Below are 57,671 nucleotides of genomic sequence, written 5' to 3' on the forward strand. Positions count from 1 at the left end.
TTTTGGTCACATTCAAATCGAAATGCAGAGATTTGTACCATATGCCAGTATTCCTCAATTGTTTTCGCATCAGAGAAGAAATATTTTACGAGCTGGACAAATGCTTGTGGAACTTTATCGCTAACAAAAGTGTGATCGAGTTCAATCGGCGCTTCGTTACGTTTATTATTCTTTTGATTATTTGTTTTTAAAAGATTATTAGTTTCTTTAGGCTGGTCCAATTTTTTCGGCTTGGGTGGTTCACTTTGTGGGAAACGATTAAAGCTATAAAGGTTGCTAGACTGTGAACCATTTTTCCGTTCTGTTTCATAGATGGTGAGGATTCCTAATTCTTTTGCTTTGAGGATCATCCGCTTAAATGTTGAGCGGGAGATACCGTTACCTTGATACTCTTCATTAATTGCTTTTAGTAATGTTCCAATCTTTGCATTACAAACTCCAGGAACTTTTACTGAAAAACGAACCAGCCGTTTCAACCCGACCAATTCCCCCTTCGAAAACTCCTGCTTCTTCATCGCTAACCACATCTCGATATGCGTATTAAACTCCTTCACACTTTTAAACTGAGAATACCGCTCAAACCCTTCAATTCTGCCTGATTTCAAATTCACAAAAATGCACCAGCCTTTCTACCCTCTATATAGGAATCTAGAGGCCAAAAGGACAGGCTGATTTGCAGAAAGTTGTTACAGAATTGTGTACTTCGTAGAATAAGAAAAGATTTGGCAAATGCCGAATCTATTTTCAGCGAACCGTGCCTGGCACTGTTCGTGTTTTTATGGTGCAAAGTATTTCTAGATACTTATAATTAAACTAACAATCTAGAAAAGAGAGTGAATGAGAATGGTAATATTAAAAAATGATTGGGCACCTTTATTGGAGGAGGAATTTGAGAAAACGTATTATCAACTCTTAAGGAAAAAACTACTGACGGAATATCAAACAAAGGTCATTTATCCGGATCAACATGATATTTTTAATGCACTCCACTACACTTCCTATATAGATACAAAGGTAGTCATTATCGGTCAGGATCCCTATCATGGACCTGGACAAGCTCATGGTTTAAGTTTCTCCGTTAAACCGGGAGTGAAAATCCCTCCATCATTACGCAATATTTATAAAGAGCTTCAGGATGATGTGGGTTGCTTTATTCCTAATCATGGTTACCTAGTGAAATGGGCTAAACAGGGGGTCCTAATGCTAAACGCCGTGCTGACTGTCCAGGCAGGAAATGCAAACTCCCATAAAGGTCTCGGTTGGGAGTTGTTTACGAATAGAGTTATAGAAATATTGAATCAAAGGGAGACACCTGTCATATTCATCCTTTGGGGGAATTTCGCACAACAAAAACAACAATTGATTACTTCATCCCAGCACTTCATCATTAAATCTCCTCACCCGAGCCCATTTTCTGCACATAATGGCTTCTTCGGCAGTCGGCCATTTTCCAAAGCAAATATGGTTTTGAGGGAAATTGGGAGTATGGAGATTGATTGGCAAATAAATAATCTATAGGTAAAGGTATAGCTTAAAAAGTGATTACTCTAATTCAACATATACTTCAGATTTGCTTTTTAAACAGAACGATTAAGGGCCTATTGATTAGGAATATAAAGAAAAAGTCTTTTAATGATATTTTTATAGTTTAAGGGATTCGAAAGAGGTGAAGAAAGTGATGCTAAATTATCCTTATTCTTCAAAAAAGGCGAAAAAAAACCTCAAACGTTTGATTAAAATTATTTGAATTTATAGACTATGATTTATTTAATGGATAGTTTTTTTTCAACAAAGAATGAGATGTGAATAGAATGTATGTGTACAACCCAATTCCTCATTAATTTCTCTTTCAAGTGATGAAAAGATATCCTCATGCTCTCCTATTTTCCAACCAAAAAGTACTAGAGCAAGTTTACTAATATTGCATATTGAGGTGGCCAGGCTTTTGCTATAATAGAATTAATTGGAAAATATAGGTCAAAAGGAGAATAGATAATGGCTGGGGATCATTCTGCAGCGAGAGATGTTAATAAGGATGTCCTTATTAATGAACTTGATTTAAGGCAGGTATCAAATACGACTATATATGTTAAAGGAAGTTATTTCATTCTTTCTCCCTCCGTTCAAAACTCCTATAATTGGTTCGATCTTCGATTAGTAAATCTGAAACAGTTTGATAGAAAGAACCAAAAAGGTTATCTGCTTATCAGGTTTTTTGATAAGTTTCTACTTGCGGATCTAAGGAGTTTTTGGAGAGCGATGATTTCAAAAGAAAACTATGTAAAAACTAAGGTAAGCGGTGTACATTGGAAGTTTATAATTAGATTTGTAAATGGACAATACATTATTGTCAATCAAAGGGATAAAAAGCAATTCGTTATTGAGGAAGTAACTATGGATGAGTTGAGAGAGAAGCTTAATAGGGTAATAAAGAAAAAAGCAGCAGTTCCGAAAATAGAAAGTAAGAAAAAACCTTTGGAGCAACCAAATGCTGATATTAGCCTAGCCTCCTTAAGGGGAAAATTAAGTGAACAAATACATCTTACCTCAGAGGTTGCATATAAAAAGACCCCTTTAGTAAAACCAGGCAGGAAGCAATCTAAAGGTGAAGGACTATTTAATTGGTTATTGAAACTTTTTAGGAAGAATTAATGTTGATTATAAAGGAAGGGTGTTTTTTAATGAATCTTTATCAAGCTATTATTCTTGCATTAGATGATTTAGGTAGAGAGGGAACAATCAAAGAAGTTAGTTCCTGGATTGAAACAAAATATCCAAATACATGGAAAGATGTTGGGACGGCTCTAGCTGACATGGTTCCAAAATCACTCGGTGGGAATTCTTCATCAACTGTTAGTGAAGATTACAGGGTTCTAGAAAGAATAGCGCCAGGAAAGTATCGGTTATATCAAAATACAGCCCGATAAATTGATTGAAAGAACTATTCAAACGTTTGATTAACAAAATTCAGCGGTCAAAGGACGGAAGGGATTTCATGAAAGAGATACAAAGTTTTGCGAAACAATATCAAAACGAAATGGGATGGGAAATTTCTGAGGAGAGCTTTGCTAAGAGTCGAGATTCTCTTTTAAATAATTACATGCTGCTAACAACGGAGGTTGCCGAAGTAGCGGAGGAACTGCGGAAGGCCTTTAATCTTACTGCTACCCTTGTCCAAAATGGCATGGAAGATGAAAAGGCATTTGAATTAGCTAAGAATCAGATTAAAGAAAATGTAGGCAAGGAGTTGTCAGACTGTCTGGCTTATATGCTGAAATTTTATAATTATTTTGGAATCGATGTAGAGGAAAGCTTTTACGCCAAAATGGAAGAAGTTAAAAACCGGAAGAATAAGGATTTAGTAAAACCAGCAAAATGAAATGATTTATAATACCAAAATTTACTTTTGAAAATGGTTCAAGAGTAAATCTTGGTTATTTTTTTACAAAAAATTTTTTGACCATGTCCTTTTTTCACTTTTTTCTATATATAGAGGGTGGCAGGAACATATGGAAGGGGTAAGACCCCATTGGTGCAACTAGTTTACTTTTAACCAATTAAGAAGTGGTTCAGACGAGTAAATTGTTGATTAATGAAAGTCCATTGATGGTGGTGCCTTCTATGGTGGTAAGGGTTGGTTTGAATGAGGCTTTGGTGTTACAGCAGATTCATTATTGGCTTGGAATTAATAAGCATGAGATTGAAGGAAGAAAATGGGTGTATAATTCCTATCCGGATTGGCAAAGGCAGCTGCAATTTGGTCAGTGAGTACAATTAAGTGCACCTTTCAATCACTTGAGAAGCTGGGCTATTTGCTTTCTGGGAATTGGAATGTATCTAAGCTAGATCAAACAAAATGGTATACAATTGATTATCAAAAAATAGAGGTGTTACAAGAAGTTCAAAATGAACAAGCGCTGCTGCTCAAAGTGGCCAGCTACCCGTAATAATTGAGCCCCGCTATGGAGTCTGATTGGGCTGAACAAGAGATTAGTTTAACCCAAGCAACACCAGAGATTACAACAGAGAAAAAAATAATACCTTTTGTCGAAATTATTCAATACTTAAATGACAAAGCCCATAAGAGCTTTAAATTGGGCTCCAAAAGAACAAGAGAGTTAATTCAAGCAAATAAAGGTTTTTCGATGGGTGATTTTAAAAAGGTGATTGACTTTAAGGTTGCGGACTGGGGAGGGGATGTGGATTGGAACAAGTATCTGCGGCCGGAGACCCTGTTTGGAACGAAATTTGAATCCTACCTTAATCAAAATGAAGGATTTTCACAAGAGGAGTTTAATCTTGAAGATTAGACGAGTAGATTCACTAAATGACGGATTCCTCTAAGACATCACATATGTTCCGGCAGATCCGGAGATACAAGCGATGATAGACGATTATCGTGCTAAGATGAATGCGCAATAAATCAAAGGAAGTTTTCAATGCTATTAGTAACATCAAAGCGAGATCCTTCACTTTTTCGTTTCTTTATTTGTGCTTAATTCAAGGATTACTACAAAGAATTAGATATTATCGCAAACCTAAAGCCGATTAAAAACCAGAATCAGTCTATAAGCGAAATAATAATTTAATCATTTCAATAAGAAGACTCTCTCTAATTAAGCCAGGAAGGTTTTTGATATAATAGAGATAATAATAATTGGGGGGATTTGATCGAGTTGGAGTGTGGAAAGAATGAGTGCAGCAACTTTCTGGAATTATCTTAGGGAGGAAGCTAGACTGGGAGAGTTTGAAATTCATACAGTTCCTCAAAATAAGAGTGTTTCATTGTGGTTTCAAGTTGCTGTGTAGGGATAAACATCTCATCAATAGTGGATCAAATTCAGCAAAGCTATTTCAAATTTAGCCAAAAGTGATTTTTACTAGGGAGGTATTAAATGGATATAAGTTTTTTTTGGGTAGGTGCAGGTTTAGCAGCTTTGGGTTATTTTATAGGTGATGGTTTGAAGAATTTTAAGAATCCAAAAGGAAGCTATTCTGCATATCCAACATTAATAAAAGAAAGGGATTTACATATTTACATCGGTTTAAGTAAAGATGAGGTTAATGATCTATTAGCTAAGTATCCCAGTGCACCGAGAATGGAGTTAAAAGGAACAACTTATTACCCATATCAACAATTACTAGAGTGGCTTTCATCTAATAACATATTTAATAAATAACTATAGTGATAGGAGATTTTGAATGAAGTTCAATTACAACTTAACGGAAGATGATTTTATCAAATATAATTTGTTTCACGTAAAAAATTCAAATTCTGCGCTTAAATCTTTGAAAATGCAAAGATTTTTAACGCCCGTTTTTTATACAATTATTGCATATGTATTTTCAAATTTTGCGGATATTCCGTTCTTGTATGCGTTTATTCCTTTTTTAATTGTGAGTATTTTGTGGGTTGTTTTTTATCCGAAGTATTTTTACAATCGCATTACTCGTCATACGAAAAAGATGGTCACGGAAGGTAAGAATGAAGGCTTGCTGGGGAAGCATTCGATGAATTTGACAGAGGAAGGTATCGTTGATTCCACTTCTAGCGGTGAAACGAAGGTTCATTGGTCTGGTATCATAAAGTTTAAAGAAGATGATTCTAACCTGTATCTATATAATAGCTCAGTAAGTGCCTACATAATCCCTAAAAGAGATTTAACAGATTTAGAGGAAGTACGAACTTATCTTAAAACTAAATTGCCCCACTTAGAACTCTAAACTATTTTTAGGGTTCTTTATTATTTTGCTTAACTTTCTTACTTTTAGGAATTGTATTTAAGATAAGAAGGAGAAAAACTAGCCATTAACAAGTGAGTAGCAACTGATGTTTACAATTGTGGTTGTAAGTAAAACAGGAGCAACCGGGTCCAATTAAAATCCTTCGCTTAGTAGAATCATTGAACTTCGACATCCCTCGCACTAAACTATTAAAGAGAATCTATGTTGAATCTGTATTTGTTCCCAAACTAATCAAACCCTTGATTAAACTCATTAATTACTATCTGCGAAGAGCCAATCTGTAACTATTTCTCCCCATTTATCTATATACCTCATTCCATTGGATTGTTTAATCTTAAAATCAGGTAATTGATCCTCAACCGCATATTTCTTAGCTGTTCTCTAATTAATCCCTAAGGTTCACTTAATCTATTTAAGCCACGGTCCTGAAGTTCTTTAAACATCTGCTTTTTTGTTTGCCTTAACTTTTTATTAAAAATCACTACAAATACTTGTTTTATACATAAAAGGAGAAAAAAATAGTGGGAAAATATTAAGTTTGTTGAGAGATTGTAAATAAATATACGCAAAATGACCTATATTTTTTAATAAATATTGGTTTTTATTTTTGTTTTATAAAAAAAATATCACTTATCTTTGATTTTTGAGATAAAAGTTTACATTAAAAATATTGAACCAAACCTAAGGGGCAGAAGGGTTTAAGGGATATGAGGGCAATGGCATTCAGAATGATCCAATTAAGTGCATATACAACATAAAGTTGATTTACAAATAATTTACTGTTTAAACATGTTGGATTAACATTTGGAAAGTATAATTGGCTCGTAAACAAAAAACAAAACAACAATAAAACACATAAAAACAACAACAAACAGATAATCACTTTTTGTTTACCGGGAAAAAAATACTTTTTAAATAAAACAAACATCATGCAAAAAGGGATAACTTCAAAACTGGAAATGGGGGAGAAGTGTGTGGCAAGAATAGAGTTAAAGCATTTATTTAAAAATTATATTGAGGGTGTACATGCAGTAACAGATTTTGATTTAACGATTGAAGATGAAGAGTTTATTGTTTTAGTAGGACCATCTGGTTGTGGGAAATCAACAACATTACGAATGATTGCTGGATTAGAGGATATATCTTCTGGAGAAATCTATATCGATGGTAAAAAGCAAAATACTTTACATCCAAAAGATCGCGATATTGCCATGGTATTCCAAAACTATGCTTTATATCCACATATGAATGTATTTGACAACATGGCGTTTGGACTGAAAATGCGAAAAACACCAAAAGATGAAATTGACCAACGTGTAAAAAATGCCGCAAGAATTTTAGATATTGAAAAGTTGTTGGATCGTAAGCCAAAGGAATTATCAGGTGGACAAAGACAAAGGGTAGCATTGGGGCGAGCAATTGTCCGTGAAGCAAAAGTTTTCTTAATGGACGAGCCTCTATCAAACTTAGATGCAAAACTTCGATTCCAAACACGGGCTGAAATTACGAAGTTGCATAGAAATTTAAAAGCGACAACGATTTATGTAACTCACGACCAAACAGAAGCAATGTCGATGGCAACACGAATTGTAGTGATGAAAGATGGGTATATTCAACAAATTGGCACTCCTAAGGAAATCTACTTAAACCCAGCCAATGTGTTTGTTGGAAAATTTATTGGATCTCCAGCAATGAACTTTATTGATGTTTCCATTAAGGAACATCATTTGACAATCGGTGATAAAAAGTATCCATTGCCACAAACGATTAAAGAAAAATTAGCTAAAAAAGGATATGCAAATAAAAATATGTTAATGGGAATTCGACCTGAAGACTTGCAAGTAGTTGAAGGTGAGAATAAAGAACTTTCCATTACTGCTGAGGTTGAATTTTCTGAGTTAATGGGTGCTGAAACATTAGTTTACTTTAAGCTAAATGGTGAAACAGTCATTTCAAAGATTAATAGTATGGAGCATTTTGATGCAGGACAAAAAATTCAGCTAGGCATTAACTTTGATAAAATTCATTTCTTTGATAAAGAAACTGAGCTGCGTGTCCCAACAATGGGTGAGGGTCAAATGAATGAAAGTGAAGAAAAGGAAAGTCTAACTGCATGAGATTGGAACTTTTTAAACAAGATTTTAAAATCAGCCAATCTGCACATCAAGCGCATCTTGTATATAGAGTCTATGTGCCTGAGAATCTAACAGAAATAGAGGTTCAATTTCAATATGGTCCAATCGTGGAGACCTGTAAAGAAACAATCCGAAAAGCTGTGATTCGTGAAGGCTTGAAGGAATCGGTTATACAGGACGATACAACAGTCCGAAATTTACTAACAGTCTCCATTAATGACCCGGAAGGATTTTGTGGTGCTCATCACTTCTTCTCTGAAAATCAAACGATACAAATAAGTGAGAAAGAAGCAACAGAAGGATTCATCTCAGGAAAGATACATGAAGGTTTTTGGGAGTTTATTATTAGCTGCCATGGGGTTTTTTCAGATGAAGTAACAGGGCAGATTACGGTCTTTGGTGTCTCTCTGGTCAATCAAACGAAAAAGGAAGAATCCATACCATTCAAAGGTCTTGAATTTGGGCAAATAGTGAAAGATCGCAGTCGCAATTCATTATGTGAACCTATTCAAGTGAAGCGCATGGAACTTCATAGTCATACCGTTCACAGTGATGCCTCTCAAACAACAAAAGAGTTACTAGCACAAGCAGAAAAAGAGGAGATTGATTGGCTGGCGATCACGGACCATAATACGATCACAGCTTTGCTAGAAGCGGAACAACATAACCAGTTCAACCGCCAAGTACAGCTATTAAACGGTATTGAATATACCACTTTTTATGGGCACTTTTTAGTGCATGGGCTAAGAGAAAATATCATCATCGACTGGACAAAGATTTCTAAGCACAACACCAATAAAGTGTTTGAAAGGTTAAAAGAAAAGGATGTACATATTACCATCGCCCATCCATTTGATGGTGGAAATCCATTTTGTACGGGCTGCCGTTGGGAATATATGTTGGAAAATCTAAAATTTGTAGATGCGATAGAGGTTTGGAATAGTACAAACCCGCATCAATCCTTATCAAATGAAGATGCCTTTCATCACTGGACACAATTACTCAAACAAGGCTATGAAATAGCGGCCTCAAGTGGCAGGGATTGGCATCGACTCTATCCAGGTGAAGCGATTGCTTATACTTATATACTAGTACCCCAAAATGAAACGGAAGAGGATCTTTTACAGGCACTAAAACTAGGAAAATCGTATATTTCCATCCGTCCGGAGATCGATTTTATCGTGAACGATTTTCATTGTTTAGGAGACCGGGTAGAGGATGAGTCAGGTGAATTAAATCTTTCCATCGCAATCAATCAACTTAAGGGTGGTGATAGGTTCCGTATTTTTTCCCAGAGTGGTCTCATCTTAGAAAAAGAATTGATAGGTGAATACGAATGGAAGGAGGAATTCCGACTCCGTAACAATGGATATTCGCTACTCAGAATAGAAGTATTAAATGAAGCAAAAGAAAGAGTAGCTTTCACGAATCCAATTTATATCCATCGTACAGAAGAGAAGGGATGACATTAATTTGGAAAATGTTGTGGTTCATAATGGCCTACTAAAAACAAAAGAAGAACTGGAATTACACTATAACCCAGTGAAAGAAAGCATTTGGACAAAGATAGTAAGACATAAAGTATTTTACCTCATGCTATTCCCTTGTCTCACCTTCTTTTTAATTTTTTCGTATTGGCCAATGAGCGGTATGATTTTAGCTTTTAAGGAATACGGCTTTAATACTGGATTTTTTGGTGGTGACTGGGTCGGTTTCAAATACTTTGAGCAGTTCTTTGGGGATGCAAGAAGCTGGTTGTATGTGAAAAATACACTCATCATCAGTGTTCTGAAATTATTTGTTTATTTACCATTTCCGATTCTATTAGCACTAATGCTAAATGAGGTAAAAAACAATAGATGGCGTGGCGCTTTCCAAAGTATAACCTATCTGCCGTACTTTATTTCTTGGGTTGTAGTGGTTGGTTTGATGAACAAGCTGCTTGCCCCGGGTACGGGTATGATCAACGAAGCCATTAAATCGTTAGGCGGAGATGGCAGCAAGTTTTTCATGATGGATGAAGGGTTATTCTTACCACTGGTATTTATTAGTTATCTTTGGAAAAGCATTGGTTGGGATTCCATCATATATTTTGCCGCGATTGTAGCGATTGTTCCTACCCTTTATGAGGCAGCAGCCATTGATGGAGCAGGAAAATTACGTCAAATCTGGCACGTGACATTGCCAGGGATATCTGCAACCATCATTATCTTATTCATATTATCATTAGGCAGTATTTTATCATCGGGTTTTGATCAAATTTATCTAATGCAAAATCCAGGAAATGCCGATGTGTCAGAAACGATTGATACGTATATCGTGCATACAGGTTTGCAAGGCGGACAATTCGGTTATGCAACAGCGATTGGTTTGATGCAGGGTATTGGAGGATTAATTGTAACGATTATTGTCAATAAAATCACCAGCAAAAAATTCGGAACTTCATTATGGTAAAAATAGGAGGAAACAACAAGATGAAATCATCTTATAAAAGAATGTTAGCTACATTATTAGTGCTGATCACAGTATTTATTACAGCATGTTCCAATCAGGAATCTTCTATTAATACAGAAAAACCAGAAGGTGCACCAGATACATGGATTGCCGATCGTACCATAACGGGGTTGGTTTTCGAATCTGCAAATGATGCAGGGGTTGAAATGAACGAGGAAATTCTAGCTTATATTAAAGAAAGAACAGGGATTACGTTAAAATTACAAACTGTTACAAATGAAGATTCAACAGAAGCATTAGCAGCAGGTTTAGCATCTGGAGATTTACCTGACTTCGTAGCATTCTATTTAAATAACAGTGGTCGTCCTGAAATGTCTTTATTATTAAAAGCGGCAAATGAAGGAATGTTTCACGACTTAACACCTTTAATCAAGGATACAAAAGTTTACTCTAAGTATTTAGATAAGGATTATTTACCAGCAGATACACGTGATAACATTATGTTCCGTAAAGAATGGGATGGCGCATCTTACTTAGTTCACATGGCGATTAATCGTAATGGAGGAGATGCAGGACGTCCAACAGTCGGTGGCCTTTATATTAAAAAAGACATTGTAGAAGCTTTAGGAATCGATCCACTTGAAGTGAACACATCTGAGGAGTTACGTGAGTTAGCTTTAAAAATTAAAGATGGTCATTTCAAAGATGATAATGGAAAAGAAATTACTGTCATGGGTCCAACTGCATGGGGCGGCTCTGACCGTGAATGGTTATACAATGACAAAGTTTGGACAGGTGTGAGCGGCGAGAAATTCATGAAGGATGAAAACGGAAATATCTTGCATGAAGCACAAACAGATTTCGGAATTGAGCGTGTGAAATATGTTCAACAATTAATGAAAGAAGGATTAATGAGTCCTGAGTATTACACAATGGAAGAAACACGTGCAAAAGAAGGTATTGTAAATGGTTCTTTCGGAATTGTTTCTGATATGCATAACTATATGCCTGAAAATAATGATATGACTTACATTCCATTAGGTCCAATTGAACGTGTCGACGGAACAAATGATATGGTTCTTTCTTATAAATCAGGTTATGCAGGCTGGGCTATTCCTTCAACAACAGAAATGCCAGAACATGTGATGAAATTTGCAGATTGGTTAGCTAGTGAAGAAGGAAAAAGACTATATTTCTACGGACTTGAAGGAAGAGATTATGATTTAGATGAAAATGGGAAACCAGTTGTAAAACAAGAAGTACTTGATCTCATTGAATCAAATCCTGAAGAAGCGAAGAAACTTGGATTCCGTGGTGTAGGTGCATATTGGGGCGAACATTTAGCTTATACAGATATGGACAACCTTGCAGACTTCGGTGAAATCAGCTATGGAGATAACGTGAAAGGCGAAAATACATCTGCAGCAACAGAAATACTAGATTTATATAAATATGATGAAAAATTAGCAAATGCTAGAGTCATTGATGGTATGACTGTTCAATCATTCCTTTATGAATTTGAAGGTGATGATGGTCAACTTGCAACAGCATTAACTCGTTACGACGAAGATTTGCTGCGCGCTTATTATGCAAAATCCACTGAAGAAGCACAATCGATTTTAGACGAAACACGTAAAAATCTTGAAAAGAATGGCCTACAGAAATTCCTTGATTTTGTTGAACAAAAAGAAGCAGCAGGCGTAACCATCAAGTTTTAATATTAACAATCCCTTTCCTTATCCTTTTTGAGGAAGGAAAGGGATTTTTATTCTAAATATGAAACATAAAGCCTCACTAAATAAGGAGAATGAGTGAATGAGTAATAGTATGAAGAGCTCAACAGCTCTAAGGGTTCTTAATAGTGCATTGATTGTATTATTTTGTTTAGCCATTATTCTTCCATTTTTACATGTACTGGCCATTTCGTTAAATAGTGGAATTGATGCACAAAAAGGTGGGATTGGTTTCTGGCCTAGAGAATGGTCGGTTGAGAACTATACTGAAGTGTTTAAGCAAGATAATTTATTGAATGGTTTGTTTATTTCGATCTTTAGAACGGTCGTTGGTACAGTGGTTGGGGTAGCGCTCATGTCTATGGCTGCCTATGCGATGACGATTAAAACATTGCCAGGCAGAAAGGCGATTACATTCTTTGTATTTTTTACGATGTTGTTTAGCGGTGGTACCGTTCCGTATTATCTCGTATTAACTGAACTAAATTTAACCAATACCATCTGGGTGTATATCATCCCAAGTTTATACAGTGTAACGAATATTTTATTATTACGTACTTCTTTCAATCAATTGCCATTTTCTGTTATTGAGGCGGCGAGAATTGATGGATGCAGTGAGTTTAAGATTTTTAGAAGTATTGTGATTCCAATGAGTAAACCGGTCCTTGCAACGATTTCACTATTTACAGCCGTTGGTCATTGGAATGACTGGTATGCTGGTTCATTCTTTGTAAGGGATGCATCTTTAAAGCCATTAGCAACGCTTTTACAAGAAATGCTGACACGACAAGCGGCATTATCTGATATTTTGCTCCGTAATTCAGGGAGCATGGCCTATGCACAGCTTGACAAAATGACTGTAACAAGTGATTCCCTGCAAATGGCAACCATCATTGTGGTCATGCTGCCGATGATAGCCATTTATCCTTTTATTCAAAAGTATTTTGTAAAAGGTATTACCGTTGGTTCGATTAAAGAATAAATTTTCCTGAGGTGAAAAGAAAAAATGAAACTTAAAATGAGAGAAGACGGCACTTTTAAAATTGTACAATTAACAGACTTGCATATCGGATCATTGCCTCATCATGAAGATGACTTTAAAACGTTTGACTTAATTGATAAAGCATTTGAAAATTTAGATGCGGATTTAGTCATGTTTACAGGAGATTTAATTTGGAGTGAAGGGGTGCCAAATGCAGATCAAGTTTTCATCGAATTATTAGAACGAATCAATAATCACAATGTCCCGGTAGCCATTACTTATGGAAATCATGATTCAGAAGATGAATTTGTTCGTTCAGACATGAGAAGAATGGAACAGATTTTAAAGCACTTTGTTGAAAAGAAAAACTCTTTTATTGTCGATGATCGTGAAAGCTATACCGTTGAAATTTATGATACAAAAGGTGAAAGTATTCAACATGTTCTTTATGTGATTGATTCAGGTGCATCTGCTCCACTTCCGGTTGGAGAATATGATTGGGTACATCCAGAACAAGTCAATTGGTTTCGAGAGGTTTCAAAGCAGTACAAGCACGAGAAGGCACAAAAAACCGATTTAATCTTTATGCATATCCCACTTCCTGAATACTGGCAAGCGGCTCAAAATATTTTATCGGGCGAGTGCAATGAAACAAATGATATGATTTCGGCTCCATATATCAATACCGGTTTATTTGCATCAGCCTATATGAATGGCCAAGTTGCCGCTGTATTTTGCGGACATGATCACGAAAATAATTTTGTCGGTGAACATCATGGAATTAAGCTAGTCTACGGACAAGTGAGTGGTTATCAATGCTATGGGAACAATGAGAGAGGTGCAAGAATCATTCATTTAACAGCGGATGGGATGGAGTCGAATACCATTGTCAAACGTGAATTCTAATTCTGCACTAGAAGCTCAGCAACTTCATGCCATTCCCCGTTTCAAAGTTTTGTTTTTACCTATATTTATCGAACAATTATTTAGTATGATTCTAGGCAATATCGATGTGTTGATGCTCAGTCAATATAGTGATGAGGCTGTAGCGGCAGTCGGCATGTCGAATCAACTCGTCATGGTTGGCCTAATGGTTCTTGGAATTGTTGCGTTAGGCAGTTCTGTTCAGCTTATGCAGCTCGTTAGTTCTACTAAACAACAATACTTAAAATCTGTTATCAAACATTCTATTTACTTAAACGTGATCATCTCCATTGGTTTAGCACTTGTGTATCTCATCTTTGGCCGGACATTATTAGTCTGGATTCAAACACCGGCTCAATTGTTGGATGGTGCCTATACGTATCTCGTCATTGTTGGAGTCAGCCTTATTTTTCAGTCGATTACCACAAGTATGAGTACGGTGTTTCGTAGTTTTGCCATCGTAAAAGTGGTCATGATGATCTCGATTATTACGAATGTGTTAAATATTGTCGGAAATTATATTGTTATTTTATCTCCATGGGATTTTCTAGGAACCGGTATTAGTGGAGTGGCTAATTCTACGTTAATAGCTCGTTTTGTTGGAGCTGTATTAATGATTGTTTTTTTCATTACTTTGCTGCCACAACACCGGAATGCCTTTCGAACATTAAAATTAGAAAAGTCAACGGTTCAATCGATTTTTAAATTGGGATTTCCATCGGCAATGGAGAATATTTCGTATTCAACATCACAAATGGTGATTACCGGAATTATTGCCACTTTTGGTGTAGCCATGATCACTTCGAAAATTTATACCCAAAATATTACTACGATTATTTTTACAGTAGCTGCCGCTATTTCAATGGCGAATCAAGTGATTGTAGGGCGCTATATTGGATTAAATTTTAAACACAATGCCAAGATTTATACAAAGAAAGTCATGCGCCATTCATTAGGTATCGCAGTGGTTACTTCCATCATTTTGGCGGTATCAGGATCATTTATTATTCAATTGTTTACCGATGATCCGATCATTCAACATATGGTTGTACTATTGATACTATTAAGTATTTTCCTTGAGCCAGGACGAATGGCAAATGAAATATTAATCGGTGCATTAAATACTGCAGGGGATGTCAAGTTCCCAACGATGATTTCAATTATTTTTACATTTTTGTTTACCGTTCCGATGAGTTTTCTAATCGGTGTGTATTTCGGCCATGGTTTAGTCGGTGTTTGGATTGTTTTTATTTTGGACGAGTGGGCTCGAGCGATCATCATGTATATTCGCTGGAATAACGAATCTTGGCAAGAAATTCAGATTATTCAACTAGAGAAATCATAATGGAAAGGTGAGAAATGTGAAGAAAGACGGTCATACACATACGGAGTTTTGTCCACATGGTTCAGGTGAGGATGTGGAACAGTTAATACAAAAGGCAATTGAATTAGGATTTAATGAATACAGTATCACGGAGCATAATCCATTGCCAAAACGTTTTATGGATGAAGCATCAGGAACGCGTGAAGCAATTATAACAGGTGGAATGAATGTTCATGATGTAGAGATCTATTTAAAGAAAATGCATCATTTAAAAGATAAATATAAAAGTGAAATCAAAATTAATGTCGGTTTTGAGGTTGATTATTTACCAGGTTTCGAAAACTGGACAATTGACTTTTTAAATGAATATGGAGAACAAATTGATGATAGTATCCTTTCTTTGCATTTTCAATCCGGTGTTGGCGGATATAGATCCATTGATTTTAGCCCGGAGGATTTTGATTCAGGACTCATCCAGCACTATGGCAGTTTTCAAAAAGCCCAGGAAAATTATTTTTCGATTTATTTAGAGATGGTTGAATCGGATCTAGGCTTATTTAAACCAAAACGAATGGGGCATTTAACTTTATGTCAAAAGTTCCAGACCTACTTTGAAAGGGAAGCAACGGATTTAAGTGATACGTCATTGATTTTAATAGATCAAATTTTAGATAGAGTGAAGGAAAAAGACTATGAGCTAGATTTTAATACAGCTGGTCTTTTTAAAGAGTATTGCGGTGAAGTGTATCCACCTTCTCATGTGATGAACAAGGTGAAAGAAAAAGGTATTAAATTTGTTTACGGTTCAGACTCGCACAGCTTAAACGATGTGGGACGGGGTTATGATTTTTTTATTAGATAGTAGTAACAAGCATTAAATAAGGAAAGAAAATGACAATAAAGAGGAAGAGGGAAAGTAATGCAACAATTTAATGAAAAGCTTAATCGTTTTGGAGAATGGGTGATTCGTTTAGTCGTTTTAAATTTCCTTTGGATGGGATTTACGATTGCAGGACTTGGAATATTCGGTGTTTTTCCAGCAACGAGTGCGTTGTTTTCCGTACTACGTAAATGGTTTATTGGTCAGGAGCGTGTAAAGATTATCACTGAATTTTTCCAGTACTATAAAAAAGATTTCTGGAAAAGTAATGGGTTAGGGTATTTCTTTCTACTAGTAGCCGCTGTTCTTTGGACTGATTTTCGATTTGTCAGTTCTATTGCAAACGTAAGTATGCTTGCATTAGGATATGTTGTGTTAATCTTTCTGGCTTTTTCTTTATTGTCCATATGTGTATTGTTTCCGATTTACGCCCATTATCAATTATCATTCTTCCAATATATTATAAATGCAATTTCTTTTCCGCTAATCAATAGTTTGTCGATGATTGTATTGACTGGTGCTTTATTTATGATTCAATATATTTTCAATCAGTTACCAGGTTTTATTCTATTCATTGGCATTAGTTTTCCTGCCTTTGTTATTTTGAAAATTGTTTTTCCTATTTTTAACGGAAAAAGTCTTTCGATTCATGGGTTTTTTAAGATGTTTAAACGATCAAATGAAGAAGGTATGTATTATTAAAGTTTAAGAGCCTTGCCTATAAAAATTCCTACATTTTTGGTAAAGTTTTAGTATAGATTATATGTCTGGAAACGTATTCTAATAGATTGCCATATTATAGACCTTGGAGGGAAGCTAGATGAACAAGGATGATCGGCATGTCTTTATGTTAAAGAAACTGGAAAAAGACCAAAAAGTACTTGTAATTGATTTAGCAAACTTGCTGGATGTCACACCTGAAACGGTACGAAGAGATTTAGCTGAACTAGAGATGAATGAAAAGTTATCACGTATTCATGGCGGGGCGGTCCCTTTTGTGACTACACATAAAGAAATGGTTTATGAAAAGAAAATGTCTTTGCATAAAGAGGAGAAAAAGAAAATAGCGAAACGGGCAGCCGAGCTTATTCAAGATGGTGATACGATTGCTGTTGATGTTGGTTCTACTGCTGTTCATATTGCAGATATGATTGAAAATGTACAAGGATTAACAGTCGTTACCAATTCGTTAAGTGCCGCTGGCCGTTTTAATTTGGCAATTGAAGAGAAAAGAATGACAGGTCAAGTCATTATGCTGCCGGGAGTAACGAATCCGTATCAAGCTTCAGTAAAAGGGACATATACCGTGGAGTTTTTGCGAAGATTTAATTTTAATCTTGCTTTTATTTCATGTGGCGGAGTAACAAAAGATGCTGTATATGACTTTGATATGGACGAATCTCTTGTTTCAGAAGCAATGATCCAAAACAGCCAGGAAGCGATTTTATTAACCGATTCTTCAAAGTTGAATAAAAAGTCATTATTTCAAATTTGTCCGATTTCCAACCTAATGAAAATTATTTGCGACGAAGAAAAACCAAAAGATTGGTATGAGAATGGATACGAATGGTTAACGGTAGAGGATGCAGTTCCTTCCGTTTAGGTAAATAATAGTGATAGAACTCTTATAGGAGTGGGGATTTTGATTAAGGTTACAGAAAAACCAACCATTGAGTTAGTAGTTAAAAATGATGAAACTAATTTTCTAATAAATAAAGCAATGACGTTCCATGTTCCAAAGGATGTCAATTCTATTTCAGTTTTCTTTGCAACAGAACAGCCGATGTGGCTCACCTATATGTTATATGATGAACAAAAAAAATTAAGATCACAGTTTATAAAAGGGAATGCTCCTCAGCCGGTTGTTATTCATACAGATAGTGGGAAAACTTCCCCGTATACAATCTCTGGTCCTATCCATCAAGGCGAGTGGACATTATACATTTCGATTGAAACGAATGAGGATTTTGAATACAATCTTGATTTGTGTACATGTAGTATATCATTTAATGAAGAAACGAATAACCTATCAGACCCAATCACTTGGCAAAATCGTCAATCAACGACCTTTCATTTGAAGAATTTTGATGCCAACAAAGTGTTTAATGAAAATAATAAATGGTATAAAGGTGATTTTCATACACATTCGATATATTCAGATGGGAAAATGACCAGAGAAGAGAATATGGTTAGTGCAGCAAATCAGAAATTAGATTTTTTCGTTGCTACTGATCATAACGTCTTACCAACTTCCTGGTTTGATGAGACAAATATTCTAGTCATTCCTGGGGTTGAAGTGTCTGCACTATTAGGCCATTGTAATCTTATTTCAGTGAACAAGTCACCTTTTTGCAATCAAAGATTAAGAGATATGTTTACAGAAGAAGGGATGAATCAGATTATTACTGATGATTATGGTCATTCTATCTTTTCTATTAATCATCCATTTTTAACGGAATGGAAATGGAAGTTTACGGAAACACCTTTAAAGAAAATTGATGCGATAGAGATTTGCAATGAGCCTACATATCTTGATAACGAAAAAGCAACGGAATGGGCATTGCTTGCTTGGAATTATTTATTAAACGATGGTTATAAGATTACGGGTATAGGCGGTTCAGACACTCATATGAAACCAACGGAAACCTATGAAGACAGTAATGAGCCATCATTAATTGGTGACCCGGGCACTTTTGTTTTTTGTGATGGGCTATCCGCTACTAATGTTGTAAATGCGGTGAAAAAAGGAAATGTCACAGTGTCAAGAGGGGAGCAAATTCAGTTTCAAATCGCTGACTTCATTTCCGGCGTTCATTGTAATTTAGTTGAAGGAATGGCAAAAGCTTTAGTAGACACGGAAGAGGCCATCTACTTTGAATGGGTAGTAGATGGAGAAGTGGTGAAACAAGAAAAGGGTAATGCATCGGAGTATATGTTTCATTTTCATGATGATTCCTACCATTGGATTAGAGTAAATGTAAGGTACGAAGATGGCCGTTTTTATGGTTTTTCCAATCCGATTCTCTTTGGTGAGAAGGAGCCATCATTAACAAAGTGGGGTCAGATACTGGACTTGATGAAGGAGCACATGAATGATTAAGGGGATCTTATTTGATAAAGATGGTACCTTGATAGAATTTAATTCTTTTTGGGTCGAGTCTGCGTATGCAATGATTCATTCCATTGTAAGTGAATATTCAAAAGATAATATGATCGAAAAAAGCCAAGAGATTGCTCGCTTAATTGGTCTTGATGGAAATGATGTGAAAGAAGATGCCCTTCTTGCTGCTTATACATCTGAAGATCTAGCAATCGTGATATCCAATTGTTTGCAAGTAGATAGAAATTTGATTCACAGGAAGATTAATGATTTTTTTTATGAAGAAGTTGTTACCAAAAGCGATAAAATGAAAGCTGTTGGTGACTTAGTTGCTTTATTTAAGAAATTAAAGGAACATCATTTTAGAATTGGAATTGTAACAGCTGACAATTTTGATGTTACACAATTTACCTTAAATAAATTAGGGATCAACGAATATGTAGATTTTATTGCAACTGCTGATACATATATGAAAAAACCAAATGTAGAAGCGATGCAAGTATTCTGTGATCAATTTAATCTACAAAGGAATGAAGTGATCCATATTGGTGATACAATGGTAGATATGGAATTTTCTAGACATGGATTACTTGGAGTCGGTGTACTCTCAGGTGTTAGTTCAGAGGCGACACTAAGAAAATTTACTCCTTATGTTATTAAGACAGTTGAAGATTTATTTGACAGTGAAGGAAATTTTCTCTTTGAAGACAAGTAATTTGTTTTTCACTTTCTAAGGATAATCGGGAGTTTTGACTAATTACATTGAATAGATGTTGTTATTAAAGCTGTTTGTTCTAATTTCAGTGGGACGAACAGTTTTGACTTTATATAAATTTACTAGTTTTGTATAAATATTACGTTTCACAAATCTAGATATCTTAATTGCGGAAGGTGTAAAATTCACAACATCATCCGATTCCCATTTTCCTGATGATTTAGGTATTTATTCTGATGAAATCAACAAGTTATTAGTGGACAAAGGTGTTAAAGAAGTAACTACATTTGATAAGAGAAAAAGAATAATGAGGCCAATTCATTTGAACCCTATCACTGTTTAGAAATCAAGGATATAAACTAATCAAACGATTGATTAAATATTTTGAGGTAAATTGATGAAAGAAGCTAACGTGAAGTAACCTCGGTAAACCTTAATGCTATTCAAAAGGGTTGGTCCAAATGGGACCAACCCTTTAATAATAGATTAAACCGTTAATTTCAATAAGGGTTCATTTTGTTCGACAGTGTCATGATTCATAGCTTTAATATCAAGATATTGGTCCGTATTGGTGATGACAACCAATGTTGTGGTTTCAAATCCAGCTGCTTTTATTTGGTCCATTTCAAAATCAATGAGCAGGTCGCCTTGTTTGACATGATTACCTTGCTTTACAAGCGGTGTAAAGTATTTCCCTTTCAATTTTACCGTATCAAGACCTATATAAATTAACACCTCGGCACCATTTTTAGACGTTATCCCAACTGCATGTCCTGTAGGAAATTGTGTTGTAATCACACCATCAACAGGTGAATAAATTTTTCCTGCTTCCGGTTCAATAGCAATTCCTTTACCTACTGTTTCAGATGCAAATAATGGATCCTGGATAGAGCTTAATGGAACAACTTTACCGCGCATTGGACTTTTAATGGTTTCCAACTTTACACCAAAAGCATTTTGGGTAAAATCAACATCCACTTTTGAAGTTTTGGGCTCGTATCCAAGTAGATATGTCAATAGAAATCCAATGGCAAAAGCAACGCCAATCCCAATTAGATACTCCCAAATCGGTGTAAATGCAGGAATGGCAAGTACACTCGGAAGGACAAAATCATTCATAACAACGCCAAGGCTTCCATTGATTGCCCCGCCAATTCCAGCAGCAATAATCACATAGATCATGGTTTTTCGATAACGAAGGATGATTCCATAATTAATCGCCTCGGTGGTTCCAGCCAAAGCACCAGGTAAGATTCCGCTTGCAGCAAGAGCCTTTAAATCTTTATCACGTGTTTTTAGAAAAACCGCCATCCCTATTCCCACTTGAGCAAATGGAGCGGCCGCTGCCATAGCAATAATAGGATCAGGACCAGTTGCGAGATTTACGATTGCAAGTGGTATAATCGTCCAGTGCAATCCCATTATGGTTAGGAATGTCCATGAGGCACCTAATACAGCCCCTGCTAAAAGTCCGCTTCGATCGCTTAAGAAATTAATGACGAAACCTAATCCTTCTCCTAGAAGTGTCCCAATTGGGCCAAACACCATCATCGTTAACGGGACGAGGATGAGTATTGATAGCAAAGGATTAATAAACATCTGAATATCTTTATAAATGATTTTTTTTAACAACCGATCTAGTCCTGCATAAACAAACATGGCAATAAAGATAGGAAATACGGTAGAAGAATAATCAGCTAATAAGACTGGAATGCCTAAAAAGTCGATGGTCTTCACATCGTTCTCTACAAGGTGCATCATTTCAGGCATTAGAATGGCTGCACCAATTACCCCGCCGACATAACCGTTAGCACCAAGTTTAAGAGCAATGGATATTCCAAGAAACAATGGCAGGAAATGAAAAACGGCATCTCCCGCCGCTGATAAAATCAGATAGGCACCGCTTTCATCAGACATCCAGCCTAATGTGTTTAAAACGGATAACATTGCTTTTAAGAGTCCAGCACCAGCGAGAACGCCGATAATAGGGGCAAAACTTCCTGAGATAACACCTAAAACTTTAGACAACGTCGTTTCTTTTGTCTCATTAGGTACATCTGCTGTATTTGTATGGTTTTGTTTCTGATTACTCATAGTTGTTTTCCACACTCCCATATCCTAAATCTTTTCTTTAATTTCCTCTATTACTATCTGTTATTACCTATTTTTACCGCTTTCATTTTCGCTGCTTTATATTTTTTGAAATTGAAAGTGTTAATGTAAAACTAGTATAATGATTTCAATCAAATTCCATTAGGATTTATTTGATAATATCCGGATAAAGGACAAATTTTTGCTGCTGTCGAATTGGAGGAAGGAAACTGGAACCATCAAAAATCATCTCAACGGCTATGAAAATTCAACATATAACCAATTTAAATACGTATGTATTCAATCAAAAGCGGGAGCTTATTTACCGTTATGAAATGACTTCTATCCCTTCATTTATGCCCGGTTCAGGGGAGAGTGATGTTTTATCTTTGTATGACAATATAAAACAAACAAGTCAACTTTATTCCTATATTAATGAATGGGACTTACACTATTTTGGATATTCCTTCAGCAAAAAAGAGGAAGCCTGCACCATTATTATTGGTCCGTATTTTGATAAGACACCGAATCTATATAGTTTATCAAGGGATTATCATCTCACGAGAACACAAAGTGAAGATTTAAAGCTGATAAGCGATAAAATCTATATACTAACTGCAGAACAAGCCAACAGTTATGGAAGTGTCCTTCAGCAGTTTACAAACTTGATTGAGCAGGAATTGACCCCGATTGTCATTGTTTCTGATAAAAGCAGCCGTCCTGTTCATAAGAAGGACCATTTCAATGTGGAAAAAGAGGGAGAACTAGTTAAATTGAGGTATAAGACTGAAAAGGATTTTATGCATGCGGTTGAACGAGGGGATAAAAAGGAGGCGCTACAACTCATTAATTCTAAAAATATGCTGTTTTCTTTTTCAGAACGTTTTCCAAATCAGCCGTTACGCAGAGTTAAAAATGTTGCCATTATACTAAATACTCTACTGCGGACATCAGCAAGAAACAGTGATGTCCCTGCCATCATGATTCATCGAATTTCGGAAAAATTTGCCTATGAAATTGAAAATGCAAATCAGGTGGAAACCCTGCATCAATTAGAAGACCGCATGATTGAGGAATATTGCGATGTAGTTATATCCAACTCATTAAGTAACTACACAAACATGACCCAAAGGGTGATTGAATATCTTCTCAGTTTTTATAATAAACAAATCAATAAAGAAGAATTGGCAGCAAAACTGTCCGCCCATCCCAGCCATCTATCCCGAAAATTTAAAGAAGAAACAATGATGACCATAACCGCTTATCAGCAGATGTTAAGAATAAATCAAGCCAAGCATCTAATAAAAACAGAGAATCTATCCATCGAGGAAATCGCTTGGACAATAGGCTATGATGATCCTTCCTACTTTGCTAGAGTATTTAAAAAAGAAACAGGCAGGACTCCCACTCAGTATCGAGATGGGGAGGCAGAAAAAGAAAAGTGAATTCCCGCTATCCAATTTAGGATAGCGGGGATTCTTTTTTCGATAAACCTTAGATAGAGTAAAGAGGGTAGGTCGTCTAAAAAATCCATCATTTTTCTCCTTCCTTTAAATTTTTTCTTATTATCTGTTAAATCTAATATCCAATATGTAGATGTTAATTGAATTTTTGAAAATCAAGGGATATAGTTACATGGTTAATGATTTCAATGAATTAGATTTTAAGATAAGTTTATTGAATTTTTTAAGGAGGTCTAGCGAAAACAGTATAAAAAATACTGCTAAACATAAAAATGACAGAAATAGGAGGCATAATGGTGAATAAATCAAAATTATGGACAAAAGATTTTATCATCATGTCCATATCCACTTTTTTTGGGGGTCTAACCTTTTATTTGTTAATAACGACTTTAACGGTTTATGCGGTTGAAGAATTTAACGCTTCCCAAAGCATGGCGGGTCTTGCGTCTAGTATATTTGTAGTGGGTGCACTCGTTTCACGTCTTTTTGCTGGAAAATATATTGAGGTCATTGGACGTAAACGGATGCTATATGGTGGATTATTTTTATTTCTGTTTGTGATGTTTTTATATTTTATTGTAGAAAACATGAACGTATTATTGTTTATTCGTTTTGTTCATGGAGCAGCATTCGGGGTGTTTACCACAGCGGTAGCAACAGTTATCATGGATATTATTCCGAATGAACGTCGAGGAGAAGGAATAAGCTATTTTTCATTAAGTGTAACCCTTGCAATGGCAGTAGGACCCTTCCTAGGTCTTTATCTTAGTCAGCAAGGAAGTTTTACCATGATATTTGGAATTTGTACGCTTTTCTCCCTCATAAGTACGATTATCATGTTATTTGTGCATCTCCCTGAAAGTGACATTACTAAAGAACAGCTTGGTGCAATGAAAGGTTTTAAGTTAAAAGATTTTTTTGAAATAAAAGCTGTTCCTATCTCTATAGTTATTGCAATTATGGGTTTTGCTTACTCAGGTATCCTGTCATTTATTACTTCTTATGCAAAAGAAATTGATTTAATAGATACGGCAAGTTTCTTCTTTATTGTATATGCTGTCTTCATCTTAATATCAAGACCATTTACTGGACGGTTATTAGATAAAAAAGGTGATAACATTGTGATGTATCCAGCATTGATATTATTCGTGATTGGATTAGTTGCTCTGAGTCAAGCCAACCATGGATTTACTCTTCTTTTAGCAGGAGCGTTAATTGGTCTAGGATATGGAACGATGAATTCCTGCTGTCAAGCAATTGCCGTAAAGGAATCGCCGCGGCACCGAGTAGGGCTTGCAACCTCAACCTTTTACGTATTTATGGATTCAGGAGTAGGGCTTGGTCCTTTTCTATTAGGATTTATCATCCCAATCGTTGGTTTTCGTGGATTGTATCTAACTTTGGCAGTGGTCGTATTTGCGAGTATCTTTTTGTACTATGTACTTCATGGAAAAAAGAAACATACAGAAAAAAATATCCTAAAGGCGAGTTAGTATTTACGGGAATCAACTTTTTGTCTTTAGTTTACCAACATTATTAAGTTATAAAAATAAATAACCCCCAACTAAAAGAGGTTGGGGGTTATTTATCAAGATATTAATTATAAATCTGAAATCATACCACCATCAACTACGAATTGAGCACCTGTTGAATAGCTTGAATCATCAGAAGCTAAGTAAATGACTAAGTTTGATACTTCTTCTACTTCTGCACGACGACGTAAAGGAATATCTTGTTCTAATTGTTTTAAGTATTCTGCAACATCACCTTGTTCAGCCATTGGAGTTTTAATGATACCAGGGTGAACTGAGTTTACACGGATGTTAAATTGTCCAAGTTCTGTAGCAGCACCTTTTGTCATACCTGTTACAGCATGTTTTGAAGCACTATATGCAATTGCTGTTGGAGCACTTACTAAACCATCTACTGAAGAGATGTTTACGATTGAACCAACACCTGCTTTTTTCATTGAAGGAAAAACTTTTTGCATACCTAAGAAGACACCTAGTTCATCTACTTTGAAGGTTAATTCGAAATCTTTTACTGTTAATTCTTCTAACGTTTTGAAAATACCAATTCCTGCGTTGTTAACTAATACAGTAACTGGCCCAAATTTTTCTTCCGTTTTTGCAACAACTTCAATCCAGTTTTCTTCGTTTGAAACATCTAATTTAAGGGCAAGTGCATTTTCCCCAAGTTCATCCGCTAAGCCTTTTGCACCTTCGATATTTAAGTCTGTAATAACTACTTTTGCGCCTTCTTCAACGAATTTGCGTGCATGCATGGCACCCATACCTTGTGCTGCACCCGTAATAATTGCTACTTTACCATCTAATTTTCCCATTTTGAATTCCTCCTTGTAGGTTTATTATTTTATTTTCCCTAATAAATTTAATTTAACCCTTAAAGTAATTGTGACTTTTATGTGAACAATGTTATTTTAAACCCAATTTTAATTACTGTCAATTCGAGAGTCTTGAATTCGAGATAAATTTCTTGCGAACAGCGCCTGGCACTGTTCGCATTCGATAAAATCAGGGTGGTGCCAGTGGGACCTGAACAACGTATGTAGGTTGACATAAGTTGACGTACGTTGACGTTTAGGTTATAAATATAGTGTTACATTTTAAATGTTTCTTGCTTTATTAATATAACTTGAAATCACTCTATTCTGTTAAATGGAGGAATAAAATATGGAAAGAAAGTCTTTTAAAGAATGGTTAATGGGTGAAAAAGGCCTAAGTTATCGTTCTGCAAGTGATGTATTATCCCGTTTGGGACGGGTAGAAACACTAACTGGAGTAAAACAAATTGATAATTCTACGCTACGTAAATTACAGGAATCTGAAGAAATTAGTGGATTTTCCACATCTGTAATATCACAATTGAAAAGATCCGTCAACTTAGCTCTAGAATTTTCAAGTAGAAAAACGGAAGTGAAGTAAATAAATGAATGCCCTATCATTATTTTCTAGCATTGGGATTGGAGAGCTATACTTAAGTGAACTCGATGTAAATGTTGTAGTTGCTAATGAGCTTATTCCCAAGCGAGCAGAGGCTCATCAAATAATACATGACAACTGTAAAATGATTACGGGTAATATTGTTGATGAATTAATAAAAGAGCAAATTATCTTGGAATCAAAACAAAAGAATGTTGACTTTATTTTAGCTACACCGCCATGTCAGGGACTTAGTTCAGCAGGCAGTAATAAAACAGAAGATTCCTTACTATACGATAAGAGAAACTATTTAATTCTACATGCATTGGATATTATTGATAGATTAGAACCTTCTTATATTTTAATTGAAAATGTTCCGCGGTTCTTTAGACTGTTATTTCCGTATAATAATAGTCTTGTTAATCTCGAAACATTATTGTTAGAAAAATATCGAGATAGGTATAATATTAAGGCAGAAATAATGAATGCCGCAGATTATTCTGTACCTCAGACTAGACTTAGAGCAGTTTTTAGATTATGGAAGAAAAATCTTGACTGGGTTGCCCCTGTTATTGAGCCCAACCAAGTTACCGTTCGACAAAGTATCAGCAATTTACCAACGCTCGAGGCTGGAATGACTAGCAGCATTAAAAACCACTGGGCTAGAATACACCCTGAAAACCAAATTTTGTGGATGAAACATACTCCAACTGGGTGTTCAGCATTCTCCAATGAAATCTATTACCCACAAAAAGAAAATGGAGAAAAAATCAAAGGATTTAAAAATACGTACCATCGTATGGGATGGGATAAACCTGCTCCAACCATAACAATGAGAAATGAAATCATTTCTTCACAAGAAAATGTTCATCCAGGTAGGTCGTTACCAGATGGTACTTGGAGTGATGCTAGGGTGCTAACACCTCGTGAACTTTTGATACTATCCTCTTGTCCTCCAGATATGGATAAGCCAGATAACCTGTCTGATAATGAATTTCGTCAATTAATTGGAGAAGGTATTCCACCTTTAATGTTAAAAAAGATTGTGAAAGGAATTGTAATGTAGTATGAATGCCAAAAACAGAATTAAGGGCCTTTCATTATTTTCAGGTGGGGGAATAGCAGAAACATATTTTAAGGATATAGGGATTGATATTGTCGTAGCAAATGAGTTATTAGCTCAGAGGGCAGATTTTTATAGCAAAACACATCCAGATACCAAAATGATCCAAGGAGATATCACAGATCCTAAAGTCTTTGATTCCGTAATAAGTGAAGCAATGGAACAAGATATACGTTTTCTTATCGCTACTCCCCCGTGTCAGGGCATGAGTACCCTAGGGAAAAAACAGTACGAGCTTGATGAACGGAATTCCCTTATTAATTATGCGGTAGATGCCATTAATATCCTAAAACCTGATTATGTCTTAATTGAGAATGTTCCTAAGTTCTTCAAATTATTTTATCCATTAAATGGAGAACTTGTAAGTATTGAAGAATTATTAAATAATCAATTTTCTACTGAATATAACATAGAACTTGATGTTCTTAACGCCATGAACTTTGGAGTTCCGCAGAGTAGACCAAGAGCCATCATAAAAATGTATAAGCATCATTTAACTTGGTCATGGCCTACGAAGGAAAATAAACTCATTACGCTTAGGGAGGCAATCGGACATCTTCCTTCTCTTAAAGCTGGTGAAACTTCATCCATTAAGTGGCATAGAGCACTTAACCATAGTGAAATGCAGGTTGAAGCCATGAGTCATACTTCAGAGGGAAAAAGCGCAATGAAGAATCCTATTTACTATCCAAAGAAAAAAGATGGAACACCTGTTAAAGGTTTTCATAATACGTATAAAAGGATGAAATGGGATGAACCATGTCCTGCTAGAGCAACGAACAATCATTTAATAAGCGGGCACAATAATGTTCATCCAGGTAGACTTCTCCCAAATGGTACTTGGAGTGATCCTAGAGTACTGACCTTTCTTGAACTAATTATCGTTTCTTCATTACCTTTAGACTGGAATATACCAGAAGATATTAATGAAAACTTTATAAGACAAATTATTGGAGAAGCTATTCCACCATTACTGAGTAAGGTGATTGTAAAAGGAATAAAAGAATTAGAATTTAATAGTGAGCATGTATAAACTTATTCCTTAAAAAAAATTAAATTTTAATTTAAAATGTTATAAGTGAATCTTATTAATATTTAAGCGATAAAAATTTCAGGTTTTCTCAAAGTTTGATATTTTCCATAGAAGATATCAATTTTGGGAAAACCTTTTCAGTTATCAAAAAAGACTGTTGAAAGGTTCTCAACAGCCGAAAAAAATCATTGTTTTTTCTCTTGATAATTTCAGGTCATTATATTGCATAACCATGACCAAAATTAGCATAAATATAGTCATTAACTAAATGTGTTACATCTCCACCAAGATTATTCTCGATTATTTCATCTAAGGCAAAGTAAGATATATCTCGTCCATATTTCGTTATATACTGGAAAAGATAATTTGACAATGTGACTGATTTAATGATAGCAACACGTTCTCCTCTGATATCATCTAATACTGCATGAACATAGTCAGGAGTAACAATAACGGTGTACTTCGAACCAATTTTTTCCCTATGAAGCCGCAAACGCCCAGCACTAATTTCCATAAGTTTCACTTTGCGTGCTTTTGCTTCTACATCAAACTTTTTAGCTGACTGCTCATCATCGGGATAGTATATGCACTCCACATCTGTATTTCCTGCACCACCAATATTTTCCGCCTTAACATTACGGAACAACCTGAATGCATCACGTAGTGCAACTTCAAAGCGATTAAAATCATCCGCATTTTGATTAGTAGCATACTCATTTACTGATGTTGCGATTTTTAGAAGTTTGGATATTTTTTCTTGTTCAGACATATCAATGCCTATTTCTTGAAGAAGTTCAATAGGATAAAAACTGTACATTTTTACGACCATTTCATTATCGAAGCTTTGAGCACGTTCTTCATCCGAAAATGGAATTTGATCATAAGGGTAGTTATACAACATTTTGTCCATAAAAGCAGCAATCTCAGGTTTAACAATAATATAGTCCTCACGGTATGTTCTTCTTCCAGAACCATTCCCATGTATTAGTACCCCAATACTTTTCCCGTTAGAATCATTGCAAACCTTAATAATCCCTGCTGTTTCTAATATCCCAGTAGCATAATTCCATTCGTGGAGAGCTTGTGCTATAACGGGCTCATCTCTCTTAAATATGTTATACTTTTCTCCTGCACTTTTGGTACGGAATTGCAATATATCATTAACCAGTTTTTCATATGTATCTCTTGTAACCGTCTTTAAAAACATAGCAAAGTAGAAAATTTCATCGTGATACAATCTCCCATGTAACCTAGGGTCTCTTAGAAGCTGGAATACAAGTCGATAAGCAAATATATTGTAGCGATTGTCCATTTTAGAAAAAGGTTGTCTAAATGCATTACCAAATAACATTGCTAAGAAAATCTTGCTCACTTTATTTTTGTCTTTCAGGTTATCAAGCAACAAATTCCCTAGTGGACTGAAAACTAACCTTTTCTTGTTGTTAGAACGCCTTGTATTATCGTAATATCCAAACATATACCATGCAATTTGTATTATCTTGAACTTTCCTGTGTCAATGCTTCCTCCATACCTTGGATTGTAAATACCTTCATCTATCATCTGCCCTAAGATATCATTGATATTTTCATTCGTGAGTTCATTTGCTTCACGCAAAGCATATGCATATGTTGTCATAAGGTTAAAATCATGCATATATTTCATAATGGTCCACTTTTCACGTGTTGAACTTCGATTATACCCCATAATTTAATATACATCTCCTGTGGCAATAATATTAATAGTGTATCTCCAAAAAAAATAACCCACCTTACAGTAAATGTAAGTAAGAGTTGCTGTTTCATATGAATCAGTGGTTACAAAATAAACAAGCGCTTTCAACCAACTTAATTAAAGAATAACAAAATTAACAAAAAATAACCATTTTCACTTTTTTCTAAATATTACTTCAGTACGCTTATTAAGGTTTTGCCCCCGATAGTTTAATTTAATACTTCACAATTTCATCCAAAATAAGTAAAAATGGCGATAAAATATTACAGGAAGTTGTATTATTCCTTAAGGGTCCCCCTGCTACTAAATCAAGTACATCTCCCCTTTTTCATCAAATGCATGCTTAAAATCAAATGCAAAAGGAGTGGGTCCATGTTGAATATAATAGTTATATCTCCTGAAAGCCTCCTCCCAAGAAACATCCTTCACCTTCTCTGTCCACCACACCACATATGTAGGTTGTTTCTCTTGATGAGGATCAATCCACTTGTTCCTATTTCGCAACGCTTGGCTATGTTTCCCTGAATAGGTAAAACGATATAAGGATTGAAGGCTTTTCCATACCGTTAGGGTCAGAACAGGGTAACCTTTCCCTTTAGCTTCTTCAGGGAAAGGCACTCCATCTGATGAAAACTCTTCTATAAGATGTCCTGATACAGATGCCTGACGCATCACTTTATATCCCATTTCATAAAATTCACGAGAGGCAGGGTGGTCATAGGGGTGATTTAGCCTGCCAACAGTATAGATTGAAACTAGTGCCATAAACAGCCTCCATCTATAGTCTTTTCCTAGATATATTCAAGTAAAGATGTGAAAATTCCTTCTTTCACTAACCTGCTCCGTTAGTTTAAGAAAGTAATCAATCTTATACTGAAAAAAGAGGCAGGCACTTCGCCCACACCCTCAAATTGCTTTTGCTATTTCGACTATATAACCTTTTAATTACTTCGGTTCTGACAAGCATACAAGCATTCTTATCATTTCTTCGTAATTATGTATGTGATCGATTACATAGAAGAAAAGAAGGCCCGTAGGCCCATGGAAATACTGTTTAAATCTTTTGCTTTTAGAATCTACGTCTTCTTCTTCTTTCTCTTTTAAATTCAAAGGGGAAAAATAAGAATTTAAAGGGGAAAAACCCTCTTCTTCTAAAATCGTCACGAAAAAATCGATCTCTTCTAAAGTCGTCACGAAAAAAACCCATTTGTAATCATCCTCCTTTCATTTTAGAAGTCTATATGACAAAGGGACAGATTAACTTAACCTGCCCTTTGTTCTGTACTATTTAGCAAAATGAAGCCCCTACAATGATTAGAAGTATGAACAATACAACGATTAATACAAAGCTGCTGCCGCCAAAGCCACCGCCGTATCCATAACCACCATCGTATCCACCGTATCCGCCGAACCAACCCATTTTTTTCACCACCAATCGGACAAAAGCTATTTCTCCTTATGTATATTTTTTAAAGACAAGGGTTGATTGGACATATATCATTGTTGTAAGGACAAAACAATTTCTAAAAATAAAAAAGCGTCTGCAATACAATGCAAACGCCTCTTCTGAGGTAGTTATATTGGCTTGGCGGCCTTAATAATAACTTATGCACTCAGAATAAAGCTGAATGGGACAAGTGCTGATTAAAAGAAAATTAAGCAGCCTGGATTTCCCGGATCTGGCAACCTAGCCCGATTGCACCTGTTAACCCAGTATAATAAAGTGATAAACGCCGATCCCTTGAAGTGTAAAGGATTGGCTTTTTTATGTATAAAAACATGTTACGGAGTAATCAAAAAGGAGCAGGCTTCAACCCACTCCCTTAACACTTAATAGCATAAAAAAAGACCTTCTATTGACAGTCCTGTTCTTGAACTAAAGCACCCGTTAGTTGAAGAACATACTTTAGGGTAGTCCCATCACGAGACTACCCTAATAAAAGTCCTATTTTTCTAAATTGTGTTTTTACCGATTAATATATCCAAATCAACAGTTATTCCAGCAGAATCCTTATTTAAAAAAGATTTTACTCGTTCCTCTGTTGTTGTCCAAGTTAAAGTGGTCATTTGAACCAATGATTGAATTAAAGGTTTATTAATATTCATGGTGTAACTTAACCTTGAACTATCAACAAATTGAAAACTCTCATTAAACCTCTCCACTGTATCTGCATTAGAATAATTTTGTTTTTCAGGTTTATGAAAAAGATGTTCCCTTAATTCTTTTAAATAGCCACTTTGCGGCACAACTTTAATTACTATACCGTCAGCTTTCAACATTCTTTTAAATTCAGCATAATTTGAAGGAGATAAGATATTAAGAATAACATCGAACTGTGTATTCTTAAAGGGTGTGTTTGCAAGATCAGCCACAGCCCAAATCTTATTAGTGTAGTTCTTAGAAGCTACCATGATACCTTCTTTAGAAATGTCTATTCCTACTCCAACTACTCTTTTATAAGAGTCAGAACTAACAATATCGCAAATATTAGAAAGATGCGAACCCTCACCACACCCAGTATCAAGTATAGATATTGTTTCATTTGTTTTAACAACATGATTATGCATAACTTTTGCAATGGCATGACTTAATGGTTCAAAAAAGGCACCTTCGGTAATAAGTTTTCTTCGTGCTTCAAAAAGACCTTTGCTGTACTTGGTGTATACTGAGTGAGTTGTCAAGTTGATATATCCTTGCTTGGCAAAATCAAACGTATGATTATTTGAGCAGATTAAACTTTTAAACTCCAAAACCTTCATAGACAAATTACAAATTGGACAAGCAAAAATGGTTTCAAAATTGCTCACATATTTTGCACTCTTTATTCTTTTATTCTCTTGTAACAAAGAAGTCACCTCATTCATTCGTTTTTAGATAAATGAAAAAGGCATAGACAAATAAACCCTCATCATATTTTTAAAAAATATGAGTTGGATTCGAAAAATAGTCTATACCTATTTCTATCTATAACGAATGAATTTAATAATCATGGAAATAGCTCCTTATTTACATAGATTGGGATTAAACCCACAAACAATAATAACAACCATTATAGTATTTGCAAATAAATGTTTACCTCTTTTTAAACACTTTTTTTCTTAAACTAAACTGCCCTTTACTTCAATATGAAATGCCATACTTCCTTCTTGGAGTATGGCACCCATTACTTTAAGTACATTCCTTCACAAATTAGAACAAACGGGCATTCAATTCTTTTTATAATCAAAAAGAAGGAAAAGTATATTCATTTGAAGCAAAAGATAAAGAAAATCTTTTTTTCATAAAACCTTACCAATACTAATATTATTAACAGTACTCTAATTTAAAAGGGGGTTCCATTTTATGAGTAAAGTTAAAAGGGAAAGAGAAAATTATGAAAGAAATAGATCTAAAAAAGAAGAGCAGTCTAACAAAACAAAAAATTCTGAAGAATCGGAACAAACACATGTTCATGAATTTTTGGCAAGTACCAAATTAGCTGAAGAAGGAGAGGACAGGCATAATCATCGTTTTGCAGGAGTTACAAGTGAAGTAATTCCAAAGGGTGATAGTCATGTACATGTGCTTTTAACTAATACCGACTTTTTAGATCATCATCATGAGGTAGGAATACAAACAGGTCCTGCTATCCCAGTTGGCAATGGTAAACATGTACACTTTGTCAAAGGAACCACTACCCAAGATGATGGACATGTCCACGAGCTTGAATTTGCTACTTTAATTGATAAGCCTCTTGTATAAGGGGAAAAGGTTACCTTTAAGGAGGACTAGGGTGAGCACCTACTAGTGTTTCACCTTTTCTATTCCTCTACAATTGTGTTTCAGTAATTAAATTTTGGGATTTTGAGGTAACCTCTCTTAATGGTAATCTAGTTTAATAGATACAACCTGATAAATTACGGCTTTTGCTTACCTTATCCAATCTTTCTTTCGTAGTACCCGTTACATAACTTATGACTCCTATTATGACTACAACGATAGAATTAGAAACCTCTATCTGGAACAACAGTAAACCTAAACAAATAGCTAATAAAAGGATAATAATTACATTAAGTGCAGCCTATTAATTTTACTTAAAGGGCTTTAATACCCTACAATTTTTATATGTTCGTTTTGCCATACTCCTTTACCCATTTCTGCAATTATCCGAATTGCTTGGCATTAATCTATATTTTATTTCTAAAAAGAACATAATTGGTTAAACATTATGCGGTAGACCAGCATTAAAACATGGTTAAATAATTAATTTATTGAACAAACCTGCTTCGTTAGCTGAAGAAGGGATCGCTGTTGGTACATTCTTGTGACTGAAATCATTCTAAGTTACTTTTTTAAAAGAAAGTCCTTGTGAATATTTATAACACGTTTCTAATGCCTCAGATATATTATAAGTTCCACTTTTCTCCAAATGTTTTTCAAGTTCAATACAAAGGGAATAAATTGGAACTAAGTTTGGTATTTGTAAAATAATATAACCATTCTCATCTTTGGAGAAATAATTTCCCGGCTTTACGTTTTCCACTGGTAAAAAAGAGCGTTCAAATAATTTATAACTATAAATAAAATCCTTGTTGATACTGGTTTTTTTACCTATTGTCGGATAAAAATTCAAATTATATATTACCTTATTATCTAAGAATGAGAATTTAAGAATTGTGGAAACAATTTCTTTCAACAATTCAAATTTTTCATCAGTATTAGGTTTACCTTGGTTTTCATAAATACTTTCTAAGGCTCTTTTACCTAGTTCATGGCATGAATAGGTTGAAAAAGGCAATGTAGGGGCATCTGTTGCATTAAAATAGCAGGCAGCAGTATATATATTATCTGCTTTAGTTAGCTTAGTGATAAGTACGGTTGGATTAATTTCTTCAAAATTAATATTTAACTCTTCACATTTTTCTTCCATTTGATGTCTGAACTCTGTCTCTAATTCAAAGTTTATAACCGGACTCCATTTTTTTAAACGAAACTCTCGTTTCTTTGCATAGTCTATTGCATCATCAAGGTCATTGGCTATTTTTTTATAGTCAGGGTTAGTCCATGCCTCTTTACCATACATTGAATAAATCTCAATAATTTTCTCTTTACCAAATTTTTTCTTCGTTGCGATTCTTTTATAACCATCAATTTTTCCATCTATGCGAAGCCTTGTAAACGTAAATCTAGGATCAATAATTTTCAATAAAAACCTTGCATGTTCTTCAAAAACAAATCCCGAAAAACTTTGTAATTTTTTCTCTATTAACCGAAGATGCATTTTTTCTTGTATTTCTTCCATATCAATCCCTCCCTTTGGCTCTTTTTATTTAATAATATCCTATTTAGACTGAAACTTCGAAAAATAAAAAACTTCTATTCATAATAATTACTAACTAATTTTGAAAGTAAATTCATGCTAGCACTCCCGAAATGTTTTATTTGATGTAACAAATATTTCTAGTAAGAATTAGTCAATTTATCTGTTATCATTATTTTGAGGTGGTTTAGATGTTTGTTTCACCTATGCTGTTGCATAAAATTGATGAGCCATTAGATGGTGCAGATTTTATTACGGAGTTAAAGCTGGACGGTGTTCGCTTAATGCTGTCCAAATTTGATAATAAAATAAAAATATACACTAGACATAATAATGAAGTTACAAGTAAATTTCCAGAACTGTGTAAATTAGATATTCCTGACGGCACGCTACTGGACGGTGAAGTTGTAGTAACTGACCAACAAGGTAAACCAGATTTTGAGGCGATGATGGAAAGGTTCATGTCGAGTAAATCAATTCATAAAATACAATACTGCGTTTTTGATATTCTTTATCACGAAGGTAGGAAAGTAACTCATTTACCGTTGGTGGAGAGAAAGGAACTGCTGGATATATTGATTGAACAAAGCGAACATATCACAAAGGTCCAGTGGATGTACGGCAATGGAGAAGCCTATTTCAATCTTGTAAAAGAGCACAGTTTAGAAGGAATTGTCCTTAAAAGAGCTGATTCCTCTTATCAGATAAATAAACGCTCGCGTGACTGGCTCAAGGTCATCAATTCTCAATATGCTGACGCCTATATTATCGGAGCCAAAAAGGACGAATTTGGCTTGCTTTTGGGGATAGAAGAAGGCGAGAAAATTCGACCAGCAGGAGTCATGGAATTTATGAATCTCGAAGCAAAAAAGATATTCTATAAATCACATCAGGATTTGATCACTGGTGAAAATAAAAAGTTTATTTTCCTTGATCCAAAAATGAAATGCCGGATAAAATTTAGGAACTACACAAAGGACGACAAATTAAGAATCCCATCATTTGTTGAATATATCTCTTAAAAATCGTTGGTTAATTCAACGATTTTTTTATACATAAAATCACAAACATATGTTCTAATCTATATTAAGGAGTTGGGAAAATAAATGATTCGTGATCGAGGATCTTGATATCTAGAATTAAAATATGTGAAACATTGAAATGTAAAGTTTTTTTCAATGTTAATATATAAACAACGACTTTTGATTTCATCAAATAGAACCCGGTGATTCTTCTTTAACTAACGGGGCACCCCTTTAGTTGAAGAAGGAATTTGTATTTTTCCCGTAATATACTTTATCAGATATATAGGAAAGTATAAATGGGTTTCTATTGGGTGGGCTTCATTTTTTGTTTGTTTAATTGTTCATTTTTATTATTAATATTTGGTTTATGGAAAAAGTCTTGGAAAGTTGTTTATGGTAATGAAGTCAGGGAATCTATAAGATTTGCTATTGTCTTAAAACTTCATGCAGCATAATCTCCTATGCCAATGGGAAATCTACCATCATCAAAATATAAAAATGAGGGGTTTCAAATCAGACAATATCTAAGGCGTCTTTCATTGCTTTCAAGTATGTTAGTGTTGACATCGGGGTTCTCTATCCCCCTGAATAAATCTATTTCTACAGAGTCTAATAATAGAGGTGTCACCACAACTTCCTCGGAAGTTAATAAAGATGATCTTTACAAAAAAATCGAGGCATATAATGAAGAGTTTAAAATTGAACCGATTGATGCAAAAGTCGATAGAGTATGGAAAGCGATACCGGGTTACAATGGGTTGCACGTGAATATGAAGGCTAGTTATAAAAAAATGAAGATAAGTGGTAAATTTGATAAAAACAAGATTATCTATAAAGAAATACCGCCAAATGTCCATTTGGAAGATTTAGCTCTAGAACCGATTTATAGGGGTAATCCACAAAAACCTATGGTTGCTTTTTTAATCAATGTCGCCTGGGGTAACGAATACATCCTGGGAATCCTAAAGGTTTTAAATAATCATCAAACCAAGGCAACGTTTTTCTTTGATGGAAGTTGGGTTAAAAAGAACCCTGATCTAGCCAAGATGATTAAGGATGCCGGTCATGAAATCGGCAACCATGCTTATAGTCATCCGAATCTCCAAAAGCGTTCTGAGGCTGAAACCATGGAAGAGTTGAAAAAGACGAATGATGTCATTAGGGGAACCCTTGGTATAACACCAAAGTGGTTTGCCCCACCAAGTGGAAGTTTTAATCAGGTAACGATACAAGTAGCTAACCGACTTGATATGAAAACCATTCTATGGACAGTCGATACGGTCGATTGGCGAAAGCCCGCAACTTCGGAAATGGTTAGAAGGGTTATATCGAAGGTAGAAAATGGCTCAATGGTTCTAATGCATCCTACAAAGCCTACGGCTGAAGGGATGGAGACCATGATAATGGATATTAAAGCAAAAGGATACAAACTTGGTACCGTTAGCGATCTTATGAGTGAAAAGCGCATAAATTAATCAGTTAGCATGAATGCAAAGTACAGATATTAAAGAATTGTTCAAATAAGGTTGGGTCAATCTATATGAGTGAAAAAACCTTAAGCGAACAAGAGTGGGTTTACAATTATCTAAAACGTGGTAAAAGCCCCGTACCTCTTGTTATAGGCACAAGAGGTACCTGGGGCATAAATCGCTATGGGAATGAAAACACAAGCGAGAAAGATGGAAATCCAACTATAATGAGGCTTCGTTGAACGGGTGCAAGAGTTAAGTTCCAGCTGCCATTTGGGCGGCTTTTTCTTATTGAGCTAAAGGGCAGTTTACTTGAAGAAGGATTGTTGATTCTAGCTGTCGAATTGAGTAATTAAAATGATAAAAATAGAGGTGCTTAATGGATATTTTGTATGATAATAAATATCATCTGCATTTAGGTTTTTACGAGGATAATTGTGATTATGAGTCGATAGCATTTAAAAGGCAATCTAAGGATATATGGGATATATTCTTTGATTTTAAAGGGTATGGGATTAAAAATATTACCCCAGAAAGCGAATTAACATTAGAACCATTTGGAACAAGAATTTTTTTCATTTATAATAAAGGAAATAGAATATGATAATGGAGTACAGCAGTTTAAGCAATGGTTATCCATTAATAAAATAATTTAAACTGTTGGTTAATGAAGATGACCGATACGGCGTTTTGTTGTTGTGCTAACGGGGCAGGAATGTGGAATAAGCAATAGTGAAACGATTGTATAAAAATAAAGCAATTTCATTTTTGCTCTATTTTACCTTGTTATTGGGAGACTCTGTAGTCTTCCTATTTTAAAAATTTTACTTCATACCTCTTTGACTTTTTTACTTTTTAATGAGTCCATAATAAATCTAAAAAAAAGTATGTATATGGATGTAGCAAGAAGGTAAAAAGCAAATGAATTAAGAAAAGTCCATCCACTAAACTTAAAAACATTAAAAAACACAGCTAACCATTCAAAGCCTAGAGCAAAAAGAGACCAAAGGATCACATATGCAGTAATATAAATACCCTTTGGATCAAACTTGTCAAATAAGTACACACATAGTAATGAATAAGGGGAATACATCAAATACGTTATTATGTCTGTTACCTCGTATTTTTCAAGGTCATTAAGGTCATATAAATCCAAGGGTGGCGTTGCAATCAGGTGATCCATAATAATAGCAATAGTTACAGTGAACAAAATCAATAAGATAGAAATTACAAGAGGGTATCTTTTTGGGAGGAACAAAATCAATATGAAACCACAAACAATGGTAAGAATTATAAACCATTCATTTTCGTTAAACTGTTCTGGCAATGGTAACAATTAGCTCATCCCTTTTCTAAGAATTTTTCTAAAGCTAGTAGAGAGGTAGCTTATAAGAAGTAAAATGATAACCCACTCTATTATGGAATAAAAAAGATTCCATTTTACAAAATCATATACATTAAGAAGATTGGCTAGATATTCAATCCCTATCAAAAGGGGTATTAAAATAAATAGCATAATCCAATTTTTCCTGTTTTTTGCCCCTTGGGTTTTATCTATATACCCAATAATAAGTACAGGAATAAGGAAGACCCTGATAAGTGCCATTGTCCAATAACTAGTTGAATGGCTATTAAAATTGATCATCTCCATATTCAATGCGAAGATGGTCATAAAGTTATGGTGAATAATGTTAGTTACCATCCAAATGAAGAATATTTCAAATAGATGAAGATTCTTTTTGGATACGGCATATGTAAGATTTATTATCACTGTTAATGCAAAAAAAATTGAAAATGCCATAGCTCCTCCACTAAATTGCTTTTTTAAATAGTTTTATCTCTCTATGTTTAAAATATTCCTTATTCAACTAAAGGGTGCTTATGTTGAATAAGGAGATTACTGGGGGGATCCTCTAGACAATAAAAAAACAATCTCTGAAGGAATCTGATTCATTTTCATAAGCCACGACTTCCTTTGTTTTTCCTCTTAATGGGAAGTAACCTCGCTGCGTAACTGAGTTTTCCTTTAGAATATAAAAAATTTGAAGAAATATGTCCTTCATAATTATCATACTCGTTGCTGTTTTTTGCTGTAATTACTATGCAATATAAATAGGCGTCCATTCAAATATTGCAGGTCTGATTTAACGGACATAAAATCTTTATCACTGCGGCATATTATATTTATCAAAGATATTTTAATGAATTGAGGTTTTTAAAAATGGATGAAATGCGAACTACCAATCAAGTAGAAGAAGTAAATAAACACCTTAAAGAAATTCCCAAGGAAGCCGAAGAAAGAAGAATTGTAAACCAGCCTCAAACTGGTAAAAACGAGAAAGCCATCGAGCCGTTTTAATTTGAAAACGGCAAACCAAAGAATCTTGCTGACCACAAATTTCATTAACCATAAAACAGGGCATAGAAATTTCCTATGCCCTGTTTTTATTTATTGGATCTGTTAAAGAATGTTGTTTTTTCTTCTTCATCTAACTTTAGTTACCTTTCAAAGGGGTGCTACGGCAACCTTTTTTAATTGGACTAAAGGGCAGTTTAGTTGAGGATGAAATTTTTATTAAGTAAAATTATGGGTTGGTAATATATTCTACAAGAAAGGCGTGGGAGAAATGATAAAGGGATTATATGAAGCACATTTACCTGTAAAAAATTTAGAAGTGTCAATTGAATTTTACCGAAAATTAGATTTGAAGTTTGCTTGGCGTGATGAAGACACCGCGTTCTTTTGGCTGGAGGAAGGTAAAAGTTGGTTAGGTTTGTGGGAAGGGGAGGAGTTCCAAACACCATACCACCCTTCTTTACGGCATATTGCTTTTCGAGTTACATATCAGGATTTAAAAGAGTCGTTAAAATGGCTTGAATCCATCCAAGTTGAAGCTGTTCCTTTTGGATGAAGAACATCGATTGAACCTTTTATAAGACCCAATCAAGGAAATGCTTCTGTATACTTTGATGATCCAGATGGAAATAGTTTAGAATTGATGTGTTATGTTGAAGTCCCTAGTGAATTAAAACATATTGAGGAAAAGCTGTCATTTGAAGACTGGGAGAATTTAGTCAGTAGTAAATTGAAATAAATAAAAACCCCATTTCTCTTAGACTGTGAAAAAATGTACTTACTATTGGGGTGCAATTGTTCAATACGAGCAGTCGCTTTTTTACTAACGTAGCAGGTTAATTGAACAAGTAACTTTGATTATTTGGTAAAATTTATCAGTGGGATGATGGAAAAATATGAAAAAGAATTATACTGTTTTATTTATATTATTGTTTGTTGCATCTATTGCGGGCGGAATGTCACTTAAAAATATTTTCGACTATTCAATGATTATTGGAGTTGGATTAGCAACAATCTTTCTTTTAGCTGCTGCGATTTGGAAAAAAGAACAGGGAAAATAGTTCACATAACTAAATAGTTTGTTAAGCTAAAGGGTGCGTATCTACAATACAGATACGCTTTTTTTGCTAACGAAGCAGGTTAGTTGAACAGTGCATCTTTAGTTTTTAATTCATATATTAGTAAAGAAATACTAATACTCAATATTTAGGAGGAGAAACTAACATGTATAAAAAGTCCGAGGTTCATGATTCAAGTGAGGAACAGAAGCAAGAAATCGGTGCAATTCACCAAACAATTGCCGAAATGGAGGCTGCATTTAATCAACATGATGCCGATAAATTAGACAGCCACTTCACTCAATATGCAACATGGGTTAATGTTGTCGGCGTGCTCCTATCTGGTTGGAATCAAATCAATGAAGCACACAAGAATACATTGGCAGGACCGCTCCGCAACTCATATGCTCACTATTCGGTTGAAAGCATCCAATTTGTTCGTCCTGATGTAGCTATTGCACACATTCACCAATATCCTACGACTTCCGAAGGAAAGATAATTGAAAACGGGCAGGGGAGTCTCGCTATTTATGTGATGGTAAAAGAACAAGGAACGTGGCAAATTGCCGCAGGACAGAATACGTTCGTCCAAGAAATTCCTCCATCCAATCCGTAATATGAACCGTCATCCTAGAAGCCAATCTTTAGATATTGTGACAGCCTCTCTCATAACTTAGGAGGTTTTTTTCTTTTGTTCCTTGTCAAAAATTGGGGCTTAATAAGGATTGCTTTGCATATTGAATTAACGGGTAGCAAGAGGTCAAGTACAGGGATTACCACTTCTGCCATGTTTTGTACCATCAGTTGCCATGGAATTTACCACTTACTGTCAACGTATTTACCAATAGAAAAACTTTTGGGATATTGAATTGAAAAAGCCTAATCCTCCTATTTTCACCGAGGAATTAGGCTTTTGTTAAGCTTTCCGTAATCGTGCCTGATTTGAGGACTACCAGCTTCTATTGCACAGAATCGTTGTACTGCGCAGCTGGAAAGTTGTTCTTCTTAAAGATAAGCGCCCTACAGATCAAAAAGAGATAGTGGGTTAATCCTTTACATCTTCCTTGCATATTTCACTAACTAGCTGCCATAACGCGTTGTTTTCTTTATTTTTCGGTCCAAGCCTATTACAATTTTCATATTGAGGCTTTGAATTCCTTTATTTTTTGCATTAAACCCTAATGAATTTTTCAGAGGTAACTAATTATTATGTCGTTTGTTAACTTCAATCGTAATGAACTCCGGCAAATAGCTGGGAGTACATCCTTTTGCTACTATTTCATCTTTGTAAAGACCCGTTTTCTCACCAAGTTTAATACAACGTGCACGATTCTTTTTATCATAAACGCCTATCCAGCCTGCGGTGAAATTCATAGCCCATTGAACTTCCGGTTCTTCCTGCGTAATATTAGCTTCTAATGCAGATAGCAAGTCTGCGGTGTTATCAGGCGGTGTTTGTCCAGTCCATCTCAAACGCCCTTGATAATACCAGAAAGCTCGCCTTTGAAGAGCAGAAGGACTATTTTCCCATGACTCCATCAATGCAATTTTCTTCTTGTCTTTGGTGAGCTGATTAGCCATTAACCAATCCATTAAGTTATTTCGCTCATCAAAAGTGTGAGTCTGCATATCCTTATCAAGCTTATTTAGCACATCTTGTGAAAGAAGTTTTTTGTCCATAATTAAGATTGCTAATAGTCTGGGCAAAAACTCTTCGGTTGACCAAAGTTCCATAGCTAGTTCATGATTTTTTTTAATGTCCTTCGCGATTTTTCGTAAGTCGCCTAGCTTAGTTTTACTATTGATCTGAGGTAGAATGTTTTCTGCTTTTGAAGAGCGTTTTATTTCTGTACCTTTATTTTCATTCATTTTATACAACTCCTTTATTAAAGCACTGTTTCATAATATGTCCTTGACGGGATATATCAAGAACTTAATTTCGTTATAAGTCTTATTGCAGTGGTGTGCCTCCAAAGTTTACCTTTTTAATATTGTAGTATATATCGTATTAAAGCTTTCTCCACCTATAATAGAAGAGCAACCATCTTTAATATAACAATAACATTTACTTCCTTTTAATTGGATACGAAAAGAGCATTCCTTTTTAAAGAAACGCCCCCGTTAGTTTAAGTGTGACCTTTCACAAAGTTACCTTTATATAAATATATTTCTTACCAGTGTACTTGAAGTTTATTACCATTTAAATCAAAAAAGTGGAAATAGGTATGTCCATTATCTTCTTTTATATCCTCAACCTTAACACCATTTTCAATAAGGTGTGTATGAAATTCAAATAATTCTGGACTTGTAAAACCAATGCTAAAGGCTGGAACATTATCAATTGTAAAATGTGCAAATGTATCATCTTCAGTAGGGACTAAGATAAGTAAAAAAGGTCCCTCATTAACTTTTATAATGGCAAATGGATCTTCAGTAATGGTTAATAATTGAAGCCCTAATATATCTCTATACCATTGTGCAGACTGCACTAAATCTTTTACCGGAATTCTAATATAATGTACTTGTTCAATAAATGATTTACTCATAAACTACCTCTCCTTTATTTAGTATGGGCATACCAAGTAATTCCCTTTTTATATACCTTTTTCCTACCAATTTATTGAATTAACCTGCCCTTTAGTGACGCAAGAAAAAAAGCCGCCAACAATGACAGCTACTTTATAGTATTGGAGCCCTATATTTAGACTTCTACTTTACCCAAAATGAACTTAATGCGTTCATTTTCTTCTTTTTTATCAATATACTCAAACAAGCCTATACGATTTCCCCAAGGGTCAGCAAAGGTCACCCATTTAACAGGGACTTCTGGACGTGAGTATACTTGAAAATCATCAATATTTAGTTCCTTTTCGAGCCTTACCTTTTCTGCATTAATATCTTTAACCCCTAAACGAAGAGGACCGCTACCATCAGATGGTGTGCCTTCAGCCACTTGTAGCCAACATCCAGGAATAAGTTCCCACTCCACAAAACCATCGTGTGGCTTAAAATCAACATCTTTATTTAGAAAATTTTTATACCAATTGTATCCTTCTGTTATATCAATAACTCGAACTTGGTAGGTCATTTCAAAAAACAAATAAACCACTCCTAAAATACTTTTATCTATATATTTCTATGGCTTGTTATATTTTTCCTTCTTCAACAAACCTGCCCCGTTAGAATTCCTGTAGATAGCTAATTTTCAACTTTGAAAAAAATTAGGTCCCTCAGTAAGATATGAGTATAGACACCACTCTAACTCAAACCTTAAGGAGGAACCCTAATATGAAGTTTAAGATGCAAGACAAACAAAATCAACTAATTGAGAGAATTTCGGATAAACACCTCGTGGTTGGTGTGGATATCGCCCAAGAACTACACGTAGCTAGAGCTGTAAATTACCGTGGAATTATAGTCGGCGATCCTCTGACATTTGAAAATAATCAGGAGGGTTTTGCTAGATTACTACATTGGATTAACGAGTTAAAAACCTTAAAAGGATTTGCTTCTACTATTATCGGCATGGAACCTACAGGACATTACTGGATTAACCTATCAAAGTGGCTATATGATCAAGATATTGAAGCAGTAACTGTTAACCCCCACCTCGTAAAGAAGAATAAGGAAAACCGTGATAATAGCCGATCGAAAAGTGATAAAAAGGATGCACTTGTTATCGCAGATATGGTCAAGAATGGTTATTATTCCTTTATTCGTCCTACTTCAGAGACCTTTGAAAAACTAAGAGTTTTAATGTCTAACCGTGACATGACTGTTAAACGACTAGTCAGTGCTGTCAATCAAATTAACCGTTGGGTCGATATTGTTTTCCCAGAACTTCGACAGGTATTCAAAGATGTTAAGGGCAAAGGGGCCATGGCAACTCTACGCTTATTCCCTACACCACTAGAACTACGTTCAATGAAAGCACCAGATATCGTTGAAGGCTGGAAAACCCAAATGAAGAGACAACCTGGGATAATAAAAGCACGTTTATTAATTGAATTTGCTACGCATTCAGTCGGATCTCGACAAGCACACGATGCTTATAAACTACACCTGGAACAATTAATTGAAGAGTTTGATCTAGCAACTGCACAACTTGAACGGGTTGAACAGGAAGTTACTAATCTCCTTAAACAAGTTCCTTTTGCCAAAAAGTTACTTGCCATCAAAGGAATTAGTGAAATTGCCCTTGCAGGCATACTTGGAGAAGCTGGAGATCTCAGTGGTTTTGCGCATGGTAATTCTCTATTGCGTCATGCTGGTTTACATCTTGCAGAGGCTAGTTCAGGTAAATGGAAAGGTCAAATTGTCCTCTCTAAGCGCGGCAGATCTCGTTTACGGCGATTCTTGTACTTAGCGACTATGAGTCTTGTGATGAATAACCCTGATTTTAAAGAGCTGCACGCTAACAATGTGAACGTCAAAAAGATGAAGAAAATGAAATCAATTATGAAATTAGTTCATAAACTCGCAAGAGTGTTAGTAGGAATGGCCAGAAAGAATGAGTCTTATCGTCCTGAGAAGGTACAACCTATTATGTCAATGGCTGCCTAAGGTTAATTGATAATTATATAATCGCTTTAAGATTAATAGCTTTCGAATATTGGCTTATTCGTAGGATTTCAAAGAAAGTACGAGTACCGGATTTATTGTGCAAAAGGGCTCAGACCCGTTCCGTTAGAAAGACCGGCCTCTACCACTTGGATAGGTGTAACGAAGGAATGATAGGGCATTTGACCCGTTGAGACATGGGAGTGAAAACCTCCAGGGGTAGCGTGGAGAATACGTACATTATATGGAAAACATTGGATTTAATACTGAATCCTTTATTTAAGTACGCCTTCAATCTGCCTTCAAGTCTGAATCTCATTCAATCAAACCCTTTTAGTCCTTTCAAGTGAAATGAAATCCTGCGAATTAGTGAGTATTCGAGAGATAATCGTATCTTACTGAGGGAGTTGAATAACAAAAAAGGACCGCAGCAGCAATCCCCGTTGTTCTATACAAGCACCCGTTAACTCTTCGCAATGTTATTTTGAATTCGGAGTGGACAGATCCTAGTTGTCACGGTTCTTTTTTTCACACTTGGGAATAGTATTTTTCTAAGGGGTGTATCTTATGGAGTTATTAATATTGATTATATTACTCTTATTACTATTTGTTATCTTTTTATTCACTCGAAAGGACAAGGATCAAGTAATAGAGAGTTTTTCCCTAGGAGACTTTTTACATCAAAGCTATCTTGAACACAAGGATACAACTATTATCACCAAAATCAATAATTTTTTCGATTCTGATATTGATGATGGCAATGGAGAAGGGATTGATGATGGCGATGGTGGTGAGTAGTAATAAACCAGCGAATTCGATTCTTAGGGAGAAGGATTAAATTAACAGTTGGAAAAGAGGTGCAAATTGCATCTCTTTTTATGCTGTATTTATGTTCATCATTGCAATCATTACTTTTTTTACATATCGCTTATTAAACTCCCTCAGTTTGATACATATATCTCTTGAATGCTCACTTATTCGCAGGATTTCATAACCCTTGTAATTGGATTTAGGGGTAATTGAAATGAGTTCAGATTATCTTGGCTTCGTGAAGGCATAGTTAAATAAAGGAGTCAGCTACCACTCCATATTTTACCATATAATGCACATCTCCACGCCGCCCCTGGAGGCTTTCCCTCCCATGTCTCAACGGGTCAATTGCCCTCTCATTCCTTCGTCATGCCTATCCAAGGGGTGGAGGCCAGTTATGCTAACCTGATGGGTCACAGTGCCCTTTTGTTTAAGAAACCTGGTACTCCGTGCATATTTGAAATCCTACGAATAAGACAACATTCAAAAATCTAAGATAACTATTTAACTATAAGACTTTTAGTCATACTGTTTCTATGCTGCTAATGGGATTGTTTCTTGTAATTTATTTGCACAGTAAGATTCGTTTTTCTTAGCTATACCTACAAAAATTCTTGCTAATTTTCCGACCAACTTCATGATAGACTTCATTTTCTTCATCTTCTTGACCTTTACATTATATGCATGGATAGCTTTAAACTCAGGGTTATTCATCACAAGGCTCATGGTTGCTAGGTAGAGGAAACGCCGTAGTCTAGACCTTCCTCGTTTTGAGAGAACAATCTGCCCTTTCCATTTTCCTGAGCTCGCTTCAGCTAAATGGAGTCCTGCATGGCGTAATAGGGAATTCCCATGAGAAAACCCACTTAGATCTCCAGCCTCTCCTAAAATGCCAGCTAGTGAAATTTCACTTATACCTTTAATCATAAGCAGCTTCATTGCAAATGGTATTTTATTGAGAACTTCTTTAACTTGTTGTTCAACTCTTTCGAGTTGTTTTATGGCGAGGTCATACTCCTCCAGTAATTGTTCTAAATGGAACTTATAAGCGTCCAGTGCTCGTCCAGTTCCAATCGAGGATTTTGCTAGATTGATTAGTAATTGAGCCTTTTTGGGTCCTGGTTGTCGCTGCATTAAAGACTTCCATCCCCTCATGACATCTAAAGGCTCAAAAGAAGCTATTTCATTAGGAGTAGGAAACAATCGGAGGGTTGCAATTGCCCCTTTACAAGTAACATCTTTAAATACTTGTCTAAGCTCTGGAAACACAATATCTACCCATCTATGGATCTGATTGGTAGAGCTTACGAGACGTTTAACAATCACGTCACGATTAGAAATTAAAACTCTAAGTTTCTCAAAGGATTCAGATGAAGGGCGAACAAAGGAATAATAGCCGTTTTTCACCATATCAGCGATAACGAGTGCATCTTTTTTATCACTCTTTGACTGAGTGTTATCACGATTCTCCTTGTTTCTCTTTACTAGGTGGGGATTGACTGTTACTACCTCAATTTTTTGTTTAACAAGCCAGTTAGATAGGTTTTTCCAGTAGTGGCCAGTAGGTTCCATACCTACTATTGTGGAATCTAGATTTATTAGTCCTTTTAACTTTTCAATCCAATTTTGCAGTTTAACAAACCCATCTTCATTATTTTCAAATGTAAGGGGATCTCCGACTACAATTCCACGGAAGTTTACAGCTCGTGCAACGTGAAATTGTTGAGCAATGTCTACACCAACAATAAGATGTGTATCGGAAATTCTTTCTATTAGTTGATTTTGTTTGTCTTGCATTTTAAAATTCATAGTAGGGCTTCCTCCTTAAGAGTCTGAGTTAGAGTGGTGTCTATACTCATATCTTACTGAGGGGCTTTATTTTTTTCAAACCTGATATTTAACGCTCTACAGGAATGCTAACCTGCTCCGTTAGCGTAAGTACATCATTTCACAAACTCTTCAATATCCATAATATCATTTTAGCATTAATATCTAATAACCTTCGTAAATGCAACTTAATCCACTCACTAAATCACAAGGAATTCACACACCCTCAATAATTATTTCATCCCCTGTGATTTACTATGTGAATTAGGACACAATAAGGAATAAAGTTCGCGAAAATGTTGGTAAATCAATAAAAAACGCACCGTGAATTATACTGTGAATTCAAGTGCGTTTTCCTATGTGTTTTACAATGTTTGCACCTCTAAAGTAAACCCGTTACCTATGAAAATCAAGGATCTTATTTAATACATCAGATAATCTAATTATGAGTCTTTTCAAGAAATAAGTTAATACCAAAACCTATTAGTATTGTCCCGGTGATACCTTCAATAATATTTTGTGTTTTAGGTTTTTTCATAAAAGCACTAATATGATTAATTAAATAGACATAAAGGAAAGACCATATAGCAGTCATTACAGTATAAGTGGTACCCATTATCACAAACGGTAAAAAAGTATTGCTCCCAGGGTCAACGAATTGAGGGAAAAAGGTTAAGAAAAGAATAGCAACTTTGGGATTCAGGAGATTTGTAAGGAAACCTTGTTTAAAACAAGAGGTGCTTACCATCTTGCTTTTTTTTGTATTCATCTCTACGCTTGCTGCTACTTCCTTTTTCTTTAAAGTCCATAATGTCTTAACACCCAGATAAATTAAGTAAACAGCACCCACATATTTAAAGACAGAAAATAATAACGCTGATTTCACAATGATGGCTGAAAGTCCTAATACAGCAGCAGAAGTATGGATAAGAAGGGCACAACAAATACCTAAAACTGTTTTAAGACCTCCGACTTTCCCAGCGGTGACAGTATTTTTTGTAGCTATTGCAGTATCGGGACCAGGAAAAATGATAAAAAAAATACACATAAGGACAAACATATAAAAGTTTTCCATTTTAGTATCTCCTTTCCGCTTTTGATAAGGTTTGAATATGTGATTCTTACACATTATTATATATAAAGCGTGTTGTTAATTGAACACAAATCTTTTTTTGATTTCTTTGTTAAACTAACGGTGCAAGAATTAATGATGGAGATCGCTGCGGCCATCTTTTTGCTTGTTGTACGAATGAGGAAGATTAGTCGAAGAAGGAATTGATTGAGATGAATAAACATAGGTTCTTAAACTAAGGGTGTTTTTGATCCAAGAAGGATTAACGCTCTTTTTGTGGAGCTTAATAAGTTAACAGGCAGGTTAATATAATTGTTTCAAATTGAAACTATTTCCAATTGAAATCGTACAAATAGTTAAAAAAAAAAACATCCTTATTCTATTTCCACCCTATAATCAATTGGAGGAGAAATTAAATGTATGAATACAAGTTTATAAAAATAGAGTTTAAAAAATTTTCTGGTAAACCTAATGAAGACTATCGAGAAGTAATTAAAAATCATGCAAATGAGGGGTGGAGATTTGTTCGAATTTTCTCACCTGACTTTGCAACTTCTGGAGTTGCAGTAGGGACATATTTTGAATTAATCTTCGAAAAACCAATAAAACAATAAACAGACATGGTATAAGGCAGTTGATGAATTTGTATTTAAAATAACGAGATGCGAGAGTTAAGGATAGAGATCACAGATTAAAAGCAATTCCAATAAGGAGAATTGCTTTATTTTGTATTATTCTATCCAATATCCATTTCCTCTTCTTAAGATATTTATCTCAATTCATCCCAATATAAAAAGACATACTCTGGTTCATGCTCTTTTTTCAACTCATCAATGCTTGCTATTGTATCTGAAGTTTTCTGTTTATTTGTACGTAAAGTATTACTAGCGTTCTGTTTTAATCCCTTTTCATCCATGATAAACACTCTCCTTTTTAGCATAGTTTGTGTCCTTAGCCTCTTCTTATTCTTGTTTTTGAAAGGAATGTAATCAGGTGAAATATTCAAATAAAAGAAGAAAAATGGAATTTATTATAGAAGTAAGATTTCCTAGTTTACTCTAATATGTATGTCTCATGCTGCTTTGTTCATTTCACGCGTGCAAATAGAGGCAAAGGAAACAAACATTAAAAAGATTCTTGTTTGTATAAGATAAGAACAACTTAAGAATCGAAAACCAGATATAAAAATTCAAGAGTGGCAAAAAGGGTTGTGTTTAAGTCTTCTTGCAAATACCTTTGAAGAATGTTACACTTTAGAAGAATTATTTTTGTTCGGTGTAAAGGATAGTCTAAGATTAACTTTTCGTCTTGATGATCACTGAGTGCAAGGATAGTAACACATTGTGTGCAATGCACACAGCAGGAGGAAACAAAATGGAACAAGGTAAAGTAAAATGGTTTAACGCAGAAAAAGGTTTCGGATTTATCGAGCGTGAAGGCGGAGAAGATGTATTCGTTCATTTCTCAGCTATCCAAGGCGAAGGTTTCAAATCTTTAGACGAAGGTCAAGCAGTTACTTTTGACGTTGAGCAAGGTCAACGTGGAGCTCAAGCAGCTAACGTGCGTAAAGCTTAATAATAAAACCAAACTCAAGCAGGCTCTTTATAGAGTCTGTTTTTTATTTATCTTAAATGCAAGGAACCCTACTCACGAATGAGTAGGGCACATGTAAACAGTAAATCAAATGGTGAACAAAGTGTATCACATAATCACAAATTCTCCTAATTACCTTTGAATAAACATTTTAGAGTGGCTAAAATTGTCAATCTTTTTTTGTGTAATTCAATTAATTGGGTGCTTGAATTTAAGAGGATTGGTTGCTGCGGCAGCTTTTTCTTATTGGACTATCAAAGCAGTTTAGTGGAAGAATTAGAAAGAACTAAATATTAGGGGTAGAATTGTAGAAAAATAACCCATCTTATAACAAACGGTGGATGGGATTTTTAAAAAATAACAACTTTTTATAATTCAAACACATTTATGAATAGATGTAACTAATATTTCTGTTTGATAACAACAAGGAGTTTTTTACATAAATTATATTTTTTCTATTATTCAGATAATATATAATAAAATCCAGAACTACAATGAGAAATTACATTTAATAAAGATATATACATTTTCATTGCACGAATATCTTTAAATTGTACAACATTTTGAATACGATTAAATGCATCTTCTTCTTTTTCATATCCGCAATTTTCTAGATATTTATTAAAAATAGTAACGACCCAAGTTTCATTATTTTGATAATAAGAAATTAAGACATCTTCCTTATCTAATGGAGAAAATATTATTTGATTTGCAGCATCATTCTTTAATTCATCAACAACAAATTCTGGGTCATTATCTTTCAATTGATTTTCTACATAATATAAAATATCTTTTTTAATCATTAACGGAACTTGATATAAACTATCCATACTTGCCTCAAACATTTCTATCGAAAATTCCATATAGGTTCCTGATTGTTGTTTTGCTGAAATTTTTTATTGCTTTAAAAATCCTTCTACTATTGTTGAGCTGAAAAGAGTTATTTGATACTCATACATGCACAGAATGGTTGTAGACTGAATGTGTATGTAGATAGATATTGTGAAATATTTCACTTAAAGTAATGAAGCAGGTTAGTGAAATATTTAATACTACTTAGAATGGATTATATCAAGGAAATGTGTATTTAATATATGCCAATTACAAAGGAAAGAGCCTTGTGGTTTTTAATTACCATAAGGCTCTTTGGATTTTAGTAAAGCGTAGGAGTAGGATAACAGGCAACAGCATCTATAAGTCTTGGGTCAATTCCATAGAATTGCCAGAAAGCACCGTTCCATCTATATCCAGATACTTCACCATATTCCACACGAGTAGGGTAAAACCAAAATTGACTGCCATTTATAAGCCATACATAAGTGTTTTGATATAGACAGTCAACGATATAGGACACGGAAGGTTTTGGTGGTATGAATGTTGGAGGAGGGGATTGTGGACTCATTGTCCCCTGGCGTGGGAAATATCCCATGTGATTTCACTCCTTTTAGTTAAGTTCTCAACATTATATGTTGAGAAGAAGTAAAAGGAAACTAAAGACTAAAGACTGTGAAGTAATGTACTTAAACTAAATGGGTGCAATTCTGGTTACTGATCCTAGAAGGATTAGTGCCCGTTCTTGTTGAAGTAAAGGGGCAGGTTAGTGAAAGAGTACAGATTGATCTTTATTCAGCAATCGGGCCCATATTGTTGAGGAAAACCTTAGATAACAAATGGATATAATATGATCTAATATTGTAAAAATTTTGTACGAAAAAGAAGGTTAGTGTACTGATTGTTTTCAAAATAATTATGTATAAAAAGGCTTATCGGGAAAGGAAAAGGTATTACTACTGTAGATAGAGAATTAGGTTGCGATTTAGAACTAATTTTTGCATTTGGTGATTAATATACATGTAAGTTACTACTGTTTGTTCAATAATCGGGCACACGTGACAAGTTCTGTCTTTTACTATAAAGCGTTTATATCAGAACTTGTCGTGCGCGCTCGGCTGCTTTCATTGGTGATACTAGTGGCCATTTCTAATCAATTGCTGATTAGTGTGGAAAAAGAATCCGAATATCATGTTTACTATATTCCTCTACCATATTAGATGGTAGTGAGCTATCAGTAACAATAAGGTCAATATCCTTTAGTGGACAAATATTGATGTAAGAAGATGTCTCAAACTTTGATGAATCAGCAACGACTACTTTATATTTTGTTCGTGAAATAATGGTTTGAATAACGCCTACTTCATGCATTCTAAAATCCGTTAAACCGTAATCAAGCGATAATGCATTTACCGTGATAAAAGCAATATCAATGTTGAAATTAGAAAGGACTTCTTCACATTGTTTCCCATATAAAGTATATTCCTCTGGGTTAAAAAAGCCGCCGGTGAGGATTACATTGAAATTTTTATTCTCTCCAAGAATAGATAAAATACGAAGATCATTTGTAATAATGGTTAATCTCTTAAACTTCTCAACAAGTACTTTCGCAATTTCGATTGTCGTTGTCCCGCCGTTTAGAGCAATTGCCTGTCCTTCTTCAATTAATTCAATTGCTAATGAGGCAACTTCTTGTTTTTTTTCTAGATTTTTGGCTTCTCTTTCATTAAAAAGTTTGTTTAGTACATTATCATTATTTTTGATTAAGATAGCCCCGCCGTGAACTCGTTTTACGATTCCTTGTTTCTCAAGAACCTCTAAATCCCTTCGTACTGTATCAATGGAGACATCCAATAAAGTAGCAAGCTCAGAAGCCTTTACAGCTTTTTGCTGTTTTAAAAATGATCCAATCATTTGATGTCTTTGCTCTTGTAACATTATACAGCCCTCTCCTATTCCTTTAGTAAACTAGTATAAATATCATAACATATATTAAAAAAAAGCAAAATAAAGCAAAGAAAAGCATTTTGTAAAGTAAAGTTTATATATATTTTATGAAAATAATGCAAATGTTATGTAATTAAAGTGTAAAACCAATTGCAAAACAGCAAAAAACGGATTAATCTTGCATTACGAAGCAAAGCAACATGAAAGGAGATGACATGATGGGAAATTTCTACAATCCAGTCAAAATAAAAATAGCTCCTATAGATGTTATCGGGAGTGTATTAAATACAATCAATCCTCAACTTAGAAATATTGTACTTTTACATCGAGGAGGTGATTTTTCAGAATCCGAGGCGGGATATACCCTCTTTAAGAGTCTAGAAGGGTTTGAAGTCAAACAAGTAGAAGTGAATATTTCCAATCCTGATGTTGAAGACCTGTTTCATTACTATAAGCAAATTGAAAACTTTGATTATCAATGCATAGTAGGAATTGGCGGCGGCAGTGTTCTTGATCTTTCAAAATCATTAGCTGCATTAAAGAATATGGAAATAGAATCTACAGCAGCTTTACGTTCTGTGATTCAACAAAAGCTTTATATAGAGAACCAAAACAACGTACCATGGATTGGAATTTCTACAACTTCAGGTACGGGTTCTGAAGTTACCTGCTGGGCAACCATTTGGGATCGCGCTAACGGAGTGAAATTGTCAGTTGATTGTGAAAAGTTATATGCACATACAGCCATCATTGACCCGCCACTGACAGCATCATTACCGAAGAGCTTAACGGCTTCAACCGCTTTAGATGCTTTATGTCATGCAACTGAGGCTTACTGGTCAAAAAGCTCAAATGAAATTTCAAGAATCTATTCATTAGAAGCAATCCATCGGATTGTCAATAATTTTGAAAAGGTATTAAATCAGCCGAATGACATTTCATTAAGAAAAGAAATTGCTTTAGGAAGCTTATATGCAGGACTTGCTTTTAGCAATACAAGGACAACGGCATGCCATTCCATTTCGTATCCTCTCACATTAGAACTCGGAATGGTACACGGTATCGCGGCAAGCATCACGTTGGCTAAAGTCATGGAAATGAATTTTGACTCTATTATTGAGAACGACAAGCTGCTCCAAGCATTTGGTGTAAGCAGCTGCGACGAAATTCAAGAGTTAATCGAGCATTTCCATCAATTATCCGGTTTCTCAAGCAGGCTTAGAGATTACAATGCCAATGTAGAAATCATCGAAACGATTGCTGCAAATGCCTTTACCAAAGGGCGGATGGATAATAATCCGGTTGCTTTAACGAAGGAAGATGTCACACAGATTCTACTATCTATTTATTAATGAAAAGGGGAGAAAAAAATGAAGACTAAATTATTGTTTTTAATGATTTTATTATTCACTGTTTTGTTAACGGCATGTAGCGGAGGTAATGGAGATACTGCAAAAACTAATAACGGCGGCAATGCAAAAGTGGATGATGTGATTAAAATGGTTTGGTATCCGAACGAGTCCGGTGAAAATATGAAAGCATCTCGTGAAGAAATTGGCAGGCTTATTTCAGAGGCGACAGGTAAAAAAGTTGAGCATCAATTAACAACAGACTATGCCATCGCAATTGAAACATTAGTGAATAACAAAGCTGACCTTGCATTCACGGGCTCACAAGCTTATATCGAAGCAAAAAATAGAAATGATGCGATTCAAACAATAGCAGTTAAAACTGGTAAATCCGGTACGTTGGATGATGCTAAATACCATAGCTGGTTAGCAGTTAATGTGGATGAACAAGGTAAGTATAAAAAGAATGGGAAATTTTCACTTGATACAATCGCAAATACAAAGTTTTCATTCGTATCAAATAGCTCCACTTCAGGATTTAAAGTACCATCTGCAAATATTATCGCTCATTTTTCAAAACAGGATAAATATGCAAATTTAACACTAGAAGATTTAATGGAAGGCGGCCCACTATTCTCTCAAGTATTATTTGGCAACTCTCACCAGGGTTCCGCTGTAAATTTATTATCAGGTAATGCAGATGTTGCAGCATTCTGTGATACATGTGTAGATGATTATGTGGAGATTGCTGACGGGGATGAAAATACAGTTGGTGCTGTTTATCGTGTTAAAGATGGTGCAGCAGAGCCTTTTAATACCGTTCAAGGCAAAGAATTTACATTAATGAGCGTAACGCCGGTATTGAATGAACCATTTGTAGTAAATAAGGACGTCATCGGTCAAGAGGATTTTGATAAAATCCAAAAACTCTTAACTTCTGATGAAATGGCAAATAACGAAAAAATCTTTACTGCAAAAGATTCAGGACAGACAGCTTTATTCACTAAAGAAGGTCAAGAAAGATTAGTTGCAGTAGAAGATAAATGGTATGATCCAATCCGTGAACTTTCAAAATAATACACTATTCATCATTGGGAAGAATGAATAGGAAGAAGAGTGTGCATATGAATATATTCGTTATGCACACTCTTACTTGCTAATTAAGCCAAAAAGGAGTCAATTCGTATGTCTTTGTTAAAGGTAGAAGGACTTGGAAAATCATATACATCAGACAAAAAAATATTAAAGAATATTAATTTTGAAATAAAAGCAGGAGAATTTGTTTCCATCATTGGTCCGTCAGGTGCTGGTAAATCAACCATGCTTCGTTGTATGAATCGAATGGTTGAATTTAATGAAGGAAAGATTATTTTTAACAATCAAGATGTTGGAAGTTTAAATAAAAAAGAATTACGTCAATTGCGAACGAATATTGGGATGGTGTTTCAGCACTATAATCTCGTACCGCGATTGACGGTAATTGAGAATGTGCTGCATGGCCGGTATGGTTATAAAACAACGCTGCAGGGACTTCTAGGCAAATATACAGAAGGGGAAAAAGAACGTGCCTTTTACCTACTAGAGAAACTAGGAATTCATGAACATGCTTATAAGCGATGCGACCAATTAAGCGGTGGTCAGCAGCAACGTGTAGGGATATGCCGAGCGCTTATTCAAGAACCGAAATTGGTTCTTTGTGATGAACCGATTGCTTCACTTGATCCGAATTCTTCTAAGGTGATCATGGACCATTTAAAATCGATTAGTACGGAAATGGGCATTACATGTTTAGTGAATTTACACCAAGTGGAAGTAGCGCAACACTATTCAGATCGTATTATTGGGTTGAATAAAGGGGAAGTTGTATTTTATGGAAACAGCCATGAGCTTTCTGAAGAACAAATTCACAAAATTTATGGGACCGAAACGAAGGATTTAATAACAGCGTAAGGAGAAATAACCGTGAATGAAAAATCGATGCGCAAAAGCAGATGGCAGTCAGTAGTCTTTCTTCTCATTATCATCGTACTTACCTATTTATCATCAGCGATTACAACATTTAACTTTATAGAGGGAATGGCGACAATTCCTGAAGCTT

At 35.1% G+C, this 57,671-nt stretch carries 60 protein-coding genes and 2 pseudogenes (2 of these 62 cut by a window edge); 42 read left to right on the forward strand and 20 right to left on the reverse strand.

Translation table 11 applies throughout. The annotated features are described in order from the left end of the window. A protein-coding gene (locus tag J2Y03_RS24330) for a hypothetical protein (RefSeq protein WP_310199305.1) crosses the window boundary here: on the reverse strand, positions 1 to 611 show its 5' portion. The gene continues 229 nt to the left of window position 1, outside the view; only the first 611 of its 840 coding nucleotides appear in the window; the start codon lies at positions 609 to 611; its stop codon lies beyond the left edge, outside the window. A gap of 232 nt (positions 612 to 843) precedes the next feature. Here J2Y03_RS24330 and J2Y03_RS24335 point away from each other — a divergent pair, with 232 nt between their 5' ends. From J2Y03_RS24335 to J2Y03_RS24435, 21 genes are all read left to right on the forward strand, one after another. Then, the gene (locus J2Y03_RS24335; RefSeq protein WP_310199306.1) at positions 844 to 1,518 is read left to right on the forward strand and encodes a uracil-DNA glycosylase; all 675 of its coding nucleotides are present in this window, start codon (positions 844 to 846) and stop codon (positions 1,516 to 1,518) included. Positions 1,519 to 1,995: 477 nt separating this feature from the next. Then, on the forward strand, positions 1,996 to 2,652 hold the full coding sequence (locus J2Y03_RS24340) for a hypothetical protein (RefSeq protein ID WP_310199308.1): 657 nt from the start codon (positions 1,996 to 1,998) through the stop codon (positions 2,650 to 2,652). Positions 2,653 to 2,681: 29 nt separating this feature from the next. Next, complete coding sequence (locus J2Y03_RS24345; RefSeq protein ID WP_310199310.1) at positions 2,682 to 2,927, forward strand: hypothetical protein; 246 nt, start codon at positions 2,682 to 2,684, stop codon at positions 2,925 to 2,927. Between the two features lie 68 nt (positions 2,928 to 2,995). Beyond that, positions 2,996 to 3,379 (forward strand): MazG nucleotide pyrophosphohydrolase domain-containing protein, encoded by a 384-nt coding sequence (locus tag J2Y03_RS24350; RefSeq protein ID WP_310199311.1) that lies wholly within the window; start codon positions 2,996 to 2,998, stop codon positions 3,377 to 3,379. A gap of 242 nt (positions 3,380 to 3,621) precedes the next feature. Further along, positions 3,622 to 3,768 carry a hypothetical protein gene (locus J2Y03_RS24355; RefSeq protein ID WP_310199312.1) on the forward strand — a complete coding sequence of 49 codons (147 nt, stop codon included), beginning with the start codon at positions 3,622 to 3,624 and terminating at the stop codon, positions 3,766 to 3,768. After that, positions 3,765 to 3,947, forward strand: coding sequence for a hypothetical protein (locus tag J2Y03_RS24360; RefSeq protein WP_310199313.1), 183 nt, complete (start codon positions 3,765 to 3,767; stop codon positions 3,945 to 3,947). The genes J2Y03_RS24355 and J2Y03_RS24360 overlap by 4 nt, the downstream gene beginning before the upstream one ends. 15 nt (positions 3,948 to 3,962) lie before the next feature. Then, complete coding sequence (locus J2Y03_RS24365; protein ID WP_310199314.1) at positions 3,963 to 4,310, forward strand: conserved phage C-terminal domain-containing protein; 348 nt, start codon at positions 3,963 to 3,965, stop codon at positions 4,308 to 4,310. Positions 4,311 to 4,895: 585 nt separating this feature from the next. Then, positions 4,896 to 5,180 (forward strand): DNA-binding protein, encoded by a 285-nt coding sequence (locus tag J2Y03_RS24370; protein WP_310199316.1) that lies wholly within the window; start codon positions 4,896 to 4,898, stop codon positions 5,178 to 5,180. 22 nt (positions 5,181 to 5,202) lie between these two features. Continuing rightward, complete coding sequence (locus tag J2Y03_RS24375) at positions 5,203 to 5,724, forward strand: YcxB family protein (RefSeq protein WP_310199319.1); 522 nt, start codon at positions 5,203 to 5,205, stop codon at positions 5,722 to 5,724. A gap of 995 nt (positions 5,725 to 6,719) precedes the next feature. Then, positions 6,720 to 7,862 carry an ABC transporter ATP-binding protein gene (locus J2Y03_RS24380; protein WP_310199321.1) on the forward strand — a complete coding sequence of 381 codons (1,143 nt, stop codon included), beginning with the start codon at positions 6,720 to 6,722 and terminating at the stop codon, positions 7,860 to 7,862. Then, positions 7,859 to 9,346, forward strand: coding sequence for a CehA/McbA family metallohydrolase (locus J2Y03_RS24385; protein ID WP_310199323.1), 1,488 nt, complete (start codon positions 7,859 to 7,861; stop codon positions 9,344 to 9,346). The genes J2Y03_RS24380 and J2Y03_RS24385 overlap by 4 nt, the downstream gene beginning before the upstream one ends. A gap of 7 nt (positions 9,347 to 9,353) precedes the next feature. Further along, on the forward strand, positions 9,354 to 10,334 hold the full coding sequence (locus J2Y03_RS24390) for an ABC transporter permease (protein WP_310199325.1): 981 nt from the start codon (positions 9,354 to 9,356) through the stop codon (positions 10,332 to 10,334). A gap of 20 nt (positions 10,335 to 10,354) precedes the next feature. Next, positions 10,355 to 12,052 carry an extracellular solute-binding protein gene (locus tag J2Y03_RS24395; RefSeq protein WP_310199327.1) on the forward strand — a complete coding sequence of 566 codons (1,698 nt, stop codon included), beginning with the start codon at positions 10,355 to 10,357 and terminating at the stop codon, positions 12,050 to 12,052. 97 nt (positions 12,053 to 12,149) lie between these two features. After that, complete coding sequence (locus J2Y03_RS24400; RefSeq protein ID WP_310199329.1) at positions 12,150 to 13,049, forward strand: carbohydrate ABC transporter permease; 900 nt, start codon at positions 12,150 to 12,152, stop codon at positions 13,047 to 13,049. Between the two features lie 24 nt (positions 13,050 to 13,073). Further along, complete coding sequence (locus J2Y03_RS24405) at positions 13,074 to 13,955, forward strand: metallophosphoesterase family protein (RefSeq protein ID WP_310199331.1); 882 nt, start codon at positions 13,074 to 13,076, stop codon at positions 13,953 to 13,955. Continuing rightward, positions 13,945 to 15,318 carry an MATE family efflux transporter gene (locus J2Y03_RS24410; RefSeq protein ID WP_310199442.1) on the forward strand — a complete coding sequence of 458 codons (1,374 nt, stop codon included), beginning with the start codon at positions 13,945 to 13,947 and terminating at the stop codon, positions 15,316 to 15,318. Before J2Y03_RS24405 ends, J2Y03_RS24410 begins: the two co-directional genes overlap by 11 nt. A 16-nt stretch (positions 15,319 to 15,334) precedes the next feature. Further along, positions 15,335 to 16,159: a histidinol-phosphatase HisJ gene (gene hisJ / locus J2Y03_RS24415; RefSeq protein WP_310199332.1), complete on the forward strand. Its 825-nt coding sequence runs from the start codon at positions 15,335 to 15,337 to the stop codon at positions 16,157 to 16,159. 57 nt (positions 16,160 to 16,216) lie between these two features. After that, on the forward strand, positions 16,217 to 16,879 hold the full coding sequence (locus tag J2Y03_RS24420) for a YesL family protein (RefSeq protein WP_310199334.1): 663 nt from the start codon (positions 16,217 to 16,219) through the stop codon (positions 16,877 to 16,879). Between the two features lie 118 nt (positions 16,880 to 16,997). Continuing rightward, positions 16,998 to 17,780 carry a DeoR/GlpR family DNA-binding transcription regulator gene (locus J2Y03_RS24425; protein WP_310199336.1) on the forward strand — a complete coding sequence of 261 codons (783 nt, stop codon included), beginning with the start codon at positions 16,998 to 17,000 and terminating at the stop codon, positions 17,778 to 17,780. Between the two features lie 39 nt (positions 17,781 to 17,819). Further along, complete coding sequence (locus J2Y03_RS24430) at positions 17,820 to 19,277, forward strand: CehA/McbA family metallohydrolase (protein ID WP_310199338.1); 1,458 nt, start codon at positions 17,820 to 17,822, stop codon at positions 19,275 to 19,277. Beyond that, entirely contained in the window at positions 19,270 to 19,992 is a 723-nt protein-coding gene (locus tag J2Y03_RS24435) for an HAD family hydrolase (protein WP_310199340.1), read from the forward strand. Before J2Y03_RS24430 ends, J2Y03_RS24435 begins: the two co-directional genes overlap by 8 nt. A 486-nt stretch (positions 19,993 to 20,478) precedes the next feature. On the opposite strand, the gene J2Y03_RS24440 is transcribed toward J2Y03_RS24435, so the two are convergent. Further along, positions 20,479 to 22,086, reverse strand: a complete 1,608-nt coding sequence (locus tag J2Y03_RS24440) for a glucose PTS transporter subunit IIA (protein ID WP_310199342.1) — start codon at positions 22,084 to 22,086, stop codon at positions 20,479 to 20,481. Between the two features lie 257 nt (positions 22,087 to 22,343). Here J2Y03_RS24440 and J2Y03_RS24445 point away from each other — a divergent pair, with 257 nt between their 5' ends. Further along, entirely contained in the window at positions 22,344 to 23,528 is a 1,185-nt protein-coding gene (locus J2Y03_RS24445; protein ID WP_310199343.1) for a helix-turn-helix domain-containing protein, read from the forward strand. 314 nt (positions 23,529 to 23,842) lie between these two features. Continuing rightward, positions 23,843 to 25,039: an MFS transporter gene (locus J2Y03_RS24450; RefSeq protein WP_310199345.1), complete on the forward strand. Its 1,197-nt coding sequence runs from the start codon at positions 23,843 to 23,845 to the stop codon at positions 25,037 to 25,039. Positions 25,040 to 25,146: 107 nt separating this feature from the next. Here J2Y03_RS24450 and J2Y03_RS24455 read toward each other — a convergent pair whose 3' ends face one another. Then, the gene (locus tag J2Y03_RS24455) at positions 25,147 to 25,890 is read right to left on the reverse strand and encodes an SDR family NAD(P)-dependent oxidoreductase (RefSeq protein ID WP_310199346.1); all 744 of its coding nucleotides are present in this window, start codon (positions 25,888 to 25,890) and stop codon (positions 25,147 to 25,149) included. Between the two features lie 349 nt (positions 25,891 to 26,239). Here J2Y03_RS24455 and J2Y03_RS24460 point away from each other — a divergent pair, with 349 nt between their 5' ends. The 3 genes from J2Y03_RS24460 to J2Y03_RS24470 are packed head-to-tail and all read left to right on the forward strand — an operon-like array spanning position 26,240 to position 28,644. Next, the gene (locus tag J2Y03_RS24460) at positions 26,240 to 26,491 is read left to right on the forward strand and encodes a hypothetical protein (RefSeq protein ID WP_310199348.1); all 252 of its coding nucleotides are present in this window, start codon (positions 26,240 to 26,242) and stop codon (positions 26,489 to 26,491) included. A gap of 4 nt (positions 26,492 to 26,495) precedes the next feature. Then, on the forward strand, positions 26,496 to 27,554 hold the full coding sequence (locus J2Y03_RS24465) for a DNA cytosine methyltransferase (RefSeq protein ID WP_310199349.1): 1,059 nt from the start codon (positions 26,496 to 26,498) through the stop codon (positions 27,552 to 27,554). Between the two features lies 1 nt (position 27,555). Next, a complete protein-coding gene (locus tag J2Y03_RS24470; RefSeq protein WP_310199351.1) occupies positions 27,556 to 28,644 on the forward strand; it encodes a DNA cytosine methyltransferase in 1,089 nt (362 codons plus the stop codon). A gap of 217 nt (positions 28,645 to 28,861) precedes the next feature. Here J2Y03_RS24470 and J2Y03_RS24475 read toward each other — a convergent pair whose 3' ends face one another. From J2Y03_RS24475 to J2Y03_RS24495, 5 genes and pseudogenes are all read right to left on the reverse strand, one after another. Continuing rightward, entirely contained in the window at positions 28,862 to 30,349 is a 1,488-nt protein-coding gene (locus J2Y03_RS24475; RefSeq protein WP_310199353.1) for a hypothetical protein, read from the reverse strand. 330 nt (positions 30,350 to 30,679) lie between these two features. Next, positions 30,680 to 31,141, reverse strand: a complete 462-nt coding sequence (locus tag J2Y03_RS24480; protein ID WP_310199355.1) for a DUF3291 domain-containing protein — start codon at positions 31,139 to 31,141, stop codon at positions 30,680 to 30,682. A 180-nt stretch (positions 31,142 to 31,321) separates the two neighbouring features. Next, positions 31,322 to 31,570, reverse strand: a complete 249-nt coding sequence (locus tag J2Y03_RS24485; RefSeq protein ID WP_310199358.1) for a hypothetical protein — start codon at positions 31,568 to 31,570, stop codon at positions 31,322 to 31,324. 94 nt (positions 31,571 to 31,664) lie between these two features. Further along, positions 31,665 to 31,733 (reverse strand): annotated as a pseudogene (locus tag J2Y03_RS29055) (YjcZ family sporulation protein); the annotation flags it as partial. Between the two features lie 596 nt (positions 31,734 to 32,329). Then, positions 32,330 to 33,223 (reverse strand): putative RNA methyltransferase, encoded by an 894-nt coding sequence (locus J2Y03_RS24495; RefSeq protein WP_310199360.1) that lies wholly within the window; start codon positions 33,221 to 33,223, stop codon positions 32,330 to 32,332. 496 nt (positions 33,224 to 33,719) lie between these two features. Between J2Y03_RS24495 and J2Y03_RS24500 the strand changes: the two genes are divergently transcribed. Further along, positions 33,720 to 34,118 carry a YmaF family protein gene (locus tag J2Y03_RS24500; RefSeq protein WP_310199362.1) on the forward strand — a complete coding sequence of 133 codons (399 nt, stop codon included), beginning with the start codon at positions 33,720 to 33,722 and terminating at the stop codon, positions 34,116 to 34,118. Between the two features lie 577 nt (positions 34,119 to 34,695). Here J2Y03_RS24500 and J2Y03_RS24505 read toward each other — a convergent pair. Beyond that, the gene (locus J2Y03_RS24505; RefSeq protein WP_310199363.1) at positions 34,696 to 35,658 is read right to left on the reverse strand and encodes a hypothetical protein; all 963 of its coding nucleotides are present in this window, start codon (positions 35,656 to 35,658) and stop codon (positions 34,696 to 34,698) included. Between the two features lie 209 nt (positions 35,659 to 35,867). On the opposite strand from J2Y03_RS24505, the gene J2Y03_RS24510 reads away from it, so the two are divergent. The 3 genes from J2Y03_RS24510 (at position 35,868) to J2Y03_RS24520 (ending at position 38,774) form a co-directional block, all read left to right on the forward strand. After that, positions 35,868 to 36,698, forward strand: a complete 831-nt coding sequence (locus J2Y03_RS24510; RefSeq protein WP_310199365.1) for an ATP-dependent DNA ligase — start codon at positions 35,868 to 35,870, stop codon at positions 36,696 to 36,698. A gap of 554 nt (positions 36,699 to 37,252) precedes the next feature. After that, the gene (locus tag J2Y03_RS24515; protein WP_310199367.1) at positions 37,253 to 38,176 is read left to right on the forward strand and encodes a polysaccharide deacetylase family protein; all 924 of its coding nucleotides are present in this window, start codon (positions 37,253 to 37,255) and stop codon (positions 38,174 to 38,176) included. Between the two features lie 373 nt (positions 38,177 to 38,549). Continuing rightward, the gene (locus tag J2Y03_RS24520; protein ID WP_310199369.1) at positions 38,550 to 38,774 is read left to right on the forward strand and encodes a DUF3986 family protein; all 225 of its coding nucleotides are present in this window, start codon (positions 38,550 to 38,552) and stop codon (positions 38,772 to 38,774) included. Positions 38,775 to 38,999: 225 nt separating this feature from the next. Here J2Y03_RS24520 and J2Y03_RS24525 read toward each other — a convergent pair whose 3' ends face one another. Further along, complete coding sequence (locus J2Y03_RS24525) at positions 39,000 to 39,506, reverse strand: hypothetical protein (RefSeq protein ID WP_310199371.1); 507 nt, start codon at positions 39,504 to 39,506, stop codon at positions 39,000 to 39,002. After that, positions 39,507 to 39,971 (reverse strand): hypothetical protein, encoded by a 465-nt coding sequence (locus J2Y03_RS24530; RefSeq protein WP_310199373.1) that lies wholly within the window; start codon positions 39,969 to 39,971, stop codon positions 39,507 to 39,509. It abuts the gene before it with no gap. Positions 39,972 to 40,391: 420 nt separating this feature from the next. Here J2Y03_RS24530 and J2Y03_RS24535 point away from each other — a divergent pair, with 420 nt between their 5' ends. The 4 genes and pseudogenes from J2Y03_RS24535 (at position 40,392) to J2Y03_RS24550 (ending at position 42,200) form a co-directional block, all read left to right on the forward strand. After that, positions 40,392 to 40,529, forward strand: coding sequence for a hypothetical protein (locus tag J2Y03_RS24535; RefSeq protein ID WP_310199375.1), 138 nt, complete (start codon positions 40,392 to 40,394; stop codon positions 40,527 to 40,529). A 268-nt stretch (positions 40,530 to 40,797) separates the two neighbouring features. Next, positions 40,798 to 41,265, forward strand: a pseudogene (locus J2Y03_RS24540) (VOC family protein). Between the two features lie 157 nt (positions 41,266 to 41,422). Then, a complete protein-coding gene (locus J2Y03_RS24545; protein ID WP_310199377.1) occupies positions 41,423 to 41,587 on the forward strand; it encodes a hypothetical protein in 165 nt (54 codons plus the stop codon). A 163-nt stretch (positions 41,588 to 41,750) separates the two neighbouring features. After that, positions 41,751 to 42,200: an SgcJ/EcaC family oxidoreductase gene (locus J2Y03_RS24550; protein ID WP_310199379.1), complete on the forward strand. Its 450-nt coding sequence runs from the start codon at positions 41,751 to 41,753 to the stop codon at positions 42,198 to 42,200. A gap of 584 nt (positions 42,201 to 42,784) precedes the next feature. Here J2Y03_RS24550 and J2Y03_RS24555 read toward each other — a convergent pair. The 3 genes from J2Y03_RS24555 to J2Y03_RS24565 all read right to left on the reverse strand — a co-directional run bounded on the left by J2Y03_RS24555 (position 42,785) and on the right by J2Y03_RS24565 (position 44,684). Beyond that, positions 42,785 to 43,453: a DNA alkylation repair protein gene (locus tag J2Y03_RS24555; protein WP_310199381.1), complete on the reverse strand. Its 669-nt coding sequence runs from the start codon at positions 43,451 to 43,453 to the stop codon at positions 42,785 to 42,787. A gap of 302 nt (positions 43,454 to 43,755) precedes the next feature. After that, positions 43,756 to 44,130: a VOC family protein gene (locus tag J2Y03_RS24560; protein WP_310199383.1), complete on the reverse strand. Its 375-nt coding sequence runs from the start codon at positions 44,128 to 44,130 to the stop codon at positions 43,756 to 43,758. A gap of 155 nt (positions 44,131 to 44,285) precedes the next feature. Continuing rightward, entirely contained in the window at positions 44,286 to 44,684 is a 399-nt protein-coding gene (locus J2Y03_RS24565; RefSeq protein ID WP_310199385.1) for a VOC family protein, read from the reverse strand. Positions 44,685 to 44,872: 188 nt separating this feature from the next. Between J2Y03_RS24565 and J2Y03_RS24570 the strand changes: the two genes are divergently transcribed. Then, positions 44,873 to 46,147 (forward strand): IS110 family RNA-guided transposase, encoded by a 1,275-nt coding sequence (locus J2Y03_RS24570; protein ID WP_310199387.1) that lies wholly within the window; start codon positions 44,873 to 44,875, stop codon positions 46,145 to 46,147. Positions 46,148 to 46,726: 579 nt separating this feature from the next. Then, a complete protein-coding gene (locus J2Y03_RS24575) occupies positions 46,727 to 46,942 on the forward strand; it encodes a hypothetical protein (protein ID WP_310199389.1) in 216 nt (71 codons plus the stop codon). A 546-nt stretch (positions 46,943 to 47,488) separates the two neighbouring features. Here J2Y03_RS24575 and J2Y03_RS24580 read toward each other — a convergent pair. Together J2Y03_RS24580 and J2Y03_RS24585 are read right to left on the reverse strand one after the other, a co-directional pair. Then, positions 47,489 to 48,763 (reverse strand): IS110 family RNA-guided transposase, encoded by a 1,275-nt coding sequence (locus J2Y03_RS24580; RefSeq protein ID WP_310199391.1) that lies wholly within the window; start codon positions 48,761 to 48,763, stop codon positions 47,489 to 47,491. Between the two features lie 457 nt (positions 48,764 to 49,220). Then, the gene (locus tag J2Y03_RS24585) at positions 49,221 to 49,856 is read right to left on the reverse strand and encodes a LysE family translocator (RefSeq protein ID WP_310199393.1); all 636 of its coding nucleotides are present in this window, start codon (positions 49,854 to 49,856) and stop codon (positions 49,221 to 49,223) included. A gap of 413 nt (positions 49,857 to 50,269) precedes the next feature. Here J2Y03_RS24585 and J2Y03_RS24590 point away from each other — a divergent pair, with 413 nt between their 5' ends. Next, positions 50,270 to 50,467 carry a DUF4177 domain-containing protein gene (locus J2Y03_RS24590; RefSeq protein WP_310199395.1) on the forward strand — a complete coding sequence of 66 codons (198 nt, stop codon included), beginning with the start codon at positions 50,270 to 50,272 and terminating at the stop codon, positions 50,465 to 50,467. A 155-nt stretch (positions 50,468 to 50,622) separates the two neighbouring features. Here the strand turns inward: J2Y03_RS24590 and J2Y03_RS24595 are convergent, their stop codons facing one another. Further along, the gene (locus J2Y03_RS24595) at positions 50,623 to 50,769 is read right to left on the reverse strand and encodes a hypothetical protein (protein ID WP_310199397.1); all 147 of its coding nucleotides are present in this window, start codon (positions 50,767 to 50,769) and stop codon (positions 50,623 to 50,625) included. Positions 50,770 to 51,227: 458 nt separating this feature from the next. On the opposite strand from J2Y03_RS24595, the gene J2Y03_RS24600 reads away from it, so the two are divergent. After that, entirely contained in the window at positions 51,228 to 51,428 is a 201-nt protein-coding gene (locus J2Y03_RS24600; RefSeq protein WP_027322891.1) for a cold-shock protein, read from the forward strand. 476 nt (positions 51,429 to 51,904) lie between these two features. On the opposite strand, the gene J2Y03_RS24605 is transcribed toward J2Y03_RS24600, so the two are convergent. From J2Y03_RS24605 to J2Y03_RS24615, 3 genes are all read right to left on the reverse strand, one after another. After that, complete coding sequence (locus J2Y03_RS24605; RefSeq protein WP_310199401.1) at positions 51,905 to 52,249, reverse strand: hypothetical protein; 345 nt, start codon at positions 52,247 to 52,249, stop codon at positions 51,905 to 51,907. Between the two features lie 350 nt (positions 52,250 to 52,599). Next, positions 52,600 to 52,875 (reverse strand): transporter, encoded by a 276-nt coding sequence (locus J2Y03_RS24610; protein ID WP_201784898.1) that lies wholly within the window; start codon positions 52,873 to 52,875, stop codon positions 52,600 to 52,602. A gap of 566 nt (positions 52,876 to 53,441) precedes the next feature. Beyond that, positions 53,442 to 54,215: a DeoR/GlpR family DNA-binding transcription regulator gene (locus tag J2Y03_RS24615; protein ID WP_310199403.1), complete on the reverse strand. Its 774-nt coding sequence runs from the start codon at positions 54,213 to 54,215 to the stop codon at positions 53,442 to 53,444. 227 nt (positions 54,216 to 54,442) lie between these two features. On the opposite strand from J2Y03_RS24615, the gene J2Y03_RS24620 reads away from it, so the two are divergent. From J2Y03_RS24620 to phnE, 4 genes are all read left to right on the forward strand, one after another. Next, entirely contained in the window at positions 54,443 to 55,576 is a 1,134-nt protein-coding gene (locus J2Y03_RS24620) for a phosphonoacetaldehyde reductase (protein WP_310199405.1), read from the forward strand. 18 nt (positions 55,577 to 55,594) lie between these two features. After that, the gene (locus J2Y03_RS24625) at positions 55,595 to 56,650 is read left to right on the forward strand and encodes a PhnD/SsuA/transferrin family substrate-binding protein (protein WP_310199407.1); all 1,056 of its coding nucleotides are present in this window, start codon (positions 55,595 to 55,597) and stop codon (positions 56,648 to 56,650) included. Positions 56,651 to 56,758: 108 nt separating this feature from the next. Continuing rightward, positions 56,759 to 57,523 (forward strand): phosphonate ABC transporter ATP-binding protein, encoded by a 765-nt coding sequence (gene phnC / locus J2Y03_RS24630; protein WP_310199410.1) that lies wholly within the window; start codon positions 56,759 to 56,761, stop codon positions 57,521 to 57,523. A 12-nt stretch (positions 57,524 to 57,535) separates the two neighbouring features. After that, positions 57,536 to 57,671, forward strand: partial view of a phosphonate ABC transporter, permease protein PhnE gene (gene phnE / locus J2Y03_RS24635; protein ID WP_310199413.1) — the 5' portion only. The gene runs 650 nt beyond the window's last position; the window shows 136 of its 786 coding nt (coding positions 1-136); its start codon is at positions 57,536 to 57,538; its stop codon lies beyond the right edge, outside the window.

It is taken from the genome of Neobacillus niacini, from assembly GCF_031457145.1.
GTDB classification, from domain to species: domain Bacteria; phylum Bacillota; class Bacilli; order Bacillales; family Cytobacillaceae; genus Neobacillus; species Neobacillus niacini_J.

Coding starts and splice junctions, on each gene's coding strand:
- J2Y03_RS24335 (WP_310199306.1), top strand. CDS start 844: ATGGTAATATTAAAAAATGATTGGGCACCTTTATTGGAGGAGGAATTT.
- J2Y03_RS24340 (WP_310199308.1), top strand. CDS start 1,996: ATGGCTGGGGATCATTCTGCAGCGAGAGATGTTAATAAGGATGTCCTT.
- J2Y03_RS24345 (WP_310199310.1), top strand. CDS start 2,682: ATGAATCTTTATCAAGCTATTATTCTTGCATTAGATGATTTAGGTAGA.
- J2Y03_RS24350 (WP_310199311.1), top strand. CDS start 2,996: ATGAAAGAGATACAAAGTTTTGCGAAACAATATCAAAACGAAATGGGA.
- J2Y03_RS24355 (WP_310199312.1), top strand. CDS start 3,622: ATGGTGGTAAGGGTTGGTTTGAATGAGGCTTTGGTGTTACAGCAGATT.
- J2Y03_RS24365 (WP_310199314.1), top strand. CDS start 3,963: ATGGAGTCTGATTGGGCTGAACAAGAGATTAGTTTAACCCAAGCAACA.
- J2Y03_RS24370 (WP_310199316.1), top strand. CDS start 4,896: ATGGATATAAGTTTTTTTTGGGTAGGTGCAGGTTTAGCAGCTTTGGGT.
- J2Y03_RS24375 (WP_310199319.1), top strand. CDS start 5,203: ATGAAGTTCAATTACAACTTAACGGAAGATGATTTTATCAAATATAAT.
- J2Y03_RS24385 (WP_310199323.1), top strand. CDS start 7,859: ATGAGATTGGAACTTTTTAAACAAGATTTTAAAATCAGCCAATCTGCA.
- J2Y03_RS24395 (WP_310199327.1), top strand. CDS start 10,355: ATGAAATCATCTTATAAAAGAATGTTAGCTACATTATTAGTGCTGATC.
- J2Y03_RS24400 (WP_310199329.1), top strand. CDS start 12,150: ATGAGTAATAGTATGAAGAGCTCAACAGCTCTAAGGGTTCTTAATAGT.
- J2Y03_RS24405 (WP_310199331.1), top strand. CDS start 13,074: ATGAAACTTAAAATGAGAGAAGACGGCACTTTTAAAATTGTACAATTA.
- J2Y03_RS24420 (WP_310199334.1), top strand. CDS start 16,217: ATGCAACAATTTAATGAAAAGCTTAATCGTTTTGGAGAATGGGTGATT.
- J2Y03_RS24425 (WP_310199336.1), top strand. CDS start 16,998: ATGAACAAGGATGATCGGCATGTCTTTATGTTAAAGAAACTGGAAAAA.
- J2Y03_RS24435 (WP_310199340.1), top strand. CDS start 19,270: ATGATTAAGGGGATCTTATTTGATAAAGATGGTACCTTGATAGAATTT.
- J2Y03_RS24440 (WP_310199342.1), bottom strand. CDS start 22,086: ATGAGTAATCAGAAACAAAACCATACAAATACAGCAGATGTACCTAAT.
- J2Y03_RS24445 (WP_310199343.1), top strand. CDS start 22,344: ATGAAAATTCAACATATAACCAATTTAAATACGTATGTATTCAATCAA.
- J2Y03_RS24455 (WP_310199346.1), bottom strand. CDS start 25,890: ATGGGAAAATTAGATGGTAAAGTAGCAATTATTACGGGTGCAGCACAA.
- J2Y03_RS24460 (WP_310199348.1), top strand. CDS start 26,240: ATGGAAAGAAAGTCTTTTAAAGAATGGTTAATGGGTGAAAAAGGCCTA.
- J2Y03_RS24465 (WP_310199349.1), top strand. CDS start 26,496: ATGAATGCCCTATCATTATTTTCTAGCATTGGGATTGGAGAGCTATAC.
- J2Y03_RS24470 (WP_310199351.1), top strand. CDS start 27,556: ATGAATGCCAAAAACAGAATTAAGGGCCTTTCATTATTTTCAGGTGGG.
- J2Y03_RS24475 (WP_310199353.1), bottom strand. CDS start 30,349: ATGGGGTATAATCGAAGTTCAACACGTGAAAAGTGGACCATTATGAAA.
- J2Y03_RS24480 (WP_310199355.1), bottom strand. CDS start 31,141: ATGGCACTAGTTTCAATCTATACTGTTGGCAGGCTAAATCACCCCTAT.
- J2Y03_RS24500 (WP_310199362.1), top strand. CDS start 33,720: ATGAGTAAAGTTAAAAGGGAAAGAGAAAATTATGAAAGAAATAGATCT.
- J2Y03_RS24505 (WP_310199363.1), bottom strand. CDS start 35,658: ATGGAAGAAATACAAGAAAAAATGCATCTTCGGTTAATAGAGAAAAAA.
- J2Y03_RS24510 (WP_310199365.1), top strand. CDS start 35,868: ATGTTTGTTTCACCTATGCTGTTGCATAAAATTGATGAGCCATTAGAT.
- J2Y03_RS24515 (WP_310199367.1), top strand. CDS start 37,253: ATGTTAGTGTTGACATCGGGGTTCTCTATCCCCCTGAATAAATCTATT.
- J2Y03_RS24520 (WP_310199369.1), top strand. CDS start 38,550: ATGGATATTTTGTATGATAATAAATATCATCTGCATTTAGGTTTTTAC.
- J2Y03_RS24530 (WP_310199373.1), bottom strand. CDS start 39,971: ATGGCATTTTCAATTTTTTTTGCATTAACAGTGATAATAAATCTTACA.
- J2Y03_RS24535 (WP_310199375.1), top strand. CDS start 40,392: ATGGATGAAATGCGAACTACCAATCAAGTAGAAGAAGTAAATAAACAC.
- J2Y03_RS24545 (WP_310199377.1), top strand. CDS start 41,423: ATGAAAAAGAATTATACTGTTTTATTTATATTATTGTTTGTTGCATCT.
- J2Y03_RS24550 (WP_310199379.1), top strand. CDS start 41,751: ATGTATAAAAAGTCCGAGGTTCATGATTCAAGTGAGGAACAGAAGCAA.
- J2Y03_RS24555 (WP_310199381.1), bottom strand. CDS start 43,453: ATGAATGAAAATAAAGGTACAGAAATAAAACGCTCTTCAAAAGCAGAA.
- J2Y03_RS24560 (WP_310199383.1), bottom strand. CDS start 44,130: ATGAGTAAATCATTTATTGAACAAGTACATTATATTAGAATTCCGGTA.
- J2Y03_RS24570 (WP_310199387.1), top strand. CDS start 44,873: ATGAAGTTTAAGATGCAAGACAAACAAAATCAACTAATTGAGAGAATT.
- J2Y03_RS24580 (WP_310199391.1), bottom strand. CDS start 48,763: ATGAATTTTAAAATGCAAGACAAACAAAATCAACTAATAGAAAGAATT.
- J2Y03_RS24585 (WP_310199393.1), bottom strand. CDS start 49,856: ATGGAAAACTTTTATATGTTTGTCCTTATGTGTATTTTTTTTATCATT.
- J2Y03_RS24590 (WP_310199395.1), top strand. CDS start 50,270: ATGTATGAATACAAGTTTATAAAAATAGAGTTTAAAAAATTTTCTGGT.
- J2Y03_RS24595 (WP_310199397.1), bottom strand. CDS start 50,769: ATGGATGAAAAGGGATTAAAACAGAACGCTAGTAATACTTTACGTACA.
- J2Y03_RS24600 (WP_027322891.1), top strand. CDS start 51,228: ATGGAACAAGGTAAAGTAAAATGGTTTAACGCAGAAAAAGGTTTCGGA.
- J2Y03_RS24605 (WP_310199401.1), bottom strand. CDS start 52,249: ATGATTAAAAAAGATATTTTATATTATGTAGAAAATCAATTGAAAGAT.
- J2Y03_RS24610 (WP_201784898.1), bottom strand. CDS start 52,875: ATGGGATATTTCCCACGCCAGGGGACAATGAGTCCACAATCCCCTCCT.
- J2Y03_RS24615 (WP_310199403.1), bottom strand. CDS start 54,215: ATGTTACAAGAGCAAAGACATCAAATGATTGGATCATTTTTAAAACAG.
- J2Y03_RS24620 (WP_310199405.1), top strand. CDS start 54,443: ATGGGAAATTTCTACAATCCAGTCAAAATAAAAATAGCTCCTATAGAT.
- J2Y03_RS24625 (WP_310199407.1), top strand. CDS start 55,595: ATGAAGACTAAATTATTGTTTTTAATGATTTTATTATTCACTGTTTTG.
- phnC (WP_310199410.1), top strand. CDS start 56,759: ATGTCTTTGTTAAAGGTAGAAGGACTTGGAAAATCATATACATCAGAC.